Origin of the sequence: Actinopolymorpha sp. B11F2 (genome assembly GCF_040195635.1) — a bacterium.
Taxonomy (GTDB): domain Bacteria; phylum Actinomycetota; class Actinomycetes; order Propionibacteriales; family Actinopolymorphaceae; genus Thermasporomyces.
This window is the reverse complement of the sequence record NZ_JBEFTX010000008.1, coordinates 229979-287119: the sequence shown is the minus strand read 5'-3', so window position 1 is coordinate 287119 and position 57141 is coordinate 229979. Positions and strand designations below refer to the sequence as shown.

At 69.2% G+C, this 57141-nt stretch carries 53 protein-coding genes, 1 tRNA gene and 1 other RNA gene (1 of these 55 running past the window's edge); 24 read left to right on the top strand and 31 right to left on the bottom strand.

Annotation, left to right across the window (positions count from 1 at the left end):
• The first annotated feature begins 401 nt into the window (after window positions 1–401).
• Window positions 402–1163, top strand: a complete 762-nt coding sequence (locus ABN034_RS17215) for an alpha/beta hydrolase (RefSeq protein ID WP_349692011.1) — start codon at window positions 402–404, stop codon at window positions 1161–1163.
• A 25-nt stretch (window positions 1164–1188) separates the two neighbouring features.
• On the opposite strand, the gene ABN034_RS17210 is transcribed toward ABN034_RS17215, so the two are convergent.
• Window positions 1189–1932, bottom strand: coding sequence for a M50 family metallopeptidase (locus ABN034_RS17210; protein WP_349692010.1), 744 nt, complete (start codon window positions 1930–1932; stop codon window positions 1189–1191).
• Window positions 1933–1981: 49 nt separating this feature from the next.
• Here ABN034_RS17210 and ABN034_RS17205 point away from each other — a divergent pair, with 49 nt between their 5' ends.
• Window positions 1982–2488, top strand: coding sequence for an NUDIX hydrolase (locus tag ABN034_RS17205; protein WP_349692009.1), 507 nt, complete (start codon window positions 1982–1984; stop codon window positions 2486–2488).
• Window positions 2489–2493: 5 nt separating this feature from the next.
• Here ABN034_RS17205 and ABN034_RS17200 read toward each other — a convergent pair whose 3' ends face one another.
• The 8 genes from ABN034_RS17200 to infC all read right to left on the bottom strand — a co-directional run bounded on the left by ABN034_RS17200 (window position 2494) and on the right by infC (window position 11303).
• Window positions 2494–4071 (bottom strand): Rieske 2Fe-2S domain-containing protein, encoded by a 1578-nt coding sequence (locus ABN034_RS17200; protein ID WP_349692008.1) that lies wholly within the window; start codon window positions 4069–4071, stop codon window positions 2494–2496.
• Between the two features lie 178 nt (window positions 4072–4249).
• Window positions 4250–5062: an SDR family NAD(P)-dependent oxidoreductase gene (locus ABN034_RS17195; RefSeq protein ID WP_349692007.1), complete on the bottom strand. Its 813-nt coding sequence runs from the start codon at window positions 5060–5062 to the stop codon at window positions 4250–4252.
• A 35-nt stretch (window positions 5063–5097) separates the two neighbouring features.
• Window positions 5098–7575, bottom strand: coding sequence for a phenylalanine--tRNA ligase subunit beta (gene pheT, locus ABN034_RS17190; RefSeq protein ID WP_349692006.1), 2478 nt, complete (start codon window positions 7573–7575; stop codon window positions 5098–5100).
• Entirely contained in the window at window positions 7575–8684 is a 1110-nt protein-coding gene (gene pheS / locus ABN034_RS17185; protein ID WP_349692005.1) for a phenylalanine--tRNA ligase subunit alpha, read from the bottom strand. The genes pheT and pheS overlap by 1 nt, the downstream gene beginning before the upstream one ends.
• A gap of 184 nt (window positions 8685–8868) precedes the next feature.
• On the bottom strand, window positions 8869–9729 hold the full coding sequence (locus ABN034_RS17180) for a TrmH family RNA methyltransferase (RefSeq protein WP_349692004.1): 861 nt from the start codon (window positions 9727–9729) through the stop codon (window positions 8869–8871).
• 47 nt (window positions 9730–9776) lie between these two features.
• A complete protein-coding gene (gene rplT / locus ABN034_RS17175) occupies window positions 9777–10154 on the bottom strand; it encodes a 50S ribosomal protein L20 (protein WP_349329243.1) in 378 nt (125 codons plus the stop codon).
• A 135-nt stretch (window positions 10155–10289) separates the two neighbouring features.
• Complete coding sequence (rpmI, locus tag ABN034_RS17170; protein ID WP_502879057.1) at window positions 10290–10475, bottom strand: 50S ribosomal protein L35; 186 nt, start codon at window positions 10473–10475, stop codon at window positions 10290–10292.
• Window positions 10476–10598: 123 nt separating this feature from the next.
• A complete protein-coding gene (gene infC / locus ABN034_RS17165; RefSeq protein WP_349692002.1) occupies window positions 10599–11303 on the bottom strand; it encodes a translation initiation factor IF-3 in 705 nt (234 codons plus the stop codon).
• Between the two features lie 438 nt (window positions 11304–11741).
• On the opposite strand from infC, the gene ABN034_RS17160 reads away from it, so the two are divergent.
• Window positions 11742–12410 (top strand): uridine kinase family protein, encoded by a 669-nt coding sequence (locus ABN034_RS17160; protein ID WP_349692001.1) that lies wholly within the window; start codon window positions 11742–11744, stop codon window positions 12408–12410.
• 105 nt (window positions 12411–12515) lie between these two features.
• Here the strand turns inward: ABN034_RS17160 and ABN034_RS17155 are convergent, their stop codons facing one another.
• Window positions 12516–13757, bottom strand: coding sequence for a CaiB/BaiF CoA transferase family protein (locus ABN034_RS17155; RefSeq protein ID WP_349692000.1), 1242 nt, complete (start codon window positions 13755–13757; stop codon window positions 12516–12518).
• Between the two features lie 292 nt (window positions 13758–14049).
• On the opposite strand from ABN034_RS17155, the gene ABN034_RS17150 reads away from it, so the two are divergent.
• The 4 genes from ABN034_RS17150 to ABN034_RS17135 all read left to right on the top strand — a co-directional run bounded on the left by ABN034_RS17150 (window position 14050) and on the right by ABN034_RS17135 (window position 18965).
• Window positions 14050–15918, top strand: coding sequence for an ABC transporter ATP-binding protein (locus tag ABN034_RS17150; RefSeq protein WP_349691999.1), 1869 nt, complete (start codon window positions 14050–14052; stop codon window positions 15916–15918).
• Entirely contained in the window at window positions 15911–17692 is a 1782-nt protein-coding gene (locus ABN034_RS17145) for an ABC transporter ATP-binding protein (RefSeq protein ID WP_349691998.1), read from the top strand. Before ABN034_RS17150 ends, ABN034_RS17145 begins: the two co-directional genes overlap by 8 nt.
• 222 nt (window positions 17693–17914) lie before the next feature.
• On the top strand, window positions 17915–18043 hold the full coding sequence (locus tag ABN034_RS17140; RefSeq protein WP_349691997.1) for a hypothetical protein: 129 nt from the start codon (window positions 17915–17917) through the stop codon (window positions 18041–18043).
• A gap of 13 nt (window positions 18044–18056) precedes the next feature.
• Window positions 18057–18965 carry a PP2C family protein-serine/threonine phosphatase gene (locus ABN034_RS17135; protein WP_349691996.1) on the top strand — a complete coding sequence of 303 codons (909 nt, stop codon included), beginning with the start codon at window positions 18057–18059 and terminating at the stop codon, window positions 18963–18965.
• A gap of 165 nt (window positions 18966–19130) precedes the next feature.
• Here the strand turns inward: ABN034_RS17135 and rnpB are convergent.
• The 9 genes from rnpB to ABN034_RS17090 all read right to left on the bottom strand — a co-directional run bounded on the left by rnpB (window position 19131) and on the right by ABN034_RS17090 (window position 28208).
• Window positions 19131–19550: RNase P RNA component class A (gene rnpB / locus ABN034_RS17130), an RNA gene on the bottom strand.
• Between the two features lie 194 nt (window positions 19551–19744).
• Window positions 19745–20938, bottom strand: a complete 1194-nt coding sequence (locus ABN034_RS17125; protein ID WP_349691995.1) for a bifunctional RNase H/acid phosphatase — start codon at window positions 20936–20938, stop codon at window positions 19745–19747.
• A 13-nt stretch (window positions 20939–20951) separates the two neighbouring features.
• Window positions 20952–21761, bottom strand: a complete 810-nt coding sequence (locus tag ABN034_RS17120) for a zinc ribbon domain-containing protein (RefSeq protein WP_349691994.1) — start codon at window positions 21759–21761, stop codon at window positions 20952–20954.
• Window positions 21692–22582: a Nif3-like dinuclear metal center hexameric protein gene (locus ABN034_RS17115; RefSeq protein ID WP_349691993.1), complete on the bottom strand. Its 891-nt coding sequence runs from the start codon at window positions 22580–22582 to the stop codon at window positions 21692–21694. The genes ABN034_RS17120 and ABN034_RS17115 overlap by 70 nt, the downstream gene beginning before the upstream one ends.
• 167 nt (window positions 22583–22749) lie before the next feature.
• Window positions 22750–23958 carry an alpha/beta hydrolase family protein gene (locus ABN034_RS17110; RefSeq protein ID WP_349691992.1) on the bottom strand — a complete coding sequence of 403 codons (1209 nt, stop codon included), beginning with the start codon at window positions 23956–23958 and terminating at the stop codon, window positions 22750–22752.
• A 25-nt stretch (window positions 23959–23983) separates the two neighbouring features.
• Window positions 23984–25249 carry a lactate racemase domain-containing protein gene (locus ABN034_RS17105; protein ID WP_349691991.1) on the bottom strand — a complete coding sequence of 422 codons (1266 nt, stop codon included), beginning with the start codon at window positions 25247–25249 and terminating at the stop codon, window positions 23984–23986.
• 54 nt (window positions 25250–25303) lie between these two features.
• Entirely contained in the window at window positions 25304–26152 is an 849-nt protein-coding gene (locus ABN034_RS17100) for a sugar phosphate isomerase/epimerase family protein (RefSeq protein ID WP_349691990.1), read from the bottom strand.
• Window positions 26149–27240: a Gfo/Idh/MocA family protein gene (locus ABN034_RS17095; protein WP_349691989.1), complete on the bottom strand. Its 1092-nt coding sequence runs from the start codon at window positions 27238–27240 to the stop codon at window positions 26149–26151. Before ABN034_RS17095 ends, ABN034_RS17100 begins: the two co-directional genes overlap by 4 nt.
• Before the next feature lie 119 nt (window positions 27241–27359).
• Window positions 27360–28208 (bottom strand): sugar phosphate isomerase/epimerase family protein, encoded by an 849-nt coding sequence (locus ABN034_RS17090; protein ID WP_349691988.1) that lies wholly within the window; start codon window positions 28206–28208, stop codon window positions 27360–27362.
• A gap of 295 nt (window positions 28209–28503) precedes the next feature.
• Between ABN034_RS17090 and ABN034_RS17085 the strand changes: the two genes are divergently transcribed.
• The 7 genes from ABN034_RS17085 (at window position 28504) to ABN034_RS17055 (ending at window position 36189) form a co-directional block, all read left to right on the top strand.
• The gene (locus ABN034_RS17085) at window positions 28504–29571 is read left to right on the top strand and encodes a LacI family DNA-binding transcriptional regulator (protein ID WP_349691987.1); all 1068 of its coding nucleotides are present in this window, start codon (window positions 28504–28506) and stop codon (window positions 29569–29571) included.
• A gap of 101 nt (window positions 29572–29672) precedes the next feature.
• Window positions 29673–30506 (top strand): sugar phosphate isomerase/epimerase family protein, encoded by an 834-nt coding sequence (locus ABN034_RS17080; protein WP_349691986.1) that lies wholly within the window; start codon window positions 29673–29675, stop codon window positions 30504–30506.
• Between the two features lie 9 nt (window positions 30507–30515).
• Complete coding sequence (locus ABN034_RS17075; protein WP_349691985.1) at window positions 30516–31742, top strand: Gfo/Idh/MocA family protein; 1227 nt, start codon at window positions 30516–30518, stop codon at window positions 31740–31742.
• Entirely contained in the window at window positions 31739–32533 is a 795-nt protein-coding gene (locus ABN034_RS17070; protein WP_349691984.1) for a VOC family protein, read from the top strand. The genes ABN034_RS17075 and ABN034_RS17070 overlap by 4 nt, the downstream gene beginning before the upstream one ends.
• 45 nt (window positions 32534–32578) lie before the next feature.
• Window positions 32579–33994, top strand: coding sequence for a glucuronate isomerase (gene uxaC / locus ABN034_RS17065; protein ID WP_349691983.1), 1416 nt, complete (start codon window positions 32579–32581; stop codon window positions 33992–33994).
• A 14-nt stretch (window positions 33995–34008) separates the two neighbouring features.
• Window positions 34009–35385, top strand: a complete 1377-nt coding sequence (locus ABN034_RS17060) for a mannitol dehydrogenase family protein (protein ID WP_349691982.1) — start codon at window positions 34009–34011, stop codon at window positions 35383–35385.
• 219 nt (window positions 35386–35604) lie between these two features.
• Window positions 35605–36189 (top strand): hypothetical protein, encoded by a 585-nt coding sequence (locus ABN034_RS17055; RefSeq protein WP_349691981.1) that lies wholly within the window; start codon window positions 35605–35607, stop codon window positions 36187–36189.
• A gap of 44 nt (window positions 36190–36233) precedes the next feature.
• Here the strand turns inward: ABN034_RS17055 and ABN034_RS17050 are convergent, their stop codons facing one another.
• Window positions 36234–37385 (bottom strand): Gfo/Idh/MocA family protein, encoded by a 1152-nt coding sequence (locus ABN034_RS17050; protein ID WP_349691980.1) that lies wholly within the window; start codon window positions 37383–37385, stop codon window positions 36234–36236.
• Between the two features lie 220 nt (window positions 37386–37605).
• On the opposite strand from ABN034_RS17050, the gene ABN034_RS17045 reads away from it, so the two are divergent.
• Window positions 37606–38556: an SEC-C metal-binding domain-containing protein gene (locus tag ABN034_RS17045; RefSeq protein WP_349691979.1), complete on the top strand. Its 951-nt coding sequence runs from the start codon at window positions 37606–37608 to the stop codon at window positions 38554–38556.
• Between the two features lie 21 nt (window positions 38557–38577).
• On the opposite strand, the gene ABN034_RS17040 is transcribed toward ABN034_RS17045, so the two are convergent.
• From ABN034_RS17040 to ABN034_RS17020, 5 genes are all read right to left on the bottom strand, one after another.
• Window positions 38578–38649, bottom strand: a tRNA-Val gene (locus tag ABN034_RS17040).
• Window positions 38650–38723: 74 nt separating this feature from the next.
• Window positions 38724–39188 carry a peroxiredoxin gene (locus ABN034_RS17035; RefSeq protein ID WP_349691978.1) on the bottom strand — a complete coding sequence of 155 codons (465 nt, stop codon included), beginning with the start codon at window positions 39186–39188 and terminating at the stop codon, window positions 38724–38726.
• Window positions 39189–39209: 21 nt separating this feature from the next.
• Entirely contained in the window at window positions 39210–39641 is a 432-nt protein-coding gene (locus ABN034_RS17030) for a DUF3052 domain-containing protein (protein ID WP_349329278.1), read from the bottom strand.
• Between the two features lie 271 nt (window positions 39642–39912).
• Entirely contained in the window at window positions 39913–40326 is a 414-nt protein-coding gene (locus ABN034_RS17025; RefSeq protein ID WP_349691977.1) for a YjbQ family protein, read from the bottom strand.
• A gap of 28 nt (window positions 40327–40354) precedes the next feature.
• Window positions 40355–40555 (bottom strand): DUF1918 domain-containing protein, encoded by a 201-nt coding sequence (locus ABN034_RS17020; protein WP_349329213.1) that lies wholly within the window; start codon window positions 40553–40555, stop codon window positions 40355–40357.
• A gap of 209 nt (window positions 40556–40764) precedes the next feature.
• On the opposite strand from ABN034_RS17020, the gene aceE reads away from it, so the two are divergent.
• Window positions 40765–43530, top strand: coding sequence for a pyruvate dehydrogenase (acetyl-transferring), homodimeric type (gene aceE, locus ABN034_RS17015; RefSeq protein WP_349691976.1), 2766 nt, complete (start codon window positions 40765–40767; stop codon window positions 43528–43530).
• Between the two features lie 164 nt (window positions 43531–43694).
• Here the strand turns inward: aceE and ABN034_RS17010 are convergent, their stop codons facing one another.
• The 4 genes from ABN034_RS17010 to ABN034_RS16995 form a co-directional block, all read right to left on the bottom strand.
• The gene (locus ABN034_RS17010) at window positions 43695–43937 is read right to left on the bottom strand and encodes a dihydrofolate reductase family protein (protein WP_349691975.1); all 243 of its coding nucleotides are present in this window, start codon (window positions 43935–43937) and stop codon (window positions 43695–43697) included.
• A 52-nt stretch (window positions 43938–43989) separates the two neighbouring features.
• The gene (locus ABN034_RS17005; RefSeq protein WP_349691974.1) at window positions 43990–44796 is read right to left on the bottom strand and encodes a flotillin family protein; all 807 of its coding nucleotides are present in this window, start codon (window positions 44794–44796) and stop codon (window positions 43990–43992) included.
• Window positions 44797–44964: 168 nt separating this feature from the next.
• On the bottom strand, window positions 44965–45822 hold the full coding sequence (locus ABN034_RS17000; RefSeq protein ID WP_349691973.1) for an alpha/beta fold hydrolase: 858 nt from the start codon (window positions 45820–45822) through the stop codon (window positions 44965–44967).
• 5 nt (window positions 45823–45827) lie between these two features.
• On the bottom strand, window positions 45828–46070 hold the full coding sequence (locus tag ABN034_RS16995) for an NfeD C-terminal domain-containing protein (RefSeq protein WP_349329208.1): 243 nt from the start codon (window positions 46068–46070) through the stop codon (window positions 45828–45830).
• Here ABN034_RS16995 and ABN034_RS16990 point away from each other — a divergent pair.
• The gene (locus tag ABN034_RS16990) at window positions 46069–46530 is read left to right on the top strand and encodes a DUF1905 domain-containing protein (protein ID WP_349691972.1); all 462 of its coding nucleotides are present in this window, start codon (window positions 46069–46071) and stop codon (window positions 46528–46530) included. The genes ABN034_RS16995 and ABN034_RS16990 overlap by 2 nt on opposite strands.
• Before the next feature lie 15 nt (window positions 46531–46545).
• Here the strand turns inward: ABN034_RS16990 and ABN034_RS16985 are convergent, their stop codons facing one another.
• Window positions 46546–47559 carry a PHP domain-containing protein gene (locus tag ABN034_RS16985; RefSeq protein ID WP_349691971.1) on the bottom strand — a complete coding sequence of 338 codons (1014 nt, stop codon included), beginning with the start codon at window positions 47557–47559 and terminating at the stop codon, window positions 46546–46548.
• A gap of 356 nt (window positions 47560–47915) precedes the next feature.
• On the opposite strand from ABN034_RS16985, the gene ABN034_RS16980 reads away from it, so the two are divergent.
• The 6 genes from ABN034_RS16980 to ABN034_RS16955 all read left to right on the top strand — a co-directional run bounded on the left by ABN034_RS16980 (window position 47916) and on the right by ABN034_RS16955 (window position 54578).
• On the top strand, window positions 47916–49034 hold the full coding sequence (locus tag ABN034_RS16980) for a PucR family transcriptional regulator (protein WP_502877593.1): 1119 nt from the start codon (window positions 47916–47918) through the stop codon (window positions 49032–49034).
• A gap of 78 nt (window positions 49035–49112) precedes the next feature.
• Window positions 49113–50321, top strand: a complete 1209-nt coding sequence (locus ABN034_RS16975) for an acyltransferase domain-containing protein (RefSeq protein ID WP_349691970.1) — start codon at window positions 49113–49115, stop codon at window positions 50319–50321.
• Complete coding sequence (locus ABN034_RS16970; protein WP_349691969.1) at window positions 50318–51316, top strand: beta-ketoacyl-ACP synthase III; 999 nt, start codon at window positions 50318–50320, stop codon at window positions 51314–51316. Before ABN034_RS16975 ends, ABN034_RS16970 begins: the two co-directional genes overlap by 4 nt.
• Before the next feature lie 73 nt (window positions 51317–51389).
• Window positions 51390–51635 carry an acyl carrier protein gene (locus ABN034_RS16965; protein ID WP_349329202.1) on the top strand — a complete coding sequence of 82 codons (246 nt, stop codon included), beginning with the start codon at window positions 51390–51392 and terminating at the stop codon, window positions 51633–51635.
• A 120-nt stretch (window positions 51636–51755) separates the two neighbouring features.
• Window positions 51756–52991, top strand: coding sequence for a beta-ketoacyl-[acyl-carrier-protein] synthase family protein (locus ABN034_RS16960; RefSeq protein WP_349691968.1), 1236 nt, complete (start codon window positions 51756–51758; stop codon window positions 52989–52991).
• A gap of 123 nt (window positions 52992–53114) precedes the next feature.
• Window positions 53115–54578: an acyl-CoA carboxylase subunit beta gene (locus ABN034_RS16955; protein WP_502879056.1), complete on the top strand. Its 1464-nt coding sequence runs from the start codon at window positions 53115–53117 to the stop codon at window positions 54576–54578.
• Between the two features lie 15 nt (window positions 54579–54593).
• Here the strand turns inward: ABN034_RS16955 and ABN034_RS16950 are convergent, their stop codons facing one another.
• A complete protein-coding gene (locus tag ABN034_RS16950; RefSeq protein ID WP_349691967.1) occupies window positions 54594–55079 on the bottom strand; it encodes an MSMEG_6728 family protein in 486 nt (161 codons plus the stop codon).
• A gap of 133 nt (window positions 55080–55212) precedes the next feature.
• Between ABN034_RS16950 and ABN034_RS16945 the strand changes: the two genes are divergently transcribed.
• On the top strand, window positions 55213–57141 hold the 5' portion of the coding sequence (locus tag ABN034_RS16945) for a hypothetical protein (RefSeq protein WP_349691966.1). 801 nt of this gene lie beyond the right edge of the window; 1929 of the gene's 2730 nt are visible here — the first part of the coding sequence; it begins with the start codon at window positions 55213–55215; the stop codon falls past the right edge of the window.

Sequence of the window (57141 nt, the reverse complement as noted above, 5' to 3'; positions counted from 1 at the left end):
GTGATTGGTTGACGTGACGATAAGGCCCGAGCCATGCCCGGACAACAGCCCAGACGCCCCCATCCCTTCACAGGTCCGTAACCGGACATTCACAGGTGACAGCGCGAAACGTTTCGAACTCAGAGGGGCCCGGGGATCCTGAGTGCTGGGTAATGCATCTCCGCGGACCGTGGCGTTTCACCAGCGGTACGCGGATGGACACCGAGGCCAGGGGAACCTAACCTGAGCAGGGGAATGGGTCGGGCGTCGCGATGATCGTGGGGCCTCCGGGGTTCTCTCACACGGATGCTCCGCGATCTCGCACGCCCCCTTCCATCTCACCGCCTCGTCTGCCGCACCTGAGGCGGCACCTTCCTGCCCGATCTACGATGGCTTTCCTGTCCGAGGCACGGAAGGTCCTCATGGGAGCAGCGGCCGTCAGCAACCGGCAGGTCGACTACGGGCTGGGCGAGTGCCTCGACATCTATCGACCTGGCATCTCCCCGCATTCGACCGAGCGCCTTCCCGTCGTCCTTCTGTGGCACGGCGTCGGCGTTGCCGAACGCGGCGTTCTCGCACCACTCGCGCGCGCGGTCGCCCGTGGCGGCTCTCTTGTGGTCGTACCCGACTGGCGTTCCTCGGCGGCGGACCGTGGGCGCGCGCATCTGCTTGCCTCGTTGGAGTTCGCGCGCACGCGAGTGGATGCGTACGGTGGCGACTCTTCACGGTTCGTGCTCGCCGGGTGGTCCCGCGGTGCTCGTGCCGGAATGGGACTCGTCCTGCGCCCGGAGGTCGTGAACGGCTGGCGACCGGGAGCGTTCGTCGGGATCGCCGGTGGCTATGGCCCGCGCCCGCACGGTCAGAACTCCGACGCGCCCACCACCGGATCGATTCCGCTCGAGGACGCACGATCCTCCACCGCGGCTCCCCTGCCCGTCACCCTGGTGCACGGCATGTCCGATCCGGTCGTCGACATCGAGCAGTCCCGAAGCGTGGCCGGGGTACTCAGGGGCCGTGGTTGGGACGTGACGCTCACCGAGGTCCCGGACGCCGATCACTCCTCCATCGTCTGGGCCGACGACGACCCAGTAAGGGAACGTTCCCGTCCTGGCAACAGCGCGCAGTCACTCCGTGACGGCTCGATAACAGCACGTTCCGTACTGGAAGCGTTGGATCGCGTCTAGAACCTGGTGACCTGGGAGACACGCCCTAGCCGGCCGCCGGGTCGAGCGTCGGGGCGAGGTCGGTCCAGCTGACGAGCAGGCTGGCACCCATCACCAGCGCGCCAACGGCGACCAGTCCGAAGAACGTCACCCACACCAGCCCGGGCACGCCGGTCAACCTGGCCAGCTGGTCGGCGTCGGAATCGCGCGCCGCCCGGCGGGCCCGCTTCTGCTGGAGTTCGCCGACCGGCCGGACTCCGGCGAAGAGCAGAAACCACGTGAAGGAGTACGCAAGTGCGGCCTGAGCCCGCTCGGGCGCGAACCACGAGACGGCAAAGAGGGCCAACCCGGTGGTGAGAATGGAAAGGATGCCGTAGGCGTTCCGGACCAGCAGAAGCATGGCGGCGAGGGCGGCGATGCTGAGCCACAACAGTGCCGTGATCCGGCCCGCCGTGAGCATCGCGGCGAATCCCAGACCGAGCAGCGACGGCGCGACGTACCCGGCGAGTGCGGTCGCCACCATGCCCGGTCCGGTCGGCCGGCCTCGCGAGATCGTGACGCCGGAGGTGTCGGAGTGCAGCCGGATGCCGCTCAGCCGCCGCCCCACCAGCAACGCGACCAGGGCATGGCCGCCTTCGTGCGCGATCGTGACGACGTTGCGCGCCCAGCGCCAGAGGTTCCCGAGCATGACCGCCGCGAGTGCCGGCAGGCTGCACAGGAGAACCTCGATGGCAGGCGACTCCTGCTGAACACCGGTCACGTCCTTCCACAGCTCGTCAAGGGAGGACATCGGGCAAAACTACTGCACTTTCCCCCGGTCAATGCTTACGGTCGTCGGCGTGAGCGAGCCGACCGCATCGAAGACCGCCGCCCGGTCCCGCCCGTGGACTGGCGTCCGCGCGTACATCGAGCGAGCGACCAGCCGGGTGCTTCCCGTCGACACCGCTGGCAGGGTGCTCCTGTTGTATGGATTCGACCCCGTGCGCCCGGAGGAGCCCTTCTGGTTCACGGTCGGTGGCGCCATCGACCGCGGCGAGACACCGCGCGAGGCAGCGCGCCGGGAGCTGCTCGAGGAGACCGGGATCGTCGTCGACGCGTCCGTCTTCGGGGAGCCGCTGGCGTCGTACATGGTCGAGTTCTCCTGGGGTGGGTACTTCGTCGTCCAGTCCCAGGCGTTCTTCGCCGTTCGGGTCGGCGAGGTCGCGGTCTCGTTCGACGGGTTGGATGCCCTGGAGAGGGCCACGACCGTCTCCTACCGCTGGTGGTACGGCGACGAGCTCGCCGCCAGCGGGGAACGCTACCCCGACGGGCTTCCCGCGCTCATCCGCCGGGCCGCCCACGAGTGAGGGCGTCAGTCCTCGGGCACCTCGTGTGTGGGGACGGGCACGGGCATGTCCGCCGCCGTGGCCTTGCGGGCCTTGATCGGCCGGTCGCTCGCGTTGAGGCAACGCCCCGTCGACAGGTCGAACTCGTACCCGTGCATGGAACACCGCAACCGGTCGCCCGTGACCTCGCCGAAGTAGCTCAGGTCGGCCTGCCGATGAGGGCACTTGCGTTGGACCATCCAGTCACCGAGCTGGATCTCCTCCACCTCGTCCTCCTGCTGGGCGTACCAGCGCTCGGCGTAGGTCATGCGTTCCGGTGAGAGGCACTTGAAGAACGTGTAGACGAACTCGTTGTACGGACCGATCCGCGAGGCGCCGAACCGCAGGCTCAGGAAGAGGCTGTTGACCCAGTCCCCCTCGTCGTCGGCGATCAGCCGCTCGATGAGGGTGCGGTCGAACCGGAAGCGGTACCTGCACTTCTCGCCGTTCCACGGGCGCACCTCGCGGTCGATGAAGTCGACGACGATCTGGTCAGTATCGCCGATCTCCATGAGCAGTTGGGCGCCTACTCCGGTGCTGATGTGGTCGGCGATCTTCAGCAACGGTTCGAACCGCTTCTTGATCTCGGGCAGGATGTTGACCTGTGGGGCGGGCCACGCCGCCTTCTCCTTCTCCAGCCGCTGGCGCACACGTTCGGCGTAGGACTGGAGGTAGAGCGCCTTGTCCTGGTACGGCGCCATCGGGTGATCGTCCGGGTGGGTTACCTCGGCCGCGTTTCCGGTGGTGATGCCCAGCACGCTGCCAGGCACCATGAGCAGACCGTTGTTCCGTTCCTTCTCCCGCAGATAGTCGAGAAAGACCGGGTGGTCGGGAAACGGGTTCGACGGGGAGTTGTCGATATCGTTGTACTGCATCAGGTCATCATCGAGAAACGCCGCCGGCCCAGCCGAGGGAACCACATAGCGGGCGTTGATCTCCTCGACATAGCGGTACGCGCGCGCCAGGCCGTTCTCCCGCTTACTCCGGCCAAACGCAACCTTCGCCGACTCGGGAAGGTCATAGACAAGTGGCCACCAGTTGGCGCCGGAGAACTGCAGGAAATGCACGTCGTAATCACCGAACGAACGCACGACGTCGAGGTCGATCGGTTTCGCGTCGTTCTGGTTGAGAAGACGTGCGGTCCCGTCGTCGACCGCGAGTGCGGAGTCACCGATGGGTCCGTCGCTGGGCGAGACAAGCGCAACGATCATGATGCGCAGCCCGCCGCCGAGCATGACCGGCTCCGAGTTCGGTACGGTGACGAAGTTGGTGAAACCCAACTCTCGCAGGGAATTCTCCAGCTCCGGTGTCTGATAGTCGGGCAGGAGGACAGTGGTGGCGTGCGACACGCCCGTACGCAGGAACTCAGGATCGAAATGGTCGTGATGCAGGTGCGACACATACAGATAGTCGGGATCTCGGTACCCGTCCCAGTCCAGCTTACTGTTGTCCGGGAACGGGAACCATGACGCGAAATACGCGGGATTGACCCACGGGTCACACAGTATGGTTCCAGCGGCTGTCTCGATAAAGAAACCGGCATGACCGATCGACGTTACCCGCATGTCGCAATCAAACTTTCTCTACGCCTGACGAATTGAATCCGGCACGACATTTCCCGGCGCCTCTTTTCAGGGGCCGAGCACGTTCACATTCAACTCGTCGAGGGCGCGGGCAACCGGAGTTTGCGACAACTCCAATGCGCGGGCGAAAAGTGTGGAGAGGTCAGTGCAAATGTGTTTGTCAGGCCAGTGGGTCGTCGCCGCCGTAGGGGCGAAGCCGCAGTGTGCGGGCATCGTCTCGCGCGATCGCGTCGGCGCGCTCCAGCAGGTCTGACAGGTCGTCGGTTCCTGCCCGGAGATAGCGGCCCGACAGCGGGTCCAGCCGGCCGGACGCGATCGCCTCGATCATGCTGGTCACGGCTTCCACCGGAGTCCAGGCCGTGCGTTCCCGGTGGGTCGGCATCGCGCCGGTCATGTCCGTCCGGACGACGCCGGGTGCGACGTCGAACGCCCGAACGCCGGCAGGACCGGCTCCGGCGACGATCGAACCGGTCAGCCGGAGCAGGGCCGTCTTCGCGACGCCGTAGGCGCTGTAGATCGCGCTGTCCTTGAGCGCTGCCCCGCTGGTGATGTTGACGATCCGACCGGCCCTCCGGTCGACCATCGCCGGCAGAATTGCCCGGCAGAAGAGATACGGCCCGCGAAGGTCCGTTTCGACGACCGCCCACCACTCGTCAGGGTCGGACTCCCACAACGGGACCTCACTGGCCTCGATCCGGCCGGCATTGTTGACCAGCAGATCGACCGAACCAAGCGCCGATCGCACGGTGTCGACTGCGGACCGCACCTCGTCGTACCGGGTGACGTCGGCCGTCGCCGTCGCTGCCCGCGCGCCGGTGGCCTCGCATTCCCGGCGTACGCGCTCGAGTGCGTCGGAGTCGCGGGCGGTCAGACCGACGGCGACACCGGACCGGGCAAGCGTCAGCGCGATCTCCCGTCCGATGCCACGGCTCGCACCCGTCACCAGGGCGACCTTGCTCGCGTTGTCCGCCATTGGTTGCCTACGCCTTCCCCGCGTTGTTACCCGTTTCAGGCGCCCCGCTGGACCGCTCCGGTGCGCCGGGCCGCTTCGTCGACCGCGGCCTGCTTCGCCGCGCCGACCTCGGCATCGGTCAGTGTCCGGTCGGGCGCCCGGAAGCGCAGCGCGAACGCCAGGGACTTCGTACCTTCCGCGATCTGCGCGCCGGTGTAGACGTCGAAGAGGCGTACGGACTCGAGCAGCTCGCCGGCGCCCTCCCGGAGAGCGGCCTCGACGTCGGCCACCGGAACACCAGCGTCGACGGTCAGCGCGACGTCTTCCTTGGCCGGCGGATACGGGGAGACCGTGGGCGCCGCCACCGGCCCGGTCCGCGCGCCCAGCAGCGACAGGTCCAGCTCCATCGCGCACGCGCGGGCCGGCAGGCCGTACGCCTCGACGACCTTGGGGTGCAGCTCACCGGCATGGCCCACGAGACGCCCATCGACGCGCAGGATCGCGCACCGGCCAGGATGCCACGGGGCATGCTCGTCGGCGCGTACGTCCAGGTCCATGCCGGCCGCGCCCGCGACCAACCGGGCCGCCTGGATCGCGTCGGCCCATCCCGCCTGCCGACCGGCGCCCCACCAGCCGGACCGCTCCCGCTCGCCGCACAGGACGACACCCACCCGGCGAGGCTGCCGCGGGAGGGCGGCATCGAGGGCCGCGATCTCCTCGTCGGTCGGGCGGTGGTCGACCGGGAGCCGCGGCGCGGGTGGCGTGTCTGACTCCGGTCGGAAGACCAGGCCAACCTCGAAGAGCGCCAGGTCAGTCATGCCGCGTCCGACGTTGCGCCGAGCCGTGTCGAGCAGGCCAGGAAGCAGAGTCGTACGCAGCAACGGCTGCTCCTCCGACAGCGGATTGGCGAGCCGGAGCGCCCGCCGGCGGGCGTCTTCGGCGGGAAGCTGGAGCCGGTCGAAGTCGGCCACCCCGACGAAGGGGTACGCCAGGACCTCGACATAACCCGCACCCGCCAACGTCTGGCCGATCAGGCGACGCAGCCGCTGGTCGGCCGTGAGGCCGCGCCCGGGTGGTGCGACCGGCAGCACACTGGGCACGGCGTCGTAGCCTTCGAGGCGGATGACCTCTTCGGCGAGGTCGTTGGGGTCGGTGAGGTCGGGACGCCACGACGGCGGGGTGATGGTCAGCGCGCCGCCGGCAGCCGTGACCTCGCAGCCAACCTCCTGCAGCCGGCGTACGGTCGGCTCCGCGGCGATGTCGTAGCCGGCGACCCGGGACGGGTGGTCGGCCGGGATCGTGAGCGGCTCCCGCGGCGGAACCACGCCGACGAGCGTTGTACCGTCCTCGATCCGGCCACCGCCGATCTGGACGAGCAGTTCCGCCACCCGCCGCGCCGCGAACGCCTGAAGCTGGGAGTCGACGCCGCGTTCGAACCGCTTGGACGCCTCACTCGACAGTTTGTGCCGCCGGGACGTACGCGCGATCGTGACCGGATCCCAGTACGCCGCCTCGACCACGATGTCGGTCGTCTGCTCCGACAGTTCCGTGGTCGCGCCGCCCATGACCCCACCGAGCCCGACGGGACCGGAGTCGTCGGTGACCACGAGATCCTCGGGATCGAGCACCCGGGTCACACCGTCGAGGGTCTGCAGCTTCTCCCCGGGCTCGGCCCGACGGACCACGATCGGGCCACGCAGTAGCGCACGGTCCCAGCCGTGGATCGGCTGGCCCAGGTCGAGCATGACGTAGTTGGTGACGTCGACACCGAGTGAGATCGGCCGCATTCCGGCCAACTGGATCCGCCGCTGCAACCACCGTGGGCTTGGCGTGGCCGGGTTGAACCCCACCACAGTGACCGCCGCGAACGACGGGCAGCCCACCGGGTCGTCGACCCGCACCGGATAGCCGGCATCGGAGGGCTCGATCAGGGAATCCTCGACAGGATCGGTGAACGCCAGACCGAACGCCGTCGCCGCCTCGCGCGCCACCCCACGTATCGACATGGTGTAGCCGCGGTCGGGTGTGGTGGCGATGTCGAGCACGTCGTCACGCAACCTCAGCAGCGCGACGGCATCCGCGCCGGGCTCGACCGTCTCGCCGGAGTCCAGCACGATGATGCCGGTGTGGTCGTCACCGAGTCCGAGTTCCAGAGCCGAGCAGATCATGCCGTCGGACACGTGACCGTAGGTCCTGCGGGCGCCGATGGTGAACCCACCGGGCAGCACCGTGCCGGGCAGCGCCACGACGACGAGATCGTCCTCGGCGAAGTTGCGGGCACCACAGACGACGCCGCGTGGCTCGGCCTCGCCGACGTCGACGCTGCACCAGCGAATGGTCTTGCCGTTCTTGTGCGTCTCCTCGGCGTAGGACAGAACCCGGCCGACCACCAGCGAGCCGCTGACGTCGGCACCCACCTCGTCGACCGCCTCGACCTCGAGCCCGGAGCGGATCAGCCGATCGGCCACCTCGCGGGCACTGACGCCGGGGGGCAGGTCGACGTACTCCCGCAACCACGAGATCGGGACCCGCATCAGCTCTCCCATCCGAACGCCTGGGTGAACCGCACATCACCCTCGACCATGTCGCGCATGTCGGCGATGCCGTGCCGGAACATCAGCGTGCGTTCGATCCCCATCCCGAACGCGAAGCCGGAGTAGCGGTCGGTGTCGACGCCGCAGGCGGTGAGGACGCGGGGGTTGACCACTCCGCAGCCGCCCCACTCGATCCAGCCCTCACTCGCGCACGTGCGACACGGCCGGTCCGGGTTGCCGACGGACGCGCCGCGGCACACGAAGCACTGCAGGTCGAGCTCGGCACTCGGTTCGGTGAACGGGAAGTAGTACGGGCGCAGCCGGGTCCTGATGCCCTCGCCGAACATCGCCTGCGCGAAGTGGTCGAGGGTGCCCTTGAGGTGCGCCATCGTGATGCCCTCGTCGACGACGAGCCCCTCGACCTGGTGGAAGACCGGCGTGTGGGTCGCATCGAGCTCGTCCGTGCGGTAGGTCCGACCCGGACACACCACGTAGATGGGCGGTTTGCGGGCCAGCATCGTGCGTGCCTGGGCGGGTGAGGTGTGGGTACGCAGGACGACGCCGGCTTCCTCCGGGTCGACGAAGAACGTGTCCATCGTCGTACGTGCCGGGTGTTCCGGTGGGATGTTGAGCGCGTCGAAGTTCAGCCACTCGGCCTCGACCTCGGGCCCTTCGGCGACCTCCCAGCCCATCGCCACGAAGACGTCGGCGATGCGCTCGGAGACCGTGGTCAGCGGATGCCGGGCGCCACGAGGCTCGACGTCCCACGGCAGGGTGACGTCGACGGCCTCCTCGACGAGGATCCGGGCCTCGCGCCTCTGCTCGAGCGCGGCCTGGCGCGCCGCGAGGGCCTCGTTGACGGCCTTGCGGGCGGCGCCGATCCGCATACCGGCGTCCTTGCGGGCCTGCGGTGGGAGTGAGCCGATCTCGCGGTTGGCGAGCGCGAGCGGGCTGCGGTCGCCGGCGTGGGCGAGGCGCGCCTCGCGGAGGGCGTCGAGATCTTCCGCCGCCTCGATCGCGGCCAGCGCCTCGTCGCGCATCCGCGCCACCTCGTCGGGGTGCAGTGGCGTGACCTCGACCGGATCGTAGTTCGTGTTCGGGCCGGACATGTTCAGTCGGAGGGTCCCCTCATCAAGTCGTACGCCTGGCAAAGTCTAGGGAGACGCCCGGCGGTGGCCAGCCCAGCCCTGCCCGGCGCTGGCCGAGGCCGGCAAATGACCACGCTGAGCAGGTCTGCAGCACCCGAGCCATGCATCGACGCCTGGTCCGATGCGGCTGACCTGCTCAGCGTGGTCATTTGCCGCGAACCACCGGGGCACCCGAGTCGGATCGGCAGCCGCCAGGCGCACGCTGGGCCCGAGCAGAGGCGTAGAGGCAGACGGCGGCCGCAGTAGCGAGGTTGAGGCTCTCGGCGCGACCGTAGACAGGCACGCGGACCACGGCATCGACCAACCCACGTGTCGCCGACGGCAGGCCCCAGGCCTCATTGCCGAAGATCCAGGCCGTCGGCCCGGCGAGCAGGCCCCGCTCACCCGCGACTTCCAGGTCGATCTCGCCCGCGCCGTCGGCGGCGAGCACCCTCACCCCTCCCGCCCGCAGCGACGCGACCCCCTCGGCCGTCGGCATGCCCACCGCGACCGGGAGGTGGAACAGGCTGCCCGCGGACGCACGGACACATTTCGGGTTGTAGACATCGACCGACGCATCCGTGAACACCACCCCGTCAGCGCCCGCAGCGTCCGCGCACCGCAGGACCGTGCCCGCATTGCCCGGATCACGAACCTGCGCCAGGACCGCGACCAACGAGGGCGCCGCGTCTACTACCTCGGAATAGGCCACGTCGACAAAGCAGCACACCGCCAGGACACCTTGCGGGGTCACCGTCTGCGCGAGGCTGTCGAAGACCTCACCGGACACCAGGCGTACGGGGACGTCGCCTCGCTCGGCGGCGGCGATCAACTCGGGATAACGCTGCGTCGCCGGAGCCGTCGCGAAGAGCTCCCGCACGATCCCGGGAACCGCGAGCGCCTCGCACACTGCCTGCGGGCCCTCAGCCAGGAACTGTCGGCCCCGCGACCGGAACGCCCGCTTCACAAGGCGCCGTGCAGCGACCACACGGCTGGCGCGCAGGTCGGTGAGCTCCGGGCCGGCCACGGACATCAACGTCGGTCGCGAATCGTCGGTGTCGTACGAATCTGCCGTCAGGCCGCGGCGTCGGTTTCGGCGGGCAGTGCCTTCCTGGCCACCTCGACCAGTGCCGCGAACGCCGGAGCGTCGGTGACGGCGAGATCAGCGAGGATCTTCCTGTCCACCTCGACGCCGGCGGCCTTCAGACCCTGGACGAACCGGTTGTAGGTCATACCGTTCTGCCGGGCCGCGGCATTGATCCGGGTGATCCACAGCCGCCGGAAGTCGCCCTTGCGCGCCCTGCGGTCGCGGTAGGAGTAGACGAGGGAGTGGGTGACCTGCTCCTTTGCCTTGCGGTAGAGGCGCGAGCGCTGGCCGCGGTACCCCTTGGCCCTCTCGAGGATTTCGCGACGCTTCTTGTGGGCGTTGACCGCCCGCTTCACGCGTGCCACTGGCGTACTCCTTGCTCGGGTGTGCCGCGCACAGCTGGAACGCGGCGTGGTTCATGGTCGGGTCTGGTGGGACGGCCCTGGGGGGTCGGTGTGGTGGTACGACCGCCGTTGCGGGCCTGAGGCCGTGCGGCCGCGTCAGCGCGCGAGAAGCCTCTTGATCTTCTTCTTGTCAGAGGATGCCGCCTCGACCGCCGGCGCGAGTCGCCGCGAAACCTTGGCCGCCTTCTTCTCCATCTTGGCGCTCCGGCTTGCCCGGTTGTGCATGAGCTTCCCGCTGGCGGTCACCCGGAAGCGCTTCTTGGCCCCGCTGTGGGTCTTCATCTTCGGCATGGTCGTCCCTTGGCTGGAGGCGTCGAGGGCACAATCCGCACCCGACGTGATGCTTGGTCGTACGTGGCCGCCGGTCAGGGACCAGATCCCCGGCCGGGCGACCCGGTGGTGGTGTTACTCGACGTCCGCCGTCTGCGGCGTGCGCTCGGCCCGCTCCTGCGGTGCGGTCCGCTCGGCGCGTTCGGCCGCCCGGTCCGCCTCGCGTTCGGCGGCCCGGCGGGCCTTGTCGGCCTCGATGTCTGCCCGCGCCTCCGACTTCCGCTTGTGCGGCGTGACGACCATGATCATGTTCCGGCCGTCCTGGCGGGGCTGGGATTCGACATACCCGAGATCGTCGATGTCTTCGGCCAGTCGCTGCAGGAGCCGGAAGCCCAGTTCGGGCCGGCTCTGCTCGCGTCCACGGAACATGATCGTGATCTTGACCTTGTCCCCCTGGCGAAGGAACCGCACCACGTGACCCTTCTTGGTCTCGTAGTCGTGCGGGTCGATCTTCGGGCGGAGCTTCATCTCCTTGATGACCGTCTGGGCCTGGTTACGTCGAGCTTCCCGGGCCTTTTGAGCGGTTTCGTACTTGAACTTTCCGAAGTCCATCAGTTTGCAGACCGGCGGCCTGGCCGTCGGGGCGACCTCGACAAGGTCGAGATCGGCCTCCTGCGCCAGGCGCAACGCATCGTCGATACGTACGATGCCGACCTGCTCCCCTGCAGGTCCGACGAGTCGGACCTCGGGAACCCGGATCCGCTCATTGACGCGAAGCTCTGTGGCGATGAGGACCCTCCTGAGTGGTAGACGATGGCTGGTGGCCGCCGGTCCGGACACCTCGCAAATGGTGAGAACACGAAAAAGGCTCCCGTGCTCTCGTCACGGAAGCCATCACCCGGTGCATGCGGTGGGCACCAGCCCGGAGACTGGAGTGCCGCACGGGCCGCCTGGTAGCACTCGCGAGGAGCGCCGGGCGGCCGGCCGGACCCGACGATCACTGCCGATCGCTGCGGGTGGGAGATGACCTCCGCTTTGGGACCTGGTCGGGTACGCGGAACGCACCTGGCCAGATCGGCCGGCTGTAAGCCTACCAAAGCTCTCAGCGTCTGCTCGTCCGCGCCTTCTCGCAGGTCGCGCGGTAGGGCCCCGACGCTTCGGCCGAGAACCGCCGGACGAACGCCACGCCCACGCCGGCGCCATCGACACTGGTGCGGCAGGGCGAGACGGTAACCGGTCCGAGGCATCGCGAGCATCGGTCATCTACGCTTGCCGGCCGTGGCTGAGTCCCGCGACCGCACGAGCCCTGACCCGGCGGTAGGCAGGTCACCGGAGACCTTCGCCAGCGCGGTACATCCACTTGCCGCGGTGGCCCGACACATCCTGGTCGAGGCGCCGCGTCTCGGTCCGGTGCGGCTGGTCTGCGTCGACGGTCCGACCTGTTCCGGCAAGACGACCCTCGCCGGCAGGCTGGCGAAGGTACTCGGCGACGTCCCGGTGGTCCACATGGACGACCTGTACGAAGGATGGGACGGGCTGCCTGGTGTGGCGGCCCGACTCGAGACGTGGTTGCTCGGCCCGCTGCGTACCGGCGCGCCGGCGCGCTACCGGCGCTACGACTGGACCGCCGGCACGTTCGCCGAATGGCATGCCGTACCCGCCTGCCCGGCGCTGGTCGTCGAGGGGGTTGGCTCGGCCGCGCGAGTCGTCGACGGCCATGCCGTCTGCAAGATCTGGGTGGAGGCACCGACCGAGACCAGGTATGCCCGCGGCATGGTCCGCGACGACGGCGGCTTCGGGCCTTACTGGGACACCTGGGCAGCGGCGGAACGCCGACATTTCACCGTGGAGCAGACCAGGGACCGGGCGGACCTCATCGTCGACGGCGCGCCGACGGTGGCGTACGACCAGGAGGCCGAGGTCGTGGTCACGGCCTGGCGCCGATGACCACCTCCCGACCCGTCACTGCAGGGCCGCGCCTCAGAGCGGGTCGGCTCGTCAGTACGGATCAGCGCATCAGTACGGATCGGCGCATCAGGACAGATCAGCGCATCAGGTGGACGGATCAGCGCCCCGGGACGGATCAGCGGCTGAGAACGGGTCGGGGTCGGCGGTAGCCTCCGCCGCCTCGACCTCGTCGAGCCACTCGAGCACCGCGTCCGTGTGTTGGCCCAGTGTCGGCGGCGCGAGGTTGGCTTCCTGCCCACCGGCATAGGCGTTGTCGTCCAGCCGGATCGCCGGTCCGGGAATCGCGATCCGGCCCAGCGAGGCGTGCTCCACGTCGACCACCAGACCCTGGGAGCGCGTCTGGTCCCACTCGTACACCTGGTCGAGCGTCTTGACCTCACCGGCGGGCACCCCGACCTCCGAAAGCTTGGGCAGCAGACGGTCGGTCGGCCACTGTGCGAACGCGGCCTCGACGGCGGCGATCACCGCGTCCCGGTTGTCGACGCGGTCGGCGTTGGATGCGTACCCCTCGGCGTCTGCCGGGAGGTCGAACGCCGCCGCGAACCGTCGCCACAACCCTTCGCTCCCCACGGAGATCTGCACGATGCCGTCGGCCGCGTGGAACAACCCGTAGGGACAGATGGAAGGGTGGTGGTTGCCCTGGGCGTGGGCGACCTCGCCCGCCACGGTGTAGCGAGTTCCCTGGTACGCGTGCACACCGACGATCGCCGCGAGCAGGGACGTACGCACGATCCGCCCGCGCCCGGTACGGGCCCGTTCGTGCAGGGCCGCGACGACACCGTAGGCGCCGTACATCCCCGCCAGCAGGTCGGCGATCGGCACCCCGACCCGGATCGGCTCTTCCGGACTCGGCCCGGTGATGGACATCAGCCCGCCCTCCCCCTGGGCGATCTGGTCGTAGCCGGCGCGCATCCCTTCTGGCCCGTCATGGCCGAACCCGGTGATGGAAAGGACGACGAGCCGCGGGTTGAGTCTCGTCAGCTCGTCCTCAGCAAAGCCGAGCCGGGTGAGTACGCCGGGCCGGAAGTTCTCCACGAGCACGTCGGCCTGGCGTAGCAGGCGGCGCAGCTGCCGACGGCCGTCATCGGACTTGAGGTCGAGGGTGATGGACTCCTTGTTCCGGTTGCAGGACAGGAAGTATGTCGCCTCGGGTGCGGCCTCCGGTCCGACGAACGGTGGACCCCAGCCGCGGGAATCGTCACCTCCGTCTGGGTTTTCGACCTTGATCACGCGCGCGCCGAGGTCGCCGAGCATCATGGCGGCGTGCGGACCGGCGAGGGCCCGGGACAGGTCGATGACAAGAACGTCCGACAACGGTCCGGGCACGAACGCACCTCTTTCCCTCGGCTTCACATGTCATCACAGCTGGATCGCCACCAAGGCCATGGCATCACCACCACATCTACACCGTGGGCTCGGAGCTCGTCGAGGACGCCGCCCTCGCGCTCGTGTCCGCGACGACGTGCCTCGGGCTTGTCGACCTTTCCACACAGCGCGCCGATGACTACAGTGCGGGGCCGTACAGCTACCAATGGAGGTGTCACAGCTGTCCCGGTTCAGGGGTCTCAAGGCACTTGGCCTACTTCTCTGGCGAGCAGACCGGGCTCTCATGGTCTGGATGGCGATCCTCACGCTCGTGCTCGGCCTGCTGCCCAACGCGACCGTCCTCGCGACCGGCATGCTCGTGGCCGCACTTCCGGCAGCCGTCGACGAGGGAATCGCCTCCACCGCCGGACGCCACGCCCTGCTCGCCCTCGGCCTGGTGACGGCCGGCTTCTTCGCCAGTGGCCTCGGCCTCGCGTGCGCGCGACTGCTCTGCGAGGTCATGAACACCAGGCTCATGCAGGTGGTGTCCCACACCGCCGGAACTGCGTACCTCGCGCCGAAGAACATCGCCGAACTCGAGAGCCCCGAGGTGGCCGGAGATCTCGACGCCATCCGCGACTTCGAACGCACCGGCCTCTACGTCCAGACCGCCTGGGCGCTCCGCATCGTCGTCTCCATGCGCATCGCCGGTATCGGGGCCGCTGTCATCCTCGTCACCTTCGCCTGGTGGGCTCCCGTCGTCCTGATCGCGGGCTGGTTCGTCGCCAACCGGGGCGCGAGCCGGTGGATGGAACGCGGTTTCGCCGCCACCAGGACGGAGGGTGGTGGCCAGCTCCGACGGTCGGAGTACCTTCGCGGGCTGGCCACGGGACACTCTGCCGCCAAGGAGGTACGCGTCTTCGGGCTGTCCGAGTGGGTCGTCGCCGAATACACGAGGACCTGGCTGGAGGCGATGTCGGCGGTCTGGCGGGCGCGGCGTACCAACGTGCGGGGCCTCGCCCTCGGTACCACCGCTGTCGTCGGTGCGCATGGCGTCGTGTTCGCGGCACTGGGCTGGCAGGCCAGCCAGGGCGACTTGAGCGTCGGCACTCTGACGGTGTACGGCCTGGCGGCACTCGGCATGGGCGAGTTGGGATTTCTGGGTGAGCCGCAGTGGCGGGTGGGGCGGGCGGCGGCACTCGCCCGGCAACTCCTCGATCTTGAGAAGCGCCTCGGTGTCGATGACAGGGCCGGCGTCGATGACAGGGCCGGTGTCGATGACAGGGCCGGTGTCGATGACAGGGCCGGTGTCGACGGGCCCGCTCCGCGGCGGGACGGCGATCCCCCACTTCGTCCGTCCACGGCAGGCGGGCCGGCTGACATTTGTCTCGAAGGGGTCCGCTTCAGCTATCGCGGCGGGAGCCGGCCGGTGCTCGCAGGTCTCGACCTCCACGTCCCCGCGGGTCAGTCCCTCGCCATTGTCGGCCTCAACGGTGCCGGCAAGACCACGCTGACCAAGCTCATCTGCGGACTGTACGCGCCAGACGCTGGACGCGTCAGCGTCGACGGCAGGGACCTGCGTACCTTCGATCCCGCCCAGCTCCGGACCCGCCTGGGTGTCATCTTCCAGAGCTTCATCCGGTACGAACTGTCGCTCCGCGAGAACGTCGGGTTCGGCAGTCTCGACCTTCTCGACAAGCCGCATGAGCTGGAGTCGGCTCTCCGCGACGCGGGTGGCCTCGACCTGCTCGCGGAGATGCCGGCCGGATGGGACACGGTTCTCGCCCGTGGCTACCCCGATGGCGTGGACCTGTCCGGTGGACAGTGGCAGAAGGTCGCGCTGGCCAGGGCGCTCGCGGCCATCCGGGGCGGAGCCGGGCTGCTGATCCTCGACGAGCCGACGGCCAATCTCGACGTACGCGCCGAGGCCGAGCTCTTCGACCGTTTCCTCGCCCTGACCCGCGACACCACGACGATCCTGGTCTCGCACCGGCTCTCCAGCGTGCGCCATGTCGACCGGATCGTCGTCCTCGACGACGGCAGGATCGTCGAGGACGGCAGTCACGACGAGCTGATGGCGACGGGTGGGAACTACGCGACGATGTTCACCCTGCAGGCCCAGCGCTTCGACGACGAGCCGAAGGACGGGGAACCTGCCGTGGAGGGGACCGCACATGCGTGAGCGTTGGCGCGAGATCTCCCTGCTGGTGCGTACGGCCGTCCGTACGGATCCGTGGCGGTCGCTGGGCACGGCGCTGGAACCGCTCGGCGCGTTGATGTACCCCTTGTTCGGTTGGTTTCTCGGCGTCCTCGCAGACGGCGTACTCGACCGTGACGGCACCCAACTGGTGGCCGGTTCGATCGGTCTGCTCGTCACCATCGGCCTGCGATATGTCTCCGCCTACGTCGCGACGGGCATCCGGGTGCGGCTGTCCGAGCGGGTGGGTTTCGCGTTCGACCGCGAGATCAGCCGCCTCTCGAGCGAGCTGCCAGGGATCGAGCACCACGAACGCGGCGACTACCAGGACCGGATCGAGCTGCTACGCCAGAGCCAGGGCGTACTCGGCCAGTCGCTGAACAGCCTCGTCACCACGACGACGGCGCTGGTCGGCGCACTGGGGACTGGCGTGGTGCTGGTGATGCTCCACCCGTTCATCCTGCTGCTGGTGCTGTTCGCGCTTCCGGCGTTCCCGATCGCGAGCCTCCAGCAGCGTTGGCATGCCGCGGCGGAGGCGGAGTCGGCCACACCTGGGCGGTTGGCCCGCCACCTGCGTGGTCTCGCCGTCGACCAGGCCGCCGCGCCGGAGCTGCGGGTGTTCGGCCTGCAGCGTGAAGTGCTGGGACGGATGAACTCAGCGTGGGCCGACGCCCGTCGTCCCATCCACCGGGCACAGGTGAAGGAGACCTTCACCGGCGGCCTCCGTTCGTTGCTCTTCGCGGTCGGGTTCGCCCTCGCGGTCGGGTTCGTGTTGTGGCAGGCCAGCCGTGGCGCGGCAAGGCCCGGTGAAGTGATCACCGCCGTGATCGTCTGCGAACGCGTGCAGAACCAGGTGCTCGGCCCGGCGTACAGCGTGGCCGGGCTCGGCCGGGTGCTCCGCGCGGCCGGCCGACTGCTGTGGCTCCAGGACTACGCGGCGAAGGTCATGGCAGGTGGCACCGGGACACTGCCCGCACCGGCACGGCTGGACGAGGGAATCCGGTTCGAGCACGTGTCCTTCCGGTATCCCGGCACCGACACCTGGATCCTGCGGGACGTGTCGATCCACCTGCCGGCCGGCAGTGTGGTGGCACTGGTCGGCGAGAACGGCGCCGGCAAGACGACGCTGGTCAAGCTGCTCTCACGGATGTACGAACCCACCGAGGGCAGGATTCTCGTCGAGGGCCAGGACCTCGCGCGGATCGACCTCGCGCAGTGGCGGGCCAGGCTGTCCGCGGCGTTCCAGGACTTCGCCCGCTTCGAACTGCTCGCACGTCACGCCGTCGGTGTGGGTGACCTCCCGCGTTATGACGATGCCGGGGCCGTCCACGACGCCCTGGAACGCGCCGGCGCGAGCGATGTCCTCGAGCGCCTGGATAACGGAGCGGACACCCAGCTGGGCTCGAGCTGGCCCGGCGGAACCGACCTGTCGACCGGGCAGTGGCAGAAAGTTGCTCTGGGGCGGTCGTCGATGCGCTCCGAACCCCTGGTCCTGTTCCTCGACGAGCCGACGGCGAGCCTGGACGCACCGACCGAACACGCCCTGTTCGAGCGGTTCTCGGCGGCGGGCCAGGCCGGGACGGCGCACGGCGCGATCACCGTCCTCGTCTCGCACCGGTTTTCGACCGTGCGCTCGGCGGACCTGATTCTCGTCGTCGACGACGCCAGGGTCAGCGAGTGGGGCAGCCACGACGAGCTCATGAAGCGCTCCGGCCTCTACGCCGAGCTCTACACCCTGCAGGCCGACGCCTACCGCTGAGCACCGCAACCGGCCGCCGAGACCCTGGAAGCACGCCGGGTCTTCCTCGCGGCCGGTGCTGACGGCATGCAGTGCCGAGGAGGCGCCTCAACCGGGACCTATGCCGCGCTGGAGGGCGGACTCGACTACTCCGAACTCAACGCCCGCGCCGGCACACCGTAATCTGTACCGCACGTCTGGCCGGTGCAACGACGCACAGCTCGCTTCAGGCGTACTCATCAGATGAGGAAACGCTTACGCGGCGGCGACGCCGCGTGGCACGATGACCTGCACTACCGGCCAGGCGACGGGAACTTCCGGTTCCACCGCGGGCTCCGGCTGCGCCGACCCTGGCCGATGCAGGTGACGTGACTGGAGGATGCTCATGCGTTTCGCGTACTCCGCAGAGAGCGACCTCGGTCATGTGCGCGACAACAACGAAGACGCCGCCTTCGCCGCACCACACCTGCTGGTCGTCGCCGACGGCGTGGGAGGTCAGGCGGCCGGGGAAGTCGCGTCGGCCACGGTCGCGTTCGTGATGAGCACGATCTCTCTGCGGGCCATCACCTCACCGGGGGATCCGGTGGACCTGCTCGTCGTCCTCCGCCAGACGATCGAACGCGCCCTCCATACCCTCAGCGACGGCGTGGACGCGGACCAGGCACGCGCCGGCATGGCGACCACAATGACCGCGATCCTCACCGACGGTACGAGGTTCGCGCTGGCGCACGTCGGGGACTCCCGCGCGTACCTTCTGCGCGCTGGCGAGCTCAAGCAGCTGACGACCGACCACACCTACGTCCAGGTCCTCCTCGACAAGGGATCGATCACCCCGGAGGAAGCAAAGGTCCATCCACACCGGTCGGTCGTCACCCGCTACGTCAACGCCACCGACCAGCACGAGCCGCAGCTCACCATGCTCGATCTCCGGGAGGGCGACCGGCTGCTGCTGTGCAGTGACGGGCTCACCGACTTCATCTCCGACGAGCGCCTCGGTGCTGACCTTGGAGGGATGCCAGCCGACGGAGCCGCGGAGTCGCACCCCACCGCCGCGACCTCGCCCGACGAGGCGGGTGGGTCACCGAAGAAGGTCGGTGGCTCACCGGACAACGCGGTGGAGCGGCTCATTTCGTCCGGTCTCGCCGCGGGTGGGCGGGACAACATCACCTGCGTGGTGGCTGACGTCGAGGCCGATGACCTCGACCTGGCGAACCGGCCGGCGGCCCGGCGGATCGGAGCCCTTGCCGACCCGGAGAACGTCATCGACCTCGCGACGGCCGAACGCGCCGGATAACAACCGCGGCTCCACTCAGCGCTTTGCCGGCCTGGCCGTCCGGGGCCTCGCCCGTGATCATGAAGGTTCTGTGCAGCGCACGCCGTGCCGTGACCGCTGGTGCACGACGGTGACCGGGCCTCACCGCAGCCGGGCCCTCACCGCAGCCGGGGCCCACTGGCGATGTGGACGAGCCGGCCTGTAAGCCGGATTCTGTGAGCGGCGGCCATCCCTCTAGGGCCACCGTTGCCGGTGACCTCCAGCGGCCTACCCGCAGGCTCGGGCGGGCAGCCCTCGAACGCCTGCGCGGGCGCGGACACCGAAGCGTCCGTACCCTTCTTGGCCTTGCTCCAGGTGGGGTTTACCGAGCCGTCCGGGTCACCCCGGACGCTGGTGGTCTCTTACACCACCGTTTCACCCTTACCCGCACCCCCGGTCGAGCATCGTCGACCAGGGGCCGCTGGCGGTTTGTTTTCTGTGGCACTGTCCCGCGGGTCGCCCCGGGTGGGTGTTACCCACCACCTTGCCCTACGGAGTCCGGACTTTCCTCGGCGAGACACAGACCGCATGGGTCCTGCATCCCGACGCGACCGCCCGGCCGGCTCGTCCTTCACCAAGCGTAGCGAGCCGGCGAGCGCCACGATTCCCGACGCCTCCCGCACGGCCGTGTGGCCGATGCGGCATCCCGTGCGGGGAAGCGGTCAACCGAGCCGGAAGGCCAACCACTTACTCCGCACCAAACGCGGCATGCAGCAGCGTCGGGTCGCCGGCGCACGTGAGGCCCGTGCAGCCGAGAGTGGTCAGCTGGGTACCGAATCGACGACGCCGTACGAACGAAGAGAGGCCATCCCGTCGGCGTACCACCGGACCTCGCTTCGCGAACCCGGCGGCAGCTCCATCCGGAAGACGGCGCGGAGCGGGACGTCCAGGGCGAGGCAGACGAGCAGTTTGATCGGCGTCACGTGCGTCACGACGGCGATCGTCCGTCCGGCGTACGAGCTCACCAGGCGGTCGAGCGCGGCCCGCACACGCAGATGCACCGAGTCGAAGGACTCCCCGCCCGGCGGCGCCACCGTTGTCGAGGCCAGCCAGTCCTGGAGTGCCGCGGGCCAGCGCGCCCGCACCTCGGAGAAGGTGAGGCCGTCCCACTCGCCGAACGCCGTCTCGGCCAGCCCGTCCTCAACGGTCGCGGAAATCCCGAGCGCGCCGGCAATGACGCCGGCGGTCTCCCGCGTGCGCCGCAGCGGTGAGGTCACCAGCGCGTCGACGCCACGACCCACGAGCGCGGCGGCGACACCCTCGGCCTGCTGCCGCCCCCGGTCGGTCAGCGGCACGTCCTCGCCGCCGGATCCGCTGAACCGTTTGGCGAGCGAGCGGGAGGTCTCACCGTGCCGGACGAGAATCAGGGTCGTCGGCGGGCTGGAAGTCTCGCCCCATCCGGTTTCGGGCACGCTCGACCGGTCCCCCGGCGCGGGTTGCGGCACGGCCGTGGGTTGCCCACCGTGGTCGGGCGGCGCGACAGCGGTGGTGGCGGCGGCGTCGCCACCGAGCACGGTCCAGATCGGCTCGCCACCGTCGAGCACCCGGTTGAGCAGCGCGTCGGCGGCTGAGTTCCGCTCCCTCGGCACATGGGTCCACGTGACGTGGGCCGGCATCAGCCGCCGCGCCTCCATGGCGAGCTGGCGCATATCGGCGTGCTTGATCTTCCAGCGGCCGGCCATCTGCTCGATGACGAGCTTGCTGTCCATCCGTACGTCGACGCTCGCCTCCGGATCGACCTCGCGGGCGAGTTGGAGTCCGGCAATCAGGCCGCGGTACTCGGCGACGTTGTTGGTGGCCGTCCCGATCGCGTCGGCCGCCTCGGCGAGGACGGCGTGAGACGCGGGATCGCGGACCAGTGCGCCGAAGGCGGCCGGACCCGGGTTGCCGCGCGAGCCACCGTCGGCCTCGACGATGAGTGTGCGACGGCCCGTCGGTGCCGTTGGAGCAGTCATCGGACCGACTCTCTCAGGCGTTCGCGTCGAGGGCCCGGATCAGGATCCGTCCACACTCCTCGCAGCGCATGACCTGCTCGGGCGGTGCCGCCGCGATCTTCGCGAGATAGCTCGCGTCGAGCTCCATCCGGCAGCCCTCGCAGCGCCGCTGCCGCAGGGGTGCCGCGCCGACGCCGCCCCGCTGCGTACGACTCTTCTCGTACGCCGCCAGGAGCTCTGCGGTGATGCCGCCCGCCGCGTCGGCGCGTTCCTTTCGAGCCTGCTCGGCTTCGGCGTCGATCTCGGAGTACGCCTGGTCACGGGCCTGTTCGGTCTCGGCAATCGTGGTGTCGAGGGCGGAACGCCTGGCCTGCAGCTCGGCGTGCCGGGCGGTCGCGGACTCGAGACGTTCCATGATCTCGAGTTCGACGTCTTCGAGATCGGACTGGCGCTTGGTGAGGGACTCGATCTCGTGCTGGAGGCTCTCCAGCTCCTTCGGCGAACCGACCTGTCCGGACTGGAGCCGCTTCTCGTCGCGTGCCTTGCGGCTGCGGACCTGTTCGACATCGGCGTCGGCCTTGCGCTGCTCGCGGGCGAGGTCGCTGGCCTCGGTCTCGGCGGCGACGGTCGCGGTTTCGAGCTCCCGACGTTCGGTGTGCAGGCGTTCGACCTCGGCGGCCTGCGGGACGGTGCGCCGGCGATGTGCCAGCTGGTCGAGGCGCGAGTCGAGTACCTGGACGTCGAGCAGCCGGAGCTGGACGAGAGGGTCGGCGTTCAGTGGATGTTCCCTTCCTGATCGCGGTGGCCGGCCGCGGGGACCGCACTGGGGACGTGGAGGGTCCACGGGTCTGTGCATGTCGTCGAGACGCGGGTCTCCACCGTAGTGCCCCGCTGCGCGAGTGCACGCACGAGTCGGCCGGCCGCGTCGGCCAGCCATGGCCACTCGCTGGCCCAGTGCGCGACGTCGACGAGGGCGGGCGCGGCGGGGTACTGTCCGGCCTCCGACGCTGGGTGGTGTCGCAGGTCGGCGGTGACGTACGCATCGACACCGACCGCCCGCACGAGATCGAGGTAGGAGTCGCCCGCGCCACCGCAGACCGCCACCGTGGCAATGCTCCGGTCGGGATCGCCGGCCACGCGGACGCCGTGTGCCGTCGGGGGCAGCGCGGAGGCCACGCGGTCACGGAAGGCGTCCAGGCGTTCGGCACGTGGGAGGGAACCGATCCGTCCGGTGCCGAGCCCCGGTGCGTCGGGACGCGGATCGAGCGGACGCAGTTCGGTCAGCCCGAGCGCGGCGGCGAGGGCGTCCGACACGCCCGGAGCGGCGGCATCGGCATTGGTGTGGCACACGTGGAGCGCGATCCCGCGAGTGAGCATCCGATGCACAAGCGTGCCCTTGGGTGTCGTCGCCGCCACACCGTGGACGCCCCGGAGGAACAGCGGATGGTGGGCGACCATCAGGTCGGCGGACCATGCGATCGCCTCCTCGACCACCTCACCCACCGGGTCGACGGCGAAGAGCACCCGCGCGATCGAGGCGTCCGGATCTCCGCAGACGAGGCCCACCGCGTCCCAGTCGGCCGCCCAGCTCGGGTCGTAGAGCTCGTCGAGCACCTGCCCAACCTGGCGCAGCGTCGGCGGTGCGGGTGAGCTCTCGGTCGGCACCGGGCCAGGCTAGTACGCCCCCGTGCCGCGCCCGCAAATGACCACGCTGAGCATGCCAGCGGAACCCCACCATGCATGGACGCATGGTCGTGGTTCCGCTGGCATGCTCAGCGTGGTCATTTGCCGCTCAGCGTGGTCATTTGCGGCTCAGCGTGGGCGGAGGCGAGTCAGACGCGGGTGGGGAGGTGGCGGTCGGCGGCGTCGGCGAAGCGTTCCCAGTCGTACGCCGTCATGGCGTGGCCGCCGGGCCTGATGTGGTAGCCGATCCGGCTGGGCACAGGCGACGAGACCGGCGGCATCGACGTCGCGCCGATCCCCTCGACGCCGAGCAGCCGGTAGACGGGATCGGCGTAGCGAGCGCCGAGAAACTCGCCGTGCGGATCGGCCCAGGTGTCGTCCTCGGCACTCGCGACGTAGACCGGACGCGGGGCGACCAGTGTCACCAACAGGTGCTGGTCGAACGGCAATGTCTCCTCCCGCCCGGCGTACCCTGCGAAATTGCCGCAGAACCAGCGCGGGAACCGCGACGTGATCGCATCGACGGTCTCTCCGACCAGCCGCCGCGACAGCGCGACGCCGCCGCAGCCGGAGTTGTTGGAGACTGCCATCGCGAAGCGCAGATCCTGGGCGGCGGCCCACAGCGCTGCCTTGCCGAGCCGCGAGTGCCCGACGACGATCACCCGCATGGCGTCGACGCGGGAATTGCCGACGAGGTAGTCCATCGCCCGGCTGAGCCCCCAGGCCCAGGCGCCCAACGATCCCCAGCGCTCGCCGGCCGGTCGCGCCGCATCGGCAGCGAGGAACACCGGATGGCGCAGAATGCCGAAGCGCCCTGTCCAGTGGCCCGCGTCCGCGTTGCCGGTGGCCGGGCCGTCGACGTCCGGCTCGATCTCCTCGTAGCACAGGGTCGCGACGCCGTAGCCGCGCTCGACGAGATGCGCGAGGGGCCACGGCTCCCCCTGCCCGCCGACCTCGACCTCGTGGTTGCCGCGGAAGTTGAGGGCGAGGAACAGCGGCACCGGCCCGGCCGCGCCGTTCGGCAGGTGGACCAGCAGGTTGAGGGTGGGCTCCGCGCCGACCGGCGCGTCGCCAGGCGACCCGAACGCAAGCCTAACCTCGATCCGGGTCGACCTCCCGTCCAGTGCGGTCGCGTCCTCGGATCTCACCTGCGTACCCATGGGCAGCGTCACCTGGGGCGTCACGCCGTACATCTGGCGCGCGAACAGGCCCATCAGCTCTGGTCGGCGGCGTTCGAACCACTCCGCCGCGCTCGTCACCCGGAACCCGTCCAGGCAGACGAAGGGATCCGGTAGCCCGCCCGGCACCGACAGTTCTGCCTCGGGCACCTTCAACCACCCACCTGCGACGCGCGTCATGACGCCACCTTCATCCGGACGACAATCATCCGGACGACTTCAGCCGGAACAGGATCTCGCCGGCGTTGTGCACCACGAGGGTGTCGGGATCGCGCTCCCACTCGGCCGGATCGATGGTCGCCGGGTCGCGGTAGTCGAGCCCGAGCGCGCGGGTCCGCGCCTCGTCGAGCCCGGTCGCGAGCGTCACCCTGACCCGGCAGCGCTCACCGAGGGACGGATCGTAGGAACCATCGCCTCGCAGGTGGGTGGAGTGCGCGAGCACCGAACGCGACACATCGGCGAACCTCTCCCACTGACCGGTGAAGTAGTCGCGGCAGTGGTAGCCGATCTTCTCGATGAGTGCACCGTGCGTGCGGCTGACCTCGTGGACGTGCGGCGCGTGGACCACGACCTCGCCGCCGTCGGCGACGATCGGCTCGACCTTGTACATCCCCTTGCTGGCGGTCCACAGCTCGTCGTAGCGCTCCGACACGAGCGACAGCACCCGCCGGACCGGCTTCTCCAGATAGCGGACGTGGGTCTGCGCCGACACCTTCGCCGACGCCGCCCACGCGTCCTCTGGCGTGCCGAACGCCAACGAGTGCAAATCCTTCGTGCCGGACGCGACCACCGCCGCGAGGCACAGCCGCTCCGAAGGGATCATCGCGGCGGCCCGGTCGATCACCGCCCGCACAGGCGTCACACCAGGCATCCCGATGATCCCGGTGTTGCCGATCAACGCGCCGAGCCAGTGGGTGAGGTCGATGATCTCCCGGCCGGCGACGCCGGGGAAGAAGTACTTGTTGCCGCCGGAGAAGCCCACCACCTCGTGCGGGAAGACCGGCCCCATGACCAGCACCACATCGTGGTCGACGACGTGCCGGTTGACGGTGACCGTCACCGGCTCCTCGAACCGCCCTTCGGCGAGCGTTGCCACCTCGCGGGCCGGCAGCTCACCGACGGAGACCAGCGCCTCGGGGATCCACCACTCGTGGTTGACGACCGTCGTACGCGGAAAGGTCTCGGCCAGCCGGCCCTCCGCGTACCCGAGGTGTGCGGCCAACTGCGCTTCGTCCATCGGTGGATGCGTTCCCAGTGCGATGAGAACGGTGAGCCGGCTCACCCGCCCGTCCACGGCGTCGTGGACCGCGCGCAGCAGCAGCGGCAGCGGGCACGACCGGGTGGAATCCGGAATCACCACGCACAGGCTCCGCCCGTCGAGCGGGACCGAACGCAAGCGCTCGTTGACGAAGTGTCGGGCCTCGTCGGCCGACACGGAGCGGCCCGGGCCTCCGATCAGCTCAGCGCTCACATGGCTCCGTCTCGTTGGTGCCCGGCTGTTCCCAGGATCGGCCAGGCCGGCTGGTCAGCTGGAGATCTCCTTGAGGTACGCCAGATTGTCGCGCACCTTCTCCTCCAGCGGCACCTCGGTCGAGAAGTCCTCGACCGACACCCAGCCGTCGTAGCCGTACTCCTTCAGGTGCTGGAACAGCCGCGGAAGGTTGCCGACCCCGTGCCGCATCGGCGCCCAACCCCACGTCCAGTCGGTTCGGTCGGCGCCGTCGACCTTCGTCGCCACCGGCGCGGCGTTCTTCACGTGGACGTGCGCCAGGTGCTCGCCCAGGATCTCCAGACTCCACGGGTCGTATTCGTACCCCTCCTGGAGCATGTTGCCGATGTCGTGGATGACCCCGACGTGGGCGGGATCGAAGTCCTCGACGAAGCGCTTCGCCGCCGACGCGCTGGACGTCAGGGACTGGTGGTGCAGCTCGACCAGGGCCTTGACGCCGTACTGGGCGGACAACTCGGCGACCTTGGCGTACTCCTTGCGCCGCTGGGTGAACGCGGCGTTGTAGCCCTCGGGTCCGGGCTTGCCGACCGTGACCCGCATCTGCGTCACCCCGAGGGCGGACACCCCGCGCATGAGGCGTTCGACGTCGCCGATCTCGTCGCAGCGGGCGTACGCACCGACCGACGGCATGCCGAGTCCGGCCTTCTCGGTGATCTCTCGGATCCGCGGGACGTCCTCCTCGAACGACGACAGCGGCCAGGTGCACTTGTTGCCCGACCAGAATCCGCCGCCCGAGCCCGACGCCGGCGGCTTCTGGTCGACGACCCGCCACTCGACACCGTCCCAGCCCTGGGCCGCGAGCCTGGTGACGGCCTCCTCCGGCGTCCACTCGGGCAGGCTCGCGGTGAAGACGGCAAACTTCATGAAGTCAGCTCCTTGATCTTGACCGGGCTCTGCGTCCGTGCGGACTCGTAGATACCGCGGATGAGGGCGAGGGTGCGGATCCCCTGTTCGACGGTCACCATCGGCGGGCGGCCCTGCTCGACCGCATCGAGGAAGTCCGCGAACTGGGTCGAGTGCGATGTGGCGGTGAGCCCGGCGACGGTCGGCTCGTCGTCATCGGACTTCTCCGCGCCGTAGCCGTGTTCGGCAAGGACGGCCTCGGCCTGGTTGGCCCGGCCACCAGCGCCGTAGGCGTAGGCGTCGCTCTGTTCGTCGGCCGCGTGGTAGTAGGTGAGCTTGTTCTGGTCGATCACGGCCGAGCCGCGGTCCCCGTGTACCCGCACATGGGTGCTCAGGCCGGGGTAGGCGGCTGTGGTGCCGTGAACGACACCGAGTGCGCCGTTCGCGAACCGCACTGTCGCGACCGCGGTGTCCTCCACCTCGATCCGCTCGTGGGCAAGCAACCCGGCCACGGCGTAGACCTCGACGGGCTCCCCCAGGAACCAGGTGAACAGGTCGATCGTGTGGATGCCCTGGTTCATCAGAGCGCCGCCGCCGTCGAGTGCCCAGGTACCGCGCCAGTCGCCGGAGTCGTAGTAGCCCTGGCTGCGCCACCACGACATGACGGCGTTCCCCGAGGTGAGGGTGCCGAACTTCCCCGCCTCGAGGGCCTCGTGGACGATCAGGCTCGCCGGGTCGTGGCGGTGCTGACTCACGACCATCACCGTCCGGTCCGAACGTTGCTCGGCCTCCTGGATCCGGCGGGCGGCGTCGAGGCGAATCTCGATCGGTTTCTCGACGATGACGTGCTTGCCGGCGTCGATCGCGGCGACGGCCGCGTCGGCGTGCAGGCCGCTCGGCGTCCCGATGGTCACCGCGTCGACGTCCGAGCGCGCGAGCGCCTCGTCGACGGAGGTCAACGCGTCGACCCCGAGCTCACCGGCAAGCTTCTGAGCCCGCTCGGGGACGACGTCCACGACGGCGGCGAGCTCGGCACGTGGGCCCAACGCCTGAATCGTCTGTGCGTGGGTGCGACCGATCACTCCAGCGCCGATCACCGCGAATCGCATGCAAAGCCCCTTCTGCGTCGGAGGACCCCGTCGATCAGTTGTACGGACTCAGCCGTACGGACTGAGGAGGAACGAATTCAGTTGTACGGACCCAGTTGTCCGCACCCAGCGGTACGGACTCAGTTGTACGGGATGCCGTCGGCGGCGAGCAGACCTGTGAACGCCTTCGTCGCCTTCGCGAACAGCTCAGGACCGGAGAAGCCGCCGGACTCCCCCATGTAGGCCAGGTGCGGCTCCATCGAAAAGTACCTGTCCTGGGAGTGTTCGCCGGCGCCGAAGCTGTCGTCGCGAAGGGCACGGATGGTCTCGGGGATCTGGCCGTCGCCCTCCCCCGCCGGGACGACCCGCCCCTCGGCCCGGACGGCGTCCTTGATCTGGAGGTACTCGATGTAGGGCCGCAGGCTCGCGAACCCGTCGGTGAACGGCGCGACGTCACAGAGGACGAAGTTCGCGGGATCCCAGACCAGTTGCAGCTTGTCCGACCCGACCGACTCCACGAGGTCGAGGCAGCGGGACGGGATGTCGCCGTAGATCTTGCGTTCGTTCTCGTGGGCGAGGATCACGTCGTGGCCCTCCGCGCGGGCCGCGAGCGCGGACATCCGGCGAAGCACCTCGTCGCGGTGCTTGCCCGGGTCGTCGCCGTCCGGCATCCAGAACGAGAAGATCCGGATGTACGGTGCGGAGAACTCATCAGCCACCCACAGCGCCCGGTCGAATCGCGCGAGGTGCTCGTCGAAGTCGTCGTGGATGCCGACCTTGCCGATGGGCGATCCGACCGCCGACATCGAAATGCCGTGCTGGGTCATGAGCTTCTTCAGCTCGGCAATCTGGTCGTCGGAGAGGTCGAGGACGTTGACGCCCCATGCGCTGCGGAACTCGACGTACCTGATCCCCAGCGCGTTCAAGGTCCGGAACTGGGTGGTCGGGTCAGGGTCGATCTCGTCGGCGAATCCGGAGAGGGTCCACATCGTTGGCGTTCGGCTCCTCGTATGCAGGTCGATGGTCAGGCGGTGTGCGGTGGAAATGATCACGTATGCGTGACCACTCCCCACGATGCGCGGCCAATTCGCCGTGCATCGTTGGGACATGCCGTGCAAGTCGGCGCGGCCATCCCACCGGGCAGGAGGCACACCGGCGGTTATGGCAACTATGGCAACCGGTTGCCAAAGGTTGTCAAGGGGGGCAAGACTATGCCGTCCGACAACGGCTCCCGCGCACCGGGAGCTGACGGCGCCTGGGAGGAACCTGGGAGGTGGAACTGTGGTGTCCGCACGCGACTCGGTACCTGTGAGCCCGTCAGGTCGCGCGCCGACGATCCACGACGTCGCGGCCCGCTGCGGTGTCGCCGCCTCCACAGTGTCGCGGGCGTTCTCCCGGCCCGAGCGGGTCAATCTCGCCACCAGGCAACGGATTCTCGCCACCGCCGAGGAGATGGGCTACCGGCCGAACCCCATCGCCAGGGCCCTGCCGTCCGGCCGGACCAGGACGCTGGGCCTGCTGGTACCCGACATCACCAACCCGTTCTTCCTCGACCTCATCCGGGGCGCCGAGCGGGCGGCGGCCGCCGCCGGTTACACGCTGGTGCTGGCCGATACCGACGAGTCGAGTGAGACCGAGCTGACTGCGGTCAGGAGGCTGACGCGGGCCGTCGACGGATTCGTCCTTGCCTCCTCTCGGCTGTCCGACGCCCGTTTGCGGGAGGCGTACGCGACGTCGCCGCTCGTTGTCGTCAACCGCCGGGTGGCGCCGTTGCCGGGCGTACTCATCGACAGCGCTCACGGGACACGGGCAGCCGCCGAACACCTCGCCTCCCTCGGCCACGAGCGGATCGCCTACCTCGCCGGACCACGCGCATCGTGGTCGGACCAGCGGCGGTGGCGGGCGCTGCAGTCGGTGGCGCGGCGGCGCGGCCTCAGCACTGTCCGCATCGGTCCGCTGGCGCCGACGGTGGACGCCGGCGTCGCCGCCGCGGACGCGATCGTCCTCGAGGATGTCACGGCCGCGGTGACGTTCAACGACCTGCTCGCGATCGGGGTGCTGCGCCGCCTGCGTGCCCGCGGGATCGGAGTGCCGGACCAGATCAGTGTCGTCGGGTGCGACGACATCTTCGGCGCCGACTTCTGCCACCCGCCGCTGACCACGCTCACCGCACCGATCGAGACTGCCGGGCGGGCGGCCGTCGACCTGCTGCTCGGCCTCCTCGACACCGACCGGCAGGGGTCTGGCCGCGACGTCGTACTCCCCACCCGACTGACGATCCGAGACTCCACCGGAACCTCACCGACAGGCACCCGCCGGCTTGTCCCCCTGACCGCCGAACCCTCGAGTTGACCATGCATCCCCTCGAACTGACCATGCATCCCCTCGACTGACATGCACCGCCGCACCGCCTGTGCACACCGCAGGACCATCCACGAGCGGAGATGATCGCGATGAAACTGAGCTTCAGCACCCTCGGCTGCCCGAAGTACACCCTCGACGAGGTGGTGTCCACCGCGAAGGACAACGGCTACGAGGGCGTCGAGATCCGGTTCCTGCGGGGTGAGGTCGCGCTGGAGAACCTCGAGGAGTTCTCGCCGTCCGGAATCAGGAAGACGAAGGCGGCGCTGGACGCGGCCGAGGTCGCGGTCGCCTGCCTGGACACGAGTGTCCGCTTCACCTCGCCCGACCCGGCCGAGCGCGCGAAGCAGCAGAACGCGGCACTGACCTACGCTCGGATGGCGGCCGAACTCGGCACGTCCTACATCCGGGTCTTCGGCGGAGCCGTCCCCGAATCGTCACCCGAACGCGAGGAGACGACCAAGCGCATAGCCGAAGGACTCGCGGAGGCCGCGGCCGCGGTCAAGGCCGAAGGCATCACCGCGGTCCTGGAGACTCACGACAGCTTCTGCACCTCGACCCAGGTCGCCGAGCTGCTGTCCTACGCACCGAACGACGACCTCGCGATCCTGTGGGACGTCCTCCACTCCTATCGCACCGGCGAGTCTCTCGAGGACACCTGGCGCGCACTCGGTGACCGGATCAGGCACGTCCACCTGAAGGACTCCTCGCGCTACTCCCCCACCGAGTTCAACTTCGAGCTGACCGGTGCGGGCACCATGCCGATCAGGGAGTTCACCGCCCTGCTCCAGCGGGAGGGATACGAGGGCTACCTCAGCTTCGAGTGGGAGAAGGCCTGGCACCCCGAGATCGAGGAGCCCGAGGTCGCGATTCCACAGTATGCGGCGTACATGCGTCCGTTGCTCGCCGAGGTCGCGGCGCGGTAGGCGTTCTCGATGGAACGAGTACGGGTCGGGATCATCGGCAGCGGCTTCTCGGCGGCGTTGCATGCCGAGGCGTTTCGTCAGGTGCACGGGCTCGACGTCACCCTCGCCGCCGTCGCGGGCCGTGACCACGACAAGGCGAAGGAGTTCGCGGCCCGGCACGGGATCGCCACCGCCCATGCCCATTCCTACGATCTGCTGGCCGACGATGACGTCGACGTCGTGTGTCTCTGCGTACCGAATGCCGCGCACGCACCCCTCGCGATCGAGGCCGCTCAGGCGGGCAAGCACGTCATCTGCGAGAAGCCACTCACCGGTGCGTTCACCCCGCCGTCCGGTCCGGACGACGGCGACCGCCACGGCGACGGCGAGGCTCTCGCCCGCACCGCGCTGGAGGAGGCACTCACGTCCGCCGACGCGGTTCTCGACGCGATGGCAGCCGCGGGACGCCGACTGATGTACGCCGAGAACTGGGTGTACGCACCGGCCCTCACCAAAGCCAAGCGCCTCCTCGAAGCGGCCGGCGGCTCGATCCTCGACATCCGCGCCGAGGAGAGCCACAGCGGCTCGCACGCGCAGGCGTCGAAGTACCGCGCCCGGGCCGGTGGTGGCGCGCTGCTGATGCTCGGCTCACACCCGATCGGCGCGGCGCTGCACCTGAAGGCCGTCGAGGGAAGGCGCAAGACGGGCCAGCCGGTCCGCGTGCGCTCCGTGGTCGCCGACACGGCGCCGCTGTGGGACGCACCGGCCTACGACGACCACGCCCGCCGCTGGCTGGTTTCCGACTGGGTCGACGTCGAGACCTGGGCGAGCGCGATCCTCACCTTCACCGACGGAACGAAGGCGGTGATCAACGCGTCGTTCGGCCAGCTCGGCGGTGTCCGCAACACGCTCGAACTCGCCACCACCAACGCCGTCCTCAAGGCCAACATGACACCGAACGACGGGTTACTCGCCTACGCCCCACACGCGGAGGTCTTCGGCGCGGAGTACCTGAGCGAGAAGCTCGAGACCAAGGCCGGATGGAGTACGCCGGCGCCCGACGAGGACTGGGTACGCGGGTATCCGCACCAGATGCAGGACTTCTGCGAATGCGTGGCGTACGACCGGGAGCCACTGTCCGACGGCACCCTGGCCCGGGACGTCGTCGAGGTCGTCTACTCCGCCTACCTGTCGGCCGAGACAGGTCGCCGGATCAACCTTCCCGTATCCACCGAGAGCGCAGGAGACAGCCGATGATCTACGAGCTCAACCACGTCGGTGTCCGGATCAGGGACCTGGACGAGAGCCTCGCGTTCTGGGTCGGGATCCTCGGCGCGAAGGTGGTGAGCGAGGCGTTCATCCCGAGCTCGCGGACCGACTGCGTCTACCTCCAGATCGCCGACGGGATGGTCGAGTTGCTGCGTCCCGCCGAACCACCGCCGGGCACGACGTTCGGACTCGACCACATCGCGTTCATGACCGACGACCTCGACGGTGAGCACCAGCGGGTGGTGGCGGCCGGCGCGCCGTCGCTGTTGGACCCCAAGGTAGCCGGGACGGGCCGCGGCCGGCTGGCGTTCGTTTCCGACCCGAGCGGAGTCCGCGTGGAGCTGCTCCAGCGCGAGGAGGATTTCCGCGTCGCTCCGATCGAGGGGTTCGTCCGGAGCCTGGATCACTACTCTGTCGCGGCGGACGACCTCGACGCGTCGATCGCCTTCTACGGCGGACAGCTCGGCCTGCGACCGGTCACGACCCTGAGCGACGGCGCCGGTGGCACGGACGCGTACCTCCACCTCCGCGACGACGCCGTCGAACTGCACCACCCGGCCACGCCGGCGGATGGTCCGCGGATCCGGCATGTCGGGTTGCGGGTCGACGACGTGGAGGCGGCGACTGACCGGCTGCGTACCCACGGAGTCCCCATCGCGGCCGAGCCCGCGCCTGACGGCCACGGGAGTGGGCGGGTCGCCGAGGTCCACGACCCGGACGGCGTACCCGTGGTTCTCCTCGACCGCGACGACCTGCGCGAGCGCGCGTCGAACGCCTGAGACCACCAGCCCGGACGCAACACACGTGACCCAGGAGAGGACCGGATGAGCCAGATCGAGCTGCACCCTGACCGGCTGCTGCCAACCGAGCCGAGCCTGCGCGGGATCGCCCGCCGGCTGTACGACGAGGTAGCGGGGCTGCCGATCATCTCGCCGCACGGCCATGTCGACCCCGCGATCCTCGCGAACGACGCGCCCTTCGGCGACCCCGCCAACCTCCTCGTCGTCCCCGACCACTACGTCACCCGGTTGCTGCACGCGCACGGCGTACGGCTCGACGACCTGGGTGTGCCGCCCGGCAACCCGGTCGGTGACACGTCGGCCCGGGAGATCTGGCGGACGTTCTGTGCGCACTTCTGGGCGTTCCGGGGGACGCCGTCGCGGTACTGGCTCGAGTCGGAGCTGGTGGACGTCTTCGGCGTGAGCCTGCGGCCGTCGTCCGAGACCGCCGACGAGCTCTTCGACCAGCTCACCGAGCGCCTCGCCGACCCGGGCTTTCGGCCGCGGGCTCTCTACGAACGGTTCAATCTCGAGGTCCTCGCCACCACCGACGACCCGGCGTCCCACCTCGCCGACCACCAGCGGCTGACCGAGGACCCGGCGTGGAAGGGCCGCGTCGTCCCGACGTTCCGGCCGGACGCCTACCTCGACCCGTCGCGATCCGACTGGGCCCAACAGGTGGCGAAGCTGGGCGAGGCGGCCGGGATCGACACGAAGACGTACGACGGCTACATCGCCGCACTCGAGCAGCGCCGGGCGTACTTCGCCCAGCACGGCGCCACCGCGAGCGACCACGGGCACGCCGACGCGGGCAGTACGCCCCTGGACCCTGCCGACGCCAGCCGGATCTTCTCCGCCGGCCTCGCGGGTGCGGCGACGGCCGACGAGCAGACCGCGTTCCGTCGGCACATGCTGAGCGAGATGGCGCGGATGGCCTGCGACGACGGCCTCGTGATGCAGCTGCATCCGGGCGTGTTCCGCAACCACCACTCGTCCACGTTCGACCGGTTCGGCGCCGACGTGGGATGCGACATCCCGGTGGTCGCGGAGTACACCCAGGCGTTGCGGCCGCTGCTGGAGCGCTACGGCACGCATCCGAACTTCCGGATGGTCCTCTTCACCACCGACGAGGACGTGTACTCCCGCGAGATCGCCCCACTGGCCGGCTTCTACCCCTCGGTGTTCGTCGGGGCGCCGTGGTGGTTCATCGACACCCCTGACGCGATCCTGCGGTTCAGGGCGGCCGTGACCGACACTGTGGGTTTCCACAAGACCGCCGGATTCGTCGACGACACGCGGGCGTACTGCTCGATCCCGGTACGCCACGACATGGCCCGACGGCTCGACGCCGGATTCCTCGCCCGTCTCGTCGCCGAGCATCGGCTGCCCGAGGACGAGGCGGCGGAGACCGCACGCGACCTTGCATACCAGCTGCCGGCGTCGACTTTCCGGCTCACATGAGGAGGGCAGGGCTCGTGAACGAGCTGAACCGGCGGTCCGCGCCCGGGGCCGGACCTGCCGCACCCATTCGTACCGTCCATCTCGGGCTCGGCGCGTTCTTCCGCGCGCACCAGGCGTGGTACACGCACGTGGCCAACAGCGGGGGCGACGCCGAGCCCGCCGGCATCGCCGCGTTCACCGGACGCCGGCCCGACGCCGCCCTGCCGCTGCAGGCCCAGGACGGGCTCTACCACCTGCTGGTCCGCGACGCCGGTGGTGACCGGACCGAGCTGATCGCGAGTATTTCGGCCGCGTACGACGGGGCAGACGCCGAGGCCTGGCGACGTACGCTCGCCGACCCGCTCGTCGGCACGCTCACCCTCACGGTGACGGAAGCGGGCTATCGCCGCGGACCTGACGGAGGCCCGGACCTCGACAATCCGGCGGTGGCATCCGACGTCGAACGCCTACGGGCCGGCCACACCGACGTGACCACCGCGCCGGGACGCATCCTCAGCGCACTCGCCGCCCGGCAGGCAGCCGATGCCGGACCGCTCGCGATCGTGCCGTGCGACAACCTCGTCGACAACGGTCCGACCCTCGCCCGGGTGCTCAACGGCCTTGCCGCCGCGGTCGACGACGGCCTGGCGCAGTGGCTGGCCGGCCAGGTGTCGTTCGTCTCGACGACGATCGACCGGATCACACCGGCCACCACGCCGGAGGATCGCGAGGTGGTCGCCAAGCTGAGCGGGTTCGCCGACGCCGCGCCGGTCGTGACGGAGCCGTTCAGCGAATGGGTGCTGGCCGGAGACTTTCCGGCCGGCCGGCCGGCGTGGGAGCGCGGGGGTGCGCGGTTCGTTCCCGACGTCAGCGTCTTCGAGCAGCGCAAGGTGTGGCTGCTCAACGGCGCACACTCCTTGCTGGCCTACGCCGGACCGACCCGCGGGCACGCCACCGTCGCCGAGGCGATCAACGACCCGGTGTGCCGTGGCTGGGTCGAGACATGGTGGAACGAGGCGGTGCGGCACCTGCCTCTTCCCCCCGACGACACCACCCGCTACCGCGAGGACCTGCTGGAGCGGTTCACCAACCCGCGGATCCGGCACAACCTGGCCCAGATCGCGATGGACGGTTCACAGAAACTCCCCATCCGGGTACTCCCGGTGCTCACCCGCGAACGCGCCGACGGACGGCTCCCCGAAGGCGGCGTCCACGCCCTTGCCGGCTGGCTTGCCCACCTGCGCGACGGAACAGCGGTCCGTGATCCGAGAGGCGAGGAGTTGACGAACGCGGTGTCGGGGCCAGTTCCCGAGGCCGCCCGGCGGATGCTCCGTGCGCTCGACGCGCCGCTGGCGGACGACCACGACCTCGTGGAGGCTGTCGCGGCCACCTGTCGCGGCCTCGTCCCGTGATCATGATCGTGATCGTGAAGGGCTCTGGACCCACAAACCATTCATGATCACGGTCATGATCACAGGTCATCGGTCATCGGTCATCGGCATGGTCACGGTCATGATCACCGGCGGCATAAGTGGCATGAGCATGGGTACTCCTTCATCGACCCCTGCCGGCATTACCCCCGGACCCCGGTGATACCGCAGCTCCGCGCGACAGACCCGGGAGCCGGTTCGATGATCTCTTCACCCGACTTTGCCGCGGAGGCGAACCGCCCGCAGGCATCCCTCGAAGCCGATCCCCACCGAGCCCGGCCGGAACGAGTTCCCGCGCAGAGCCAACGAGTTCCCGCGCAGGGACGAAGAGTCAAGGGGCGGGCTGTCGACCTACCCGGGAGCGACCGACCCACCGGCACAACGGGGTACCGACCGGCCGGCCGGCACGTCAGATACACCGAACCGGCGGAGACCGACCCGCCCCCGGCCGGACCGCTCGCCGCCGGGGCCACCCGCGCGGCGCCCATGTACACCAAGCCGCCGTACGCAGGGGTGACCGAAGCCAGGCTGACCGAAGCCGGGCTGACCGAAGCCAGGCTGACCGAAGCCGGGGCGACCAAGAACGATGCCGGCGTCTTCGAGGACGAACTGACGGACGCGGAGTCAGCGGGAAGGCACCGGCTGCCCGTGTCGTCCGTACAACCAGCTGCCGCCGCGCTCGTCTCCGGCCTCATCTACGTCCTCACCGCCGGCAAGGCGGGTAGCCCTGACGCGCGGCGTACGCTCGGCCGTCCGCGCTTTCTCCGCCGGGGCGGCGCCGCCTGACCTGACACCGAATCGCCCACGTCCGGCTCGGACAGACGCCGTGATCAGAACGTCGTGGTGAGATCCAGCGCCTGACCGCTCCGGGACGACTCCGCGACCTTCAGCATGATCTCCAGCGCGTGCCGCCCGTGTTCGGCGGACAGGACCGGCCGCTCACCCGTGCGTACGCAGTCGGCAAGATGCTCGACCAGCACCGCCCTCTGCAGCTTGTCGAGCCAACCTTGCCGGCCGCGGAGCTGTCCCCATCCGCGGGGTTCGACCCAACCGTCGACGCCGGGCAGGGCATCGGCACGATAGACCTCGATCGGCCCTTCGCCACTGGCGTTCCCGTCCCGGATGTTCAGCGCACCCTTGCGGCCGAAGATCTCGATCTTGGGACTCTTCGCCGCGTGGACGTTGTACGTACCGTCGACGACGGCGAAGGTCGCGCCGCCGAAGTCGAGCATGAACAACGAGTTGTCGTCAGCGGTGACGTCGATGACCTTGCCGGCGAACGGGCCCGCGCGCACGACCCGGGTCGGCTCGGTGATGCCGGAGAAGGCCACGACCCGTTCGGCCGGACCGAGCAACGCGGTGATCTCGTGGATTCCGTAGACCCCCATGTCGAGGAGCGGCCCGGAACCCTGCTGGTAGAACCACGTCGGATCCATCGGCCAGCCGAACGTGCTGCCGGCCGGGCCCGCATGTGAGCTCCGCACCCGGGCGAACGCCACCTTGCCGATCGTGTCCGCATCGAGCAGGCGCCGCGCCTCCTGGTACGCCGGGAACACCGCGTCCGGTGGCGAGCACACGACTGTCAGGCCGTTGGCCGCCGCGGTCTCGACGATGGCGTCGGCGTCCTCCATCGTCGTCGCGAGCGGCTTCTCGGTCGCGAGGTGCTTGCCGGCCTGGACGATCCTCAGCGAGGTGTCTCCGTGAACCGTGATCGGGGTCAGGTTGACCACCGCGTCGAGGTCGGACTGGTCGAGCATCGCCTCGAGGCTGGAGTAGACCTCAGGGATCTCGAACTCCTTCGCCGCCTCCCGGGCGCGCTCCACCTCTGGATCGGCGACAGCGACGACGGTCACCTTGTCCGCTATCCAGCCGAGATTGGGGAGGACGCCGTACGACGTCGTGGCGATCATGCCGGTGCCGAGTACGCCGAGCCGCAGCGGTCCCGACTCGCGCCCGTCCTGCGCCGTGTCCTGCGTCGCCATGGCAGACCTCCGAGTGGTCGTCGGGCGATTGTGGCCGGTCGGCGCCACCATGACACGTCCACGTGCTGTCGTGCGCAGCACTGCCTAATGCGGCCGGCCAGGTTCCGTCACCGTCCTGTCTGTCGGTCCACCGGCTGAGGAACGATCGGAGCCATGGGTTCGCAGCTACGAAGCCATGTCACGTGGGTCAGTCGGCCGAGGCGCGGATACCGTATCTCGAATGGTGGCACGATCTTCTGCGGATGCACGGCACGCTCGAGCTCTCGAGCGGGAACTTCCGGACTACCCAGACGAGAGGGGCGAGATCCTCCTCGAGGCCGCACACCACTGGCACCGAGCCGGTGAGCACGGGCGGGCGATTGCGCTGCTCACCGAGTGTGTCGAGTTGGGTGGCGAAGATGGCGGCCTCGCACGGTGCAGCCTGGCCGGCGTCCTCTTCGACCTCGGTCGCGGGGACGAAGCACAGGACCAGCTCGACGCCCTCCGCCGGGACCGGCCGGCGTCCATCACGCCGTACTTCCTGGTGGGAGAGCTGTTGGAGGAGCATCAGGAGTACGACGAGGCGCTGCGATGGTTCAACATCGCGGTGTCCCGCTGCACAGAGGAGGACCTTCCGGGCCCGGACCGAGATCCCGGACCACTGTCGTTCGCCGGAATGATTCTGGCGGGTCGCCGACGAGTCCGTAGGGCCCTGGGCCTTCCGGCTGACAACCTGGACAACAAGGTGGTTGAGCCTGGCGCCGCCCCGCAGTTCGTCGACCAGTCCGGCCTCGATGACGCCCTCTCGGACAACGCGTCGCGTTCGGTGCAGCTCCGGGTCCTCTTCTGGCCCCGCCCAGAGATTCCCTTGGCGCACGAACGGTGGCCACAGCTCGTGCAGCACTGTGACGCCGACACCGTCCTCCGCGAACGGGAGCTCGCCAACCGCCAACTCGCGGTTGCCCCCAACCGGACCAGGATCGTCATGGTGCCTCTGACCGTGGCGAAGCTGACGGAGTACGCAGAACGCACCGGCAAGGACGTCGCCGACGACGCGACCCGAAAGGCGTGCATGGAGGAGATCGCCGACGAGAGCGGAGTGATCCACTGGCCACCGCCCCGCAACGCACCCTGCTGGTGCGGCGCGGGCCGGAAATACAAGAAGTGCTGCGGCCGCCCGGACCTCCACTGACATGTCACCGGACCAGGACGGTGGGGCCGGACGGGATCGAACCGCCGACACTCGCGGTGTAAACGCGACGCTCTACCACTGAGCTACGGCCCCGGGAGATGGTGACCGGCAACACCCGGTCGAGGCGAAAGGTTACCGGGTGCCCACCCCGGTGCGGTCATCGACGGTCAGCGAGGCAGTTCCTCCACGGCTCGCACCAGCGTCGTGACCTCCCGGGCATCCGGGATGGCGTTGACGACCCTCCACCGCACCACACCCGCACGGTCGATGACGAAGGTGCCGCGCAGCGCACACCCACGCTCCTCGTCGAAGACGCCGTACGCCTGTGCCACCGCGCCGTGCGGCCAGAAGTCCGCGAGCAACGGATAGGTCAGCCCTTCACGGTCCGCGAAGACCCGGAGCGCGAACATCGTGTCGCACGAGACCCCCAGCACCGCCGTGTCGGCACCCTCCAGCAGGGGCAGGTGGTCACGCAGCGCCCGCAGTTCGCCGGTACAGATACCGGTGAAGGCGAACGGGTAGAACACCAGGACGACGTTCCTGATGTCCCGAAAGCCGCTCAGCCGTACGTCGACCCCGTGCTGGTCGGACAACGCGAAGTCCGGCGCCGTCTCGCCGACCCCGATCGGCATGCGTCCCCCTCGTGGGCGCCGTCAGCGCTGGCGGGCGCGTGGGGTGACGAGCTTGGTGCCCAGCCAGTCGGGTGCCACGGACAGGCTGGTTGTCGTCGAGAGCCCGGCGGTCGGCGCGGACTCCGCGATCTCGCTCGCGTCGACGTAGCCGTCCCGACCGACCTTCGGCGTCAGCAGCCAGATCACGCCGCCGTCGGTGAGGTCGGTCTTGGTGTCGACCAGCGCATCAACCAGATCGCCGTCGTCATCACGCCACCAGAGGATCACGGCGTCGACGACGTCGCCGTACTCGTCGTCGACCAACTCATTGCCGGTGTGCTTCTCGATCGCCTGGCGCAGGTCCTCGTCGGCGTCATCGTCCCACCCGAGTTCCTGCACCACCATGCCCGGCCGCAATCCCAGCCGCTCTGCCGGCCCAGACTGGCCCTCGGCCTCGCCTGCGGTCGCACTCACGACGCCGTCCTCCTGTTCTGTCATCAGTGCTTATGGTCGCATCAGGGAATTCGATCGACTACCCGACCCACCAGGCGACGCTCGCTGTTCCGGCGATCGTCGTCCGGCCGGTCCCCTTCAGATCATGATCCCCCAAGACACCCCCCTGAACGCTGGCCGGTAGTCCAGCGTGTCGGTGCGGTCGTACGCAAGTGTGGAGGGAGTTTTGCACGAACCTATCGCCCGCGGGTCCCAGCCGCGCGGAACGGGTTGCAACGCTGCAAGCCAGGAATCAGCCATCGACGAAGGACAGGCGCACCTTTCGGCGCGGATTGTCGCGGTTGGTGTCGACCAGGCAGAGGCGCTGCCAGGTGCCGAGTTCCATTACCCCCGACAGCACCGGCAGGACGGCGTACGGAGGAAGGAACGCCGGCACGACGTGATCACGCCCATGACCAGGAGACCCGTGCCGGTGGCGCCACCCCAGCCCCGGCGGCAGGACCCGCTGGAGCACCTGGAGAAGGTCGTCGTCACTGCCGGACCCGGTCTCGATCGTCGCGAGACCGGCCGTCGCATGCGGGACGAAGACATGGAGCAACCCGTCTGGTCGCCCCGGAATACCCGCGAGGAACCGCTCGCAGTCACCGGTCAGGTCGTAGACGCTCTCCTCCGGACCGGTCTGGACGTCGACGACCTCGCTGCGCATGCGTACCCCTCCCGGGCCCTGGAGCCGATCAGGTCCTACGGGATGATCCCTTCTGCTCCACGACCGCATCCGGCCCCGGGAAGACGAGCGCCTCATGGCCGTCGTCGAACCGGACGACATAGGGTGGGCTCCCGTCTTCGCCGCGGACCTCGACGATCTGACCCATCCTCTCGGGGTTCCCGACATGCCGTCCGAAGACGTGAAGCCGATCACCGACCCGCGCGTGCATGACGACCTCCACCAGACGTGGTTGTGACCTCACAAAGACTGCCCGGTTACCGGTCGGATGAAAACTGACGGCATGGCGAACGTCCGAAACCGTACGCCACACCAGGGTCTTTCGACTGCGGCACCGCTGCCGCGAGAGACTATGAAGGTCAAGGACGACAGCAGTGGCTTCGTGGGGAGAACCCCCCACCTCCCGAGAAAGGGATCGCCGTGGCTTCCGGAGCAGAGCGTAGGCCCATCATCACAGATGGTCTTCCCACCCAGCTCCCTGATATCGATCCAGACGAGACCCGTGAATGGATCGAGTCCCTCGACGCCGTCCTGGACGAACGAGGGCAGGAGCGTGCCCGTTACCTGATGCTGCGGTTGCTCGAACGTTCCCGCGAGCGCCAAGTGGGCGTTCCAGGCGTACGCAGCACCGACTACATCAACACCATCCCGCCCGAGAAGGAGCCGTGGTTCCCGGGCGACGAGCACGTCGAGCGCCGGATCCGGGCCTATATCCGGTGGAATGCCGCGATCATGGTGTCGCGGGCCAACCGCAAGGGCCTGGAGGTCGGTGGGCACATCGCGACCTACCAGTCGGCCGCGAGTCTCTACGAGGTCGGCTTCAACCACTTCTTCCGGGGCAAGGACCACCCCGGAGGCGGGGACCAGGTCTTCATCCAGGGCCACGCCTCCCCCGGTATCTACGCCCGGGCGTTCCTCGAGGGCCGGCTGAGCGAGAGCCACCTCGACGCGTTCCGCCAGGAGGTCTCGCACGGCTTCGGCAACGGCCTGTCGAGCTACCCCCACCCGCGACTGATGCCGAACTTCTGGGAGTTCCCCACCGTCTCGATGGGCCTGACCGCCGTCAACGCGATCTACCAGGCACGTTTCAACCGCTACCTGTCCCACCGCGGCATCAAGGACACGTCGGACCAGCATGTGTGGGCGTTCCTCGGCGACGGGGAGATGAGCGAGGTCGAGTCGCTCGGCGCCATCGGGGTCGCGTCCCGCGAGGAGCTCGACAACCTCACGTTCGTCATCAACTGCAACCTGCAGCAGCTCGACGGACCCGTCCGCGGCAACGGCAAGGTCATCCAGGAGCTCGAATCCTTCTTCCGCGGCGCCGGGTGGAACGTCATCAAGGTGATCTGGGGACGCGACTGGGACCCGCTGCTCGCCCAGGACACCGACGGCGTGCTCGTCAACAAGATGAACACCACCCCCGACGGGCAGTTCCAGACCTACTCCGTCGAGACCGGTGAGTACATCCGGGAGAACTTCTTCGGCGGCGACACCCGACTGCGGGCGATGGTCGAGGGCATGTCCGACGACGACCTGCGCAAGCTGTCGCGCGGCGGGCACGACTACCGCAAGGTCTACGCGGCGTTCAAGTCCGCCACCGAGCACGTCGGCCAGCCCACGGTCATCCTCGCCCACACGATCAAAGGCTGGACGATCGAGGCGCTGGAGGGCCGCAACGCGACCCACCAGATGAAGAAGCTCACCAAGGACGACGTCAAGAAGTTCCGCGACCGGCTCTACCTCCCGATCTCCGACAGGGCGATCGACGAGAGCGACCTCCCGCCCTACTACCACCCCGGGCCGGAGGACGAGGAGATCGCGTACATGCTGGAGCGGCGGCGCACGCTCGGCGGGCCTGTGCCCGAGCGTCGGGCACACCCGACGCCGCTGAAGCTGCCCGGCGACCCCGTCTACGCCGACATCCGCAAGGGGTCGGGGAAGCAGAAGATCGCCACCACGATGGCGTTCGTCCGGCTCCTGCGCGACCTGATGAGGGACAAGGAGATCGGCGCGCGGTTCGTGCCGATCGCGCCGGACGAGTTCCGGACCTTCGGCATGGACTCGATGTTCCCCACGGCGAAGATCTACGACCCGCACGGCCAGACGTACGAAGGAGTCGACCGCAAGCTGCTGCTCTCGTACAAGCAGTCCGAGCAGGGGCAGCTGCTGCACGAAGGCATCAGCGAGGCTGGCGCGATGGGCTCGGTGACCGCGGCAGGCACGTCGTACGCCACCCACGGCGAGCCGATGATCCCGGTCTACATCTTCTACTCGATGTTCGGGTTCCAGCGCACCGGCGACTTCATGTGGGCGTTGGGCGACCAGATGGGCCGTGGCTTCCTCATCGGCGCGACCGCCGGGCGGACCACACTGACCGGCGAGGGTCTGCAGCATGCCGACGGTCACTCCCAGCTGCTAGCAGCGACCAACCCGGCGTGTGTCGCCTACGATCCGGCGTTCGCATTCGAGATCTCCTACATCGTCAAGGACGCCTTGCGCAGGATGTACGGCTCCTCCGACGAGCACCCCCACGGCGAGGACGTCTTCTACTACCTCACCGTCTACAACGAGCCGCAGATCCAGCCCGCCGAGCCGGCCAACCTCGACGTCGACGGCCTGCTCCGCGGCATTTACCTCTGCGCGCCTTATCCCCGCCCGACCGACCGGCGTACACCGCGGGCGCAGCTGCTCGCGTCCGGCGTCGCGGTGCCGTGGGCGCTGGAGGCGCAGTGGATGCTGTCCGAGGAGTGGGGCGTCGCGACCGACGTGTGGTCGGTGACGTCGTGGAACGAGCTGCGTCGCGAGGCGGTCGGCTGCGAACGGTGGAACCTCCTCAACCCCGACAGCCCGCAGCGGATCCCGTTCCTCTCGAGCAAACTCGAGAACGCCCCAGGGCCGTTCGTGGCGGTCAGCGACTGGATGCGAGCGGTCCCTGACCAGATCTCCCGATGGGTACCGGGCGAGTACACCTCGCTGGGCACGGACGGGTTCGGGTTCGCCGACACCCGGCCGGCGGCCCGGCGGTACTTCAATGTCGACGCGCCGTCCATCGTGGTGGGGACGCTCGCCGCCCTGGCGCGGCGGGGTGAGGTGAAGCCGTCGACGGTGCGCGAGGCCGCGGACCGGTACTCCATTGCCGACCCCACCGCCGTACGCGACGTCGCGCAGGAGGGCGGCGACGCCTGAGAAGGCGACAACCTCTGAGTTGGCGGGCGGTGGATCGACAGCCTCGTGGGCTACCGATCCACCGCCCGCTTGTTTGTGTCGGGCCGGGTGACCAGCCGGCCACAGTTTCAGGGCTACGTTCGTTGCGTCCGTCTGCGTACGGCGATGATCACGATCTCGGAGGCTCAGCGGCGGACGCGGTAACGGATATGGGTGGCATCCGAGGTGTCGATCACCCGAACGATCTCCAACTCGATGCGCGCCGCCAGCACCTCGAACAACCGACGCCCAGCGCCGAGCAGCACCGGAATCTGGTGGATCTGCAACTCGTCGAGCACCCCGGTCTCGAGTGCCCGCTGCGCGGTGTACGCGCCATGTCTCCGGTGACTGGGACTACGTCGTCGTCCGCGCGTGCAACGGCATGCCACACCACACCGAGGTCGCAGACCGGTTGTTCACCGAAGCACCGAACGTGCGGCGCTACACGACCCTCTTCGTGCTCGACCCGGTGCTCACGGGCGGCGCCCTACCGACCCGTGTCCCACACGACGACTGATGCCGGGTCCCGCGCGCACCCAGGTGCGCGATCTCAGCCGGTCTGCTCGCCGTCAGGGAGCGTGGTGACCGGCGCTGTGCCGTTGGCCTCCGCCTTCGGTGCGTTGGCTGCGCCTCGGCGATCCGCGCCTGCGCGGCCACCGCCGCGGCATGCGGCTTGCCGAGGTTGGTGATGTAGCCGGTGGAATCGTCGATCTCCTGGATCTGGAACGAGTCGACGACGAGGCCGAGCTTGCTCATCTCGTCGGCCGACGAACCGCGGATCTCCGAAGCCAGGCGCTCGCGGTTGAGGATGAGGTCCTCGACCGTGAGGTTGCCGATGATCGAACGCAGGTGCCCGGCGAACAGCTCGTGGATCTGGCTGTCCATCGTGGCCTGCTGGTCGAGAAAACGCCGGGCCGCGTTGGCGATCGAGGCGAAGTCGTCGCCGACCTTGTAGATCACCACGCCGCGCACGTGGACGGGGATCCCCTGCTTGGTGACGCAGCCGACCTGCAGCGTCGCTGACCGGGAGTCGAGGAGCAGCCGACGGGCCGTCTGGAAGCCCGGCAGCACGAGCTTGCCCTTGCCGGTGACGATCTTGAAACCGAGACTCTCAGCGGTGTCGGTGTTCTCGCCCCGGGCACCCAGCCCGGAGATGATGAGCGCTTCGTTGGGTTCGGCCACCTTCCAGACCAGGACGATGACCACCACAGCGCCGAGCGCGATGGCCACGTAGAGGTACCACGACATGAGTGACGTCAGAGCTCCTTAGCCAAGACCTACGCCTCCACATGAGGCCGGCCAAGCCTAGGACCCGGGTGCCGACTTTTCATGATCGACTGGGATTTCGCGGCGGGTGCGGCACCTTCGTGACAGGACACGTTGACAGGAACCGTCTTCAGTCGACAGTCGCGAGGCTCAGACTCGGCTGCCGGACTCCTCCGCTCGCATGAACGCCAGTGCCCGCTGGGTGATCTCCTCCGTACGCTCGAGTCCGAGCGCGTGACCGGCACCGTCGAGCTGTTGGAAATCGGCCGACGGGATCCGTCGGGCGAGCTCCTGGCCGGCCGCCACCGGGATCACCGGGTCGGCGGTGCCGTGTTGCACCAGGACCCGTGGCCGCAACCCGCCGACGCGCGACCAGCTCGAGTGCCGCACCGTTGCGAGGGACTGGTGCAGCAGGCCGCGCAGGCAGGTCGGTTCGGCAAGCATCGCCTCGACCGCCCGCCAGCATTCTCCGTCGCGCGGCGCAGTCGCTGCGAAGTCGCCCGAGATGTTCGCACACAGGAACCGCTCGACCTGGACGTCCAACGGCACCGGTCTGACGGCGCGGACCGCGAGCGCGAGCACCTCCCGGACGCCGCGTCGGGTCACCAGCGCGGGACCGCGCGGCAGGCCACCCGACGTACATCCCAGCACCAGCGAGTGGACGCGTTCGGGGAACGCGAGGGCCAGTTCCTGCGCCACCATCCCGCCCATGGATGCACCGATCACGTGCGTACGACGGAGACCGAGCGCGTCCAGCACGGCCACGGCGTCGGCGGCCATCGTCCGCGTCGACCAAGGCCGCCACGGGACACCGGACCGGCCGCAGCCGCGGTTGTCCATCGCCACCACCGTGTGGCCGGCCGCCCGCAGCGGTGCGACGACGGGAGCCCAGATCCGCGCGTTGGCGCCCAGGCCCATCAGGAGGAGGACCGCGGCCCGGGGGCGGCTGGCGGGTTCGAAGCACTCGTAGTACAGCCGGAGCCCATCACGGGCGCGAGTCCAGGCCACGAGCTTCAGCCGAGTGCGTGAGCCACGTAGACAGTGCGTGGTGCGTGGTACTCGACGACGATCACCTGGGTACCGATCTCGAACGTCTCGCCCGGGACGCTCGGGTAGGCATAGAACGCCTCCACACCCCCGCGGATCGCCACCATGACCTCGCCGACGAGGCCGGGCCCGATCGTGCCGGTGACCCTCCCCTGCTTGCCAACCATCCGCACCCCTTCTGCCGCCGAGGCTCCTATGATCCCAGCCATGGACGCGCACACCTTCCAGGCGACGCTCGACCGCTCGGAGGAGTCCGGGACAGGGACGTTCGTCAAGGTACCGCTCGATGTCAGGGCGGTGTTCGGCCGTGCGCGGCCGGCGGTCCAGGTCACCATCGGTGCGCACACCTTCCGCACGACCGTCGCCGTCTACGGCGGGGAGTACTACGTGGGGATCAACCGGGTCCACCGCGAGGCCGCGGGGGCCGAGGTCGGTGACACGGTGACGGTCACGCTGGTCTCCGACGATGAGCCGCGGGCGGTCGAGCTGCCCGATGATCTGGCCGCGGCATTGCGTTCCGGTGGCGTACTCGACCACTGGAGCCGGCTGTCCTACTCCCATCAGCGGGAGTACGTCGAGTGGATCAGCCAAGCGGCGCGCCCCGAGACCCGCGCCCGCCGGGTCACCCAGACCGTCCAACGGATCGGTGCCGGCCTCCGCCGCCGCTGAGGCCGCGGCGCCGCATCAGTCACGGCGGGTCCGGGCGAGCAGGTTGTCGGCGGACAGGGTGTTGAGCACCCGGTCGGCGGTGACACCGCACTCCTCGGCCCGTGCACATCCGTACGGCTGCCAGTCCAGCTGACCTGGTGCGTGCGCGTCGGTGTCGATGGTGAAGTCGCAGCCCTGCTCCACCGCCTGGCGCAGCAGTCGCCGCGGTGGGTCAAGGCGCTCGGGCCTGGAGTTGATCTCCACCGCGACACCGAACCGCCGGCACGCCTCGAACACGATCTCCACGTTGAACACCGACTCCGGTCGAGTTCCCCGATTGCCGGTGATCAGCCGGCCGGTGCAGTGCCCGAGGATGTCGACGGCCGGGTTGGCGATGGCGGCCACCATGCGAGGCGTCATCTCCGTCGCGGGCATCCGCAGCTTGGAGTGGACGCTCGCCACCACGATGTCGAGCTCAGCGAGGAGGTCGGGCTCCTGGTCGAGGGAGCCGTCCTCGTTGATGTCCACCTCGATGCCGGTGAGGATGCGGAACGGCGCCAGCTCGTCGTTCAACCGGCGTACGACGTCCAACTGCTGGCGAAGGCGTTCGGCGGACAGGCCGCGAGCAACAGTGAGCCGTGGCGAGTGGTCGGTGAGCGCGAGGTAGTCGTGGCCAAGGCCGCGGGCCGCCTCGGCCATCTCACGGATCGGGCTGCCACCATCGGACCATTCCGAGTGGGTGTGCAGGTCGCCCTTGAGCGCCGCACGCAGCTCGTCACCGCCGTCGACGAGAGCGTCGGTCTCGGCCTCCAGCTTCGCGAGGTAACCGGACGTCTCACCGGCGATGGCCTCCGCCACGACCTTCGCCGAGACGGGTCCGACGCCGGCGAGCTCGGTGAGCGTCCCCCTGGTGGATCTGCGGGCGATCTCCTCGGACGGCAGCTCCTCCAGGGCCCATGCCGCCTTCCGGAAGGCGCGGACGCGGTGGGTCTGCGCGCGGGAGCGTTCGAGCAGGAAGGCGATGCGCTTCAGCTGGTCAATGGGTTCCACGGTCACAGCGTCTCGCACCAGTCGATCTCACCGCTGCGGGTGGCGGCGTTCTGGACAGGAAGGTACAGATGCCGGGCAGGTCCCCGGGACCGCACCGACCCCTACGATGCACGGCAACTCCTCACGATGCACGGCGAATTTGCCGCGCATCGTGAGGAATGATCACGCATGCGTGATCATTCCCCGCAGACCCTGTGGCGATCTCGTCCCTATCGGGTGGGTCTGACGGAGAGTACGACAGAATTGCCGAATCGATCACCACGTGTGACCGTTTCCCGGCACTCGCGTGGGAGACTGCCCATGTGTCGAGTCTCAACCGTGCGGTCACCGCAACCCATCTCGAACGCGCGAGTGGCATGCTCGCCTCGGCCACCATCGAGCGGATGCGCGAACGCCTCGACTGGTTCCGCGGAATGGCGCCGCAGGACCGGTCGTGGATCGGGCTCGTCGCGCAGACCTTCTTCGCCGCCTTCGTGGCATGGTTCCGTACCCCTACCGACGGACCCGTCTTCACCGGCGACGTCCTGGGGACGGCACCGCGCGAGCTCACCCGCAAGGTGACCCTGCACCAGACGGTGGAGATGATCCGGATCGGCATCGAGGTGGTCGAGGAACGCGTCGAGGAGATCGTTCCCGCCGAGGATGTGCCGAGTGTCCGCGAGGCCGTCCTGCTCTACTCCCGGGAGATCGCCTTCGGCGCGGCCGAGGTCTACGCCCGCGCCGCAGAGATGCGCGGCGCGTGGGACGCCCGCCTCGAAGCACTCATCGTCGACAACCTGCTACGCGGCGAGGCCGACGAGGCGGTACGGTCGCGGGTCTCGGCGCTGGGCTGGTCGGACGCGACGGCGATCCTCGTGGTTGTCGGGCGCACCCCGGAAGGCGGCGCCGAGGCGGCCGTCGAGCTGATCCGGCGCGACGCCCGGCACGCCCACCTCGACGTTCTCACCGGCGTCCAACGGGATCGGCTGATCGTCATCCTCGGTGGAGTCGAGGACCCGCAGAAGGCCGCCGCCTCCGTCGCCGCCCACTTCGGGCCGGGACCCGTGGTCGCGAGTCCGGTCGTCCCCGACCTGTTGGCCGCGCCTGCGGCGGCGCGCGCCGCGATCGCGGGGTTCCGCGCCGCCCCCGCCTGGCTCGACGCCCCGCGACCGGTCGCCGCCGAGGACCTGCTTCCCGAACGCGCCCTGGCCGGTGACAGCAACGCCCGCCGGCAGCTCGTGACCGACGTCTACGCACCGCTGGACCAGGCCGGCCCGGTCCTGCTCGAGACCCTCGCGGCGTTCTTCGAAAACGGCGCGTCGGTCGAGGCCACCGCGCGGATGCTCTTCGTCCACGCCAACACGGTCCGCTACAGATTGCGCCGAATCACCGAGCTGTCCGGCTATTCGCCGTCCAATCCGCGACATGCGTACACGCTCAGGATTGCGTTGACACTGGGCCGGCTGCACCCACCGGAGGCTCCTCACACGCCGTGACTTTGTCGGGTTCCTACAGCGAACCGCCGGCAAGTTTCGTCCCGCCACGTCGCCCCTTGGCGGCATTCATTCGTCATCGTGGGAACCGTGCTCGTCATCGTCGCGCCAGGCCAGGGCGCGCAAACGCCTGGCTTCCTCACGCCGTGGCTGGAGGACCCTACCTTCGCCGAACGGCTGCGTTGGCTGTCCGCCGTCTGCGACGTCGACCTCGTGCACTACGGCACCAAGGCCGACGTGGACACGATCCGCGACACGGCGATCGCACAGCCGCTCCTCGTGGGCGCGGGCCTGGTCGCCGCTCTCGCTCTGTTCCCACATCCCGCGGACGCGTTCCGCGTGATCGACCTCGCCGCCGGGCACAGCGTCGGCGAGGTCACCGCCGCCGCTGGCGTGGGCGTCATCAGTGCCGAACAGGCGATGGTGTTCGTCCGCGAGCGCGGCAAGGCGATGGCCGCCGCCGCCGCGAAGGCACCGACCGGCATGATGGCGGTGCTGGGTGGGGATTCTGAGGAAGTGCTCGCCGCCATCGCCGAACACCACCTCGTCGCCGCCAACAACAACGGTCCCGGCCAGGTGGTCGCCGCAGGCACCCTGGAGGACCTCGAGAACTTCTCCAAGAAGGCGCCCGCGCGGACCCGCCTCGTCCCGCTGCAGGTCGCCGGCGCGTTCCACACCGAGTACGTCGCCCACGCGGTCGACCTGCTCGGCGGCTATGCCAAGGCGATCAGTACGCATGACCCGCGGACCCGCCTGCTGTCCAACCGCGACGGGCACATCGTCCACGACGGCCGTGAGGTCCTGGACCGGATCGTGACCCAGGTGAGTTCACCGGTGCGTTGGGACCTCTGCATGCAGACCATGCAGGATCTCGGGGTCACCGGGATGCTGGAGATGCCGCCGGCAGGCACACTTACCGGCATCGCACGGCGAGCACTGAAGGGCATCGAGACGTTCGCCCTCAAGACTCCCGACCAGCTTGACGACGCGCGTGCGTTCGTCGAGAAACACGGCGAAGGTGGACCGCTGGAGGGCAATCCCACCTGGCGGCTCCTCGTTGCGCCGATGAAGGGCGTGTTCAGCCTCGCACCTGATCTCGCTCTCGATCAGCCGGCGGGCGCCTCCCTGACGCCCGGAGCGGTCGTCGGCAGTGTCAAAAGCCTGCGTGACGACCTACCGGTCGCCGCCCCACATGGCGGCATCGTGGTCGAGTGGCTGGTCGAGGACGGCGATCCCGTCTCGCCCGGCCAACCGATCGTCCGACTCCACCCGGCGGTGAGTGCCACGTGACGAGTGCGATCCGGTCCGCGGCTGGCGCGTCGCATGCGCGCATCCTGGGCGTCGGTGGCTATCGACCGTCCCGGATCGTGTCGAACGCCGAGATCTGTGAACGGATCGACTCGTCCGACGAGTGGATCCGTACCCGGTCCGGCATCGTGAGCCGCCGGTGGGCCACGCCTGAGGAGACGGTCGCCTCGATGTCCGTCGCCGCGGGCGGCAAGGCTCTCGCCGACGCGGGCGTGCAGGCCGATCAGGTCGACTGCGTACTCGTCTCCACGGTCTCGCACCTGTCCCAGACGCCGGCCATCTCCACCACGATCGCCGCCGAGCTCGGCACCGGCGGCGTCGCGGCGTTCGACATCTCAGCCGCATGCGCCGGCTTCTGCTACGGCATCGAGCTGGCCCAGTCGATGGTGCGTACCGGCTCGGCGACCTACGTGCTCGTGATCGGTGTCGAGCGGCTGTCCGACCTCACCGATCTCACCGACCGGTCGACCGCGTTCCTGTTCGGCGACGGCGCGGGGGCGGCGCTCGTGGGACCGTCGGAGCAACCGGGCATCGGGCCGGTCGTCTGGGGCTCTGACGGCCACCAGGCCGATGTCATCCGCCAGCAGGAGAACTGGGACGACGCCCTGGCCTCTGGTGAGTTCCCGCACCTGATGATGCAGGGCAACCAGGTGTTCCGGTGGGCGTCGTACGCCATGGCCAAGGTCGCACAGCAGGCGCTCGACGCAGCGGGCGTGAGCCCGGCCGAGCTCGACGCCTTCATCCCGCACCAGGCCAACATGCGCATCACCGACGCCATGGCCAAGGCACTGAAGCTGCCCGACCATGTCGTCATCGCCCGCGACATCGCCGAACAGGGCAACACCTCGGCGGCGTCCATCCCGCTGGCCATGGAGCGCATGCTCGCGGCCGGTGAGGTGAAAAGCGGTGACACCGCACTGATCATCGGTTTCGGGGCCGGCCTGGTCTATGCAGCTCAGGTCATCCGTATTCCATAACACCGCCAGCCGACCTCGCCCTCGATCCCCGGGCGCGGCATCACACTCGAAACAGAAGAAGGAGCATCAACGTATGGCCACCACCGAGGAGATTCGCGTAGGGCTCGCGGAGATCGTCAACGAGGTCGCGGGAATCCCGGCCGAGGACATCCAGCTCGACAAGTCGTTCACCGACGACCTCGACGTCGACTCGCTGTCGATGGTCGAAGTGGTCGTCGCGGCCGAGGAGAAGTTCAGCGTCAAGATCCCCGACGACGAGGTGAAGAACCTCAAGACCGTCGGCGACGCTGTCGCGTTCATCGAGCAGTCACAGGGCTGACGACGGCGCGGCCGGGCGGGTGGGCGATGACCCGGAACATCCCACCCGCCGGCCGCGTCCGCACCACGCGATGGGAAAAGCACAGATGTTTCTGCAGTACGAAGAAATGGGGAGATCCCGATGAGCACCAAGGTTGTCATCACAGGACTAGGTGCCACGACCCCGCTCGGCGGCGATGTCGCCTCGACCTGGGAGGGCCTGCTGGCAGGGCGTTCCAGGGCGAGAACCCTCACCGACGAGCGTTTCGCCGACCTGCCCGCCCGAGTCGCCGCTCCCGCCGCGGTGGACCCCACCGAGGTCATCCCGCGGGTGGAGGCGCGCAAGCTCGACAGGTACGAACAGTTCGCGCTCGTCGCCTCTCGTGAGGCGTGGAAGGACGCGGGACTGGACGGTGCCGACGTTCCGGGTGAGCGCATCGCGGTCTCGGTCGCGTCGGGCATCGGCGGTCTCATCAGCATGCTCGACATCTACGACGTCCTGCAGGCCAAGGGCCCCCGGCACGTGTCGCCATACACGATCCCGATGATCATGCCGAACGGTGGCGCAGCCTGGGTGGGCCTCGACATCGGCGCTCGCGCGGCGGTCCAGACGCCGGTCGCGGCCTGTGCTTCGGGCAACGAGGCGATCCGGCACGGGCTCGAGATCATCCGTTCGGGCAAGGCCGACGTCGCGATGGTGGGGGGCGCCGAGGCGGCCATCCACCGGCTGCCGGTGGCGGCGTTCGGCGCAATGATGGCGCTCTCCCGCCGCAATGACGAGCCGGAGCGGGCGTCCCGGCCGTTCGACAAGGCCCGTGACGGCTTCGTCCTCGGTGAGGGCGGCGCCGCCATGGTGCTCGAGTCCGAAGAGCACGCCCGGCGGCGCGGAGCACGCATCTATGGCGAGGTCGCCGGAGCGGGCGCGTCGGCGGACAGTCACCACATCGTGCAGCCGGACCCCGCGGGTAAGGGCAACGCCGCAGCTATGCGCGAGGCCCTCACCGACGCGGGAATCGCGCCGGAGGAGCTCAGCCACATCAACGCCCACGCGACGTCGACACCAGCTGGCGACATCGCCGAGGCTGTGGGCATCCGATCGGTACTGGGCAAGTTCGCTGAGCGGGTGATCGTCACAGCCCCCAAGGGGTCGCTCGGCCACCTGCTGGGGGCCGCCGGTGTCGCCGAGTCGATCGCGACCGTCCTAGCCCTCCACCACCGCGTCGTCCCGCCGACGGCCAACCTCGACGACCTCGACGACGAGGTGGCGCTGGACGTCGCGACGGAACCGCGCAAGCTGCCGGACGGCCCGCTCACCGCGATCAACAACTCGTTCGGGTTCGGTGGTCACAACCTCGTCATCGCGTTCCGTACGCCCTGAAGGACTCGGGTCGACGCCAGTGTGTGTCGCTGACCGGCGCTGGGTGGGACAGTGGTCGGAGCGCGACAGCGCGGGTCGACCACCCGGCGAAACGTTCGACCTAGCGACCGGAGTGAAAGGAACGTGACCGTCACCGAGAACCAGGCCGGCACCGCGGCCGATCCCGCGGCGGGCGGCTCCGCCGCCAAGCCGGCCAGACCGCCACGCGAGCAGGACCCGCGCTACCCGCGCAACCGGCTCGCCGCCCTGCTCGACCCGGAGAGCATCGAGTTCCTCACACCCGAGGACGCCAGCGGCATGCTCGCGGTCACCGGCCGGGTGAACGGTCGACCAGTCGTGGCCTTCTGCTCTGACCCCACCATCCAGGGCGGGGCGATGGGCCACGAAGGGTGCGAGGTCGTGGTCACCGCCTATGATCGCGCCCTCGCCGACGGCGTACCCGTCATCGGTCTGTGGCACAACGGCGGTGCGCGGCTCGCCGAGGGAGTGCTGTCGCTGCACGCGGTCGGCCGCATCTTCCACGCGATGACCCGCGCGTCCGGCAAGATCCCCCAGATCTCGGTGGTGCTGGGGCCGGCGGCTGGTGGGGCCGCGTACGGTCCGGCACTCACGGACGTGGTCATCCTCGGTCCGGAGGGCCGCATCTTCGTCACCGGCCCCGACGTCGTGCGTTCGGTCACAGGTGAGGACGTCGACATGTTGCGGCTCGGCGGTCCGGAGCCGCACGGTCGCCGCTCCGGCGTCGTCCACATCGTCACCGAGACCGAACAGGCAGCGCTCGAGGAGGGACGCCGGCTGGCCGATCTCTTCGGCACGCAGGGCGAGGTCGACATCTCGGCGGTGGACGACACCGACCTGTCCGACCTGCTACCGGAGTCCGCCCGCCGCGCGTACGACGTCCACCCGCTGCTCGACGCCGTACTCGACGAGGGCACTGGCGTCGAACTCCATCCCCGCTGGGCGCCCAACATCGTGACGACCCTGGGCCGCTTCGGTGGGCGTACCGTCGGGGTGATCGCCAACAACCCGCTGCGGCTGGGCGGCTGCCTCGACTCCACCTCGGCGGAGAAGGCTGCGAGGTTCGTCCGGATGTGTGACGCGTTCGGCGTTCCCCTGATCGTCGTCGTCGACGTGCCCGGCTACCTCCCTGGCGTCGGGCAGGAGTGGGACGGTGTCGTGCGGCGCGGGGCGAAGCTGCTGCACGCGTTCGCCGAGACGGTGGTGCCACGGGTGACGCTCGTGACGCGCAAGGCCTACGGCGGTGCGTACATCGCGATGAACTCCCGGGCGCTCGGCGCGACCAGGACATTCGCCTGGCCGACCGCGGAGATCGCGGTGATGGGCTCGATCGCGGCGATCCGCATCCTGCACAGGCGCAAGCTGGCCGAGGTCGAACCGGAGATCCGGCCGCAGGTCGAGGCCGAGCTGGCGGTCGAGCACGAGAAGCTCGTCGGCGGGCTCGACAAGGCCGTCTCGCTCGGTGTCATCGACGAGGTGGTCTCCCCGAAACAGACCCGGACCCGGCTGGCGTCAGCGCTGGCCGAGGCGGAGGCGACCAGGGGCCGGCACGGCAACATCCCGCTGTGAGGACTGACCCCCGCGTCACGCACCGCGTCGTTGCGCTGTCTCGCGGTCTGACGCCGGCCACACGTAGGGCAGGTCGTCGGGAACGTCGGGGAACTGTGCGCCGTAGTAGGCGGGGTCCTTGCGAACCAGCGCCGACTGGTGACTGTGGTGGAACGCCTGGTCGCCGAGCCAGGGCGGCAGATCGTTCGCCCGCTCCAACTCCTCCTGGACACGTACGACGTCGCGGCCGGTGCGGCTGAGGTACTCGGTCCGTAGGCTGGCGGCGCAGGTGTCGCCTCGGCCAGCTTCCGCCCACACCCGGCAGACCTCCAGGCCGTACCGCACCAGCGCTTCCTCGTAGCCGGCCCACATGCGTACGACCGGGTGGTGGCGCCATCCGTAGCCGGCTCTCGTCAGTCCGCGGAGCACCTGCAGGGCCTCGACCCGCTGCTTGCCCAGCCGGCGCCGGTCGAGGACCCGGGCGCTGGCCGCGAAGTCGTCGTACGGCAGGAACGTCTGCATCCCTTCAGCGTAGGTCGGGTCGTGACCGGTGGCGGTCGGCAGGCGTCCGGACAGCGCCATGCGCGTTGACCGGGCCTTGCCAGGCGTCGACTATTCCGGCACCGCGTCCTTCGTGCCATGGAGGTATGCAAGCATGCCAACCCGCGCCCTGTGTGCTCGCCGGCTGCTCGGCCCGGCCCTCGCTCTCGGTCTCTGTTGCGCAGCCATCGCCACCGGTGGGACGCCGGCAGCAGTCGCCGCCGACCCTGCAGTGAGCGCCGCGAGCACTGCGGGCTCGGCGGCCGTGGGCGTCACCGACATGGTTCGGCTCGGCGACGCCGGCAGCGAGAGGGCGCATCGCCTCTCCACGAGCGGCCCTGCCACGTCCGCACGCGGCGAGGTCGAGGCCGGCCAGCTCACCGAGGCGTACACCGCCCGGGCGGTCCGCACCGGTGGCCGGTTCAGCGTGCGACTCGACGTGGACCGCACACAACCGCTGACCCTGCAGTTCAGGGAGATCCGGCCGAACGACGCGTGGGGTGAGGCGTTCGGCTTCCGGGTGCTCCTCGACGGAACCCTCTTCTACGTCAGGGATCCCGCGACCAGTGATCCCGGAGGCGGTCCGTACTCCTCGTTCTTCCTCGACTCCGCCGACCCGGCCGTCATCGGCGACGGTGAGGTCGTCGTCACGGTCGAGGGCAGCACCGCCGAGCCGGCGTACGTCGGGGAGATCTGGGCGTACGCCGACCTGCCGGGCATGGTCAACGCCCAGGACATGCGGGTGCCCGACCGGATGGTGTTCGTGCTGGGCCAGGACCACCGCGGCGAGGCGTACTTCCGCAGCCGGCTCGACTACGTGAAGTCCGCCATCCACGAGAGTCCCGAGGTGGCCCGCGGCATGGCGGTCCTCGACTACTTCCCGGTACGCAGCGCCGCGCAGATGAGCGCCAACTACCAGCTGTGGCTGCGGCTCTCCCGCGAGTACGGCCTGCCGTTCGGCATCGAGTCCACGAGCGACTGGGAGGGCACACCCGATGGAGTGCCCGACGGCAAGGGCGGGACGTTCGGCGACCTCGAGTACCACCAGGTGTTGTGGAGCCCGCAGGACCAGACCGGGCCCGACAAGGACGTGTTCCGCGACCAGCGCCTCGACGACCTCCTCGGCGACGCCTACGAACCACGCTACGGGCTCTCGGTACCCAACATCTGGGGCAGCACGCCGTGGCTCACGTGGCGGAACCCCGACCTGAACGCCTATCTGGAGAAGAAGGCGGACGAGTCACTCGGCGTCGTCCGGCCACTCGTCTGGGACCTGCAGCGCAGCGGTGAAGCGGACCGGGTGCTGGACTTCTCGACGACGATGGAGAGCACGTACTGGTCGAAGCGGGGCGGCAAGGGTGTGGCCGACCAGGCGTACACGGACTACAACGGGGGCGTCGAACGGCGTGACCTGTATGCCGACTACAACCCCAGCACGGTCGCGGCGGCCAAGGCGGAAGGGGTCGTGCTGGATCCGGCCGACGGGCTGTCGGAGGCGGAGAAGCGTTGGCTCTTCAGGAACCAGTCCTACCCACAGCAGCTGTTCGCCGACGTCTTCTACGCGGGCCTTCCGCGGCAACGGATCGAGGCCGGCGCCGACGGCGCTGTCTTCCCGACCGACGGGCTCCGGCACAACGTGCACGCCGAGGTGTACTCCCGCATGCAGGAGCCGTACTGGGACGACGTGCACCCCAGCATCGCGCAGGGCATCGTCCACCGGGCACGGCCAGGCTCGGAGTACATCGAGCTCGACGACTACACCAAGGGCGGCTTCTGGCACCTGCAGAAGAGCCGGGAGTTCGGCCGGATCGCCAACCCGAACCTCGAGAACTCCGTCTCCGGCTACGCACCCGACAAGACGATGCTGCTGCGGCAGACCTACGTCAACGGATCGCGCTACACGTCCATCTACAACTGGCAGGGAGCCGACTCGCCGGACGCGGGCGCGACCTGGGTGAACCCGTTCGTCGACGACCTGCATCCGTGGGACGTCGTCCGCGATGCCCCACCCGACGGTGAGGTGGCCGGTGAGCGGTCGGTGTCG

What these genes read in the sequence shown, in the direction of transcription:
- ABN034_RS17215 (WP_349692011.1), top strand. Translation starts at nt 402, where the DNA reads ATGGGAGCAGCGGCCGTCAGCAACCGGCAGGTCGACTACGGGCTGGGC.
- ABN034_RS17210 (WP_349692010.1), bottom strand. Translation starts at nt 1,932, where the DNA reads ATGTCCTCCCTTGACGAGCTGTGGAAGGACGTGACCGGTGTTCAGCAG.
- ABN034_RS17200 (WP_349692008.1), bottom strand. Translation starts at nt 4,071, where the DNA reads ATGCGGGTAACGTCGATCGGTCATGCCGGTTTCTTTATCGAGACAGCC.
- ABN034_RS17195 (WP_349692007.1), bottom strand. Translation starts at nt 5,062, where the DNA reads ATGGCGGACAACGCGAGCAAGGTCGCCCTGGTGACGGGTGCGAGCCGT.
- pheT (WP_349692006.1), bottom strand. Translation starts at nt 7,575, where the DNA reads ATGCGGGTCCCGATCTCGTGGTTGCGGGAGTACGTCGACCTGCCCCCC.
- pheS (WP_349692005.1), bottom strand. Translation starts at nt 8,684, where the DNA reads ATGTCCGGCCCGAACACGAACTACGATCCGGTCGAGGTCACGCCACTG.
- rpmI (WP_502879057.1), bottom strand. Translation starts at nt 10,475, where the DNA reads ATGAAGACCCACAGCGGGGCCAAGAAGCGCTTCCGGGTGACCGCCAGC.
- ABN034_RS17150 (WP_349691999.1), top strand. Translation starts at nt 14,050, where the DNA reads ATGGCGATCCTCACGCTCGTGCTCGGCCTGCTGCCCAACGCGACCGTC.
- ABN034_RS17145 (WP_349691998.1), top strand. Translation starts at nt 15,911, where the DNA reads ATGCGTGAGCGTTGGCGCGAGATCTCCCTGCTGGTGCGTACGGCCGTC.
- ABN034_RS17140 (WP_349691997.1), top strand. Translation starts at nt 17,915, where the DNA reads ATGAGGAAACGCTTACGCGGCGGCGACGCCGCGTGGCACGATGACCTG.
- ABN034_RS17135 (WP_349691996.1), top strand. Translation starts at nt 18,057, where the DNA reads ATGCGTTTCGCGTACTCCGCAGAGAGCGACCTCGGTCATGTGCGCGAC.
- ABN034_RS17125 (WP_349691995.1), bottom strand. Translation starts at nt 20,938, where the DNA reads ATGACTGCTCCAACGGCACCGACGGGCCGTCGCACACTCATCGTCGAG.
- ABN034_RS17110 (WP_349691992.1), bottom strand. Translation starts at nt 23,958, where the DNA reads ATGACGCGCGTCGCAGGTGGGTGGTTGAAGGTGCCCGAGGCAGAACTG.
- ABN034_RS17100 (WP_349691990.1), bottom strand. Translation starts at nt 26,152, where the DNA reads ATGAAGTTTGCCGTCTTCACCGCGAGCCTGCCCGAGTGGACGCCGGAG.
- ABN034_RS17095 (WP_349691989.1), bottom strand. Translation starts at nt 27,240, where the DNA reads ATGCGATTCGCGGTGATCGGCGCTGGAGTGATCGGTCGCACCCACGCA.
- ABN034_RS17090 (WP_349691988.1), bottom strand. Translation starts at nt 28,208, where the DNA reads ATGTGGACCCTCTCCGGATTCGCCGACGAGATCGACCCTGACCCGACC.
- ABN034_RS17080 (WP_349691986.1), top strand. Translation starts at nt 29,673, where the DNA reads ATGAAACTGAGCTTCAGCACCCTCGGCTGCCCGAAGTACACCCTCGAC.
- ABN034_RS17075 (WP_349691985.1), top strand. Translation starts at nt 30,516, where the DNA reads ATGGAACGAGTACGGGTCGGGATCATCGGCAGCGGCTTCTCGGCGGCG.
- ABN034_RS17070 (WP_349691984.1), top strand. Translation starts at nt 31,739, where the DNA reads ATGATCTACGAGCTCAACCACGTCGGTGTCCGGATCAGGGACCTGGAC.
- uxaC (WP_349691983.1), top strand. Translation starts at nt 32,579, where the DNA reads ATGAGCCAGATCGAGCTGCACCCTGACCGGCTGCTGCCAACCGAGCCG.
- ABN034_RS17055 (WP_349691981.1), top strand. Translation starts at nt 35,605, where the DNA reads ATGATCTCTTCACCCGACTTTGCCGCGGAGGCGAACCGCCCGCAGGCA.
- ABN034_RS17050 (WP_349691980.1), bottom strand. Translation starts at nt 37,385, where the DNA reads ATGGCGACGCAGGACACGGCGCAGGACGGGCGCGAGTCGGGACCGCTG.
- ABN034_RS17045 (WP_349691979.1), top strand. Translation starts at nt 37,606, where the DNA reads ATGGTGGCACGATCTTCTGCGGATGCACGGCACGCTCGAGCTCTCGAG.
- ABN034_RS17035 (WP_349691978.1), bottom strand. Translation starts at nt 39,188, where the DNA reads ATGCCGATCGGGGTCGGCGAGACGGCGCCGGACTTCGCGTTGTCCGAC.
- ABN034_RS17025 (WP_349691977.1), bottom strand. Translation starts at nt 40,326, where the DNA reads ATGCGCAGCGAGGTCGTCGACGTCCAGACCGGTCCGGAGGAGAGCGTC.
- ABN034_RS17020 (WP_349329213.1), bottom strand. Translation starts at nt 40,555, where the DNA reads ATGCACGCGCGGGTCGGTGATCGGCTTCACGTCTTCGGACGGCATGTC.
- ABN034_RS17005 (WP_349691974.1), bottom strand. Translation starts at nt 44,796, where the DNA reads ATGTCGTGGTACCTCTACGTGGCCATCGCGCTCGGCGCTGTGGTGGTC.
- ABN034_RS16990 (WP_349691972.1), top strand. Translation starts at nt 46,069, where the DNA reads ATGGACGCGCACACCTTCCAGGCGACGCTCGACCGCTCGGAGGAGTCC.
- ABN034_RS16995 (WP_349329208.1), bottom strand. Translation starts at nt 46,070, where the DNA reads ATGGCTGGGATCATAGGAGCCTCGGCGGCAGAAGGGGTGCGGATGGTT.
- ABN034_RS16980 (WP_502877593.1), top strand. Translation starts at nt 47,916, where the DNA reads ATGCTCGCCTCGGCCACCATCGAGCGGATGCGCGAACGCCTCGACTGG.
- ABN034_RS16965 (WP_349329202.1), top strand. Translation starts at nt 51,390, where the DNA reads ATGGCCACCACCGAGGAGATTCGCGTAGGGCTCGCGGAGATCGTCAAC.
- ABN034_RS16960 (WP_349691968.1), top strand. Translation starts at nt 51,756, where the DNA reads ATGAGCACCAAGGTTGTCATCACAGGACTAGGTGCCACGACCCCGCTC.
- ABN034_RS16950 (WP_349691967.1), bottom strand. Translation starts at nt 55,079, where the DNA reads ATGCAGACGTTCCTGCCGTACGACGACTTCGCGGCCAGCGCCCGGGTC.